42 protein-coding genes, 5 tRNA genes and 1 pseudogene (2 of these 48 cut by a window edge) are annotated in these 57,671 nt (G+C 38.6%); 22 read left to right on the forward strand and 26 right to left on the reverse strand.

The window, feature by feature from the left end; translation table 11 throughout:
* Window positions 1–341: the end of a tetratricopeptide repeat protein gene (locus I6F43_RS15755; RefSeq protein ID WP_197103098.1), read on the forward strand. 1,570 nt of this gene lie to the left of the window's left edge; the window shows 341 of its 1,911 coding nt (coding positions 1,571–1,911); its start codon lies off the left edge, out of view; its stop codon occupies window positions 339–341.
* A 108-nt stretch (window positions 342–449) separates the two neighbouring features.
* On the opposite strand, the gene I6F43_RS15760 is transcribed toward I6F43_RS15755, so the two are convergent.
* The 5 genes from I6F43_RS15760 to queE all read right to left on the reverse strand — a co-directional run bounded on the left by I6F43_RS15760 (window position 450) and on the right by queE (window position 5,316).
* Window positions 450–2,054, reverse strand: coding sequence for a DUF2326 domain-containing protein (locus tag I6F43_RS15760; RefSeq protein ID WP_197103100.1), 1,605 nt, complete (start codon window positions 2,052–2,054; stop codon window positions 450–452).
* Window positions 2,048–2,269, reverse strand: a complete 222-nt coding sequence (locus I6F43_RS15765; RefSeq protein WP_197103102.1) for an ABC-three component system middle component 7 — start codon at window positions 2,267–2,269, stop codon at window positions 2,048–2,050. Before I6F43_RS15765 ends, I6F43_RS15760 begins: the two co-directional genes overlap by 7 nt.
* Entirely contained in the window at window positions 2,266–3,033 is a 768-nt protein-coding gene (locus I6F43_RS15770) for an ABC-three component system protein (protein ID WP_197103104.1), read from the reverse strand. The genes I6F43_RS15765 and I6F43_RS15770 overlap by 4 nt, the downstream gene beginning before the upstream one ends.
* Before the next feature lie 602 nt (window positions 3,034–3,635).
* Window positions 3,636–4,379, reverse strand: a complete 744-nt coding sequence (locus tag I6F43_RS15775; protein WP_197103106.1) for a class I SAM-dependent DNA methyltransferase — start codon at window positions 4,377–4,379, stop codon at window positions 3,636–3,638.
* Window positions 4,380–4,650: 271 nt separating this feature from the next.
* A complete protein-coding gene (gene queE, locus I6F43_RS15780) occupies window positions 4,651–5,316 on the reverse strand; it encodes a 7-carboxy-7-deazaguanine synthase QueE (RefSeq protein WP_002960417.1) in 666 nt (221 codons plus the stop codon).
* Between the two features lie 145 nt (window positions 5,317–5,461).
* Here queE and queC point away from each other — a divergent pair, with 145 nt between their 5' ends.
* The gene (gene queC / locus I6F43_RS15785) at window positions 5,462–6,118 is read left to right on the forward strand and encodes a 7-cyano-7-deazaguanine synthase QueC (RefSeq protein ID WP_007583902.1); all 657 of its coding nucleotides are present in this window, start codon (window positions 5,462–5,464) and stop codon (window positions 6,116–6,118) included.
* Between the two features lie 83 nt (window positions 6,119–6,201).
* On the opposite strand, the gene I6F43_RS15790 is transcribed toward queC, so the two are convergent.
* Complete coding sequence (locus tag I6F43_RS15790) at window positions 6,202–6,651, reverse strand: methyltransferase family protein (protein WP_007583901.1); 450 nt, start codon at window positions 6,649–6,651, stop codon at window positions 6,202–6,204.
* Window positions 6,652–6,849: 198 nt separating this feature from the next.
* Here I6F43_RS15790 and I6F43_RS15795 point away from each other — a divergent pair, with 198 nt between their 5' ends.
* A complete protein-coding gene (locus I6F43_RS15795) occupies window positions 6,850–7,092 on the forward strand; it encodes a hypothetical protein (protein WP_007583900.1) in 243 nt (80 codons plus the stop codon).
* A gap of 4 nt (window positions 7,093–7,096) precedes the next feature.
* On the opposite strand, the gene I6F43_RS15800 is transcribed toward I6F43_RS15795, so the two are convergent.
* The 5 genes from I6F43_RS15800 to I6F43_RS15820 all read right to left on the reverse strand — a co-directional run bounded on the left by I6F43_RS15800 (window position 7,097) and on the right by I6F43_RS15820 (window position 13,213).
* Window positions 7,097–8,119 (reverse strand): hypothetical protein, encoded by a 1,023-nt coding sequence (locus I6F43_RS15800; protein ID WP_197103108.1) that lies wholly within the window; start codon window positions 8,117–8,119, stop codon window positions 7,097–7,099.
* A gap of 101 nt (window positions 8,120–8,220) precedes the next feature.
* Window positions 8,221–8,901, reverse strand: a complete 681-nt coding sequence (locus I6F43_RS15805) for a tRNA (adenine(22)-N(1))-methyltransferase TrmK (protein ID WP_197103110.1) — start codon at window positions 8,899–8,901, stop codon at window positions 8,221–8,223.
* The gene (locus I6F43_RS15810; protein ID WP_024592356.1) at window positions 8,902–9,840 is read right to left on the reverse strand and encodes a class I SAM-dependent methyltransferase; all 939 of its coding nucleotides are present in this window, start codon (window positions 9,838–9,840) and stop codon (window positions 8,902–8,904) included.
* Between the two features lie 2 nt (window positions 9,841–9,842).
* Window positions 9,843–11,837 carry an excinuclease ABC subunit UvrB gene (uvrB, locus tag I6F43_RS15815; protein ID WP_007583893.1) on the reverse strand — a complete coding sequence of 665 codons (1,995 nt, stop codon included), beginning with the start codon at window positions 11,835–11,837 and terminating at the stop codon, window positions 9,843–9,845.
* Window positions 11,834–13,213: an MATE family efflux transporter gene (locus I6F43_RS15820; RefSeq protein WP_169045010.1), complete on the reverse strand. Its 1,380-nt coding sequence runs from the start codon at window positions 13,211–13,213 to the stop codon at window positions 11,834–11,836. Before I6F43_RS15820 ends, uvrB begins: the two co-directional genes overlap by 4 nt.
* A 1,052-nt stretch (window positions 13,214–14,265) precedes the next feature.
* On the opposite strand from I6F43_RS15820, the gene I6F43_RS15825 reads away from it, so the two are divergent.
* The 14 genes from I6F43_RS15825 to nth all read left to right on the forward strand — a co-directional run bounded on the left by I6F43_RS15825 (window position 14,266) and on the right by nth (window position 24,551).
* Window positions 14,266–14,342, forward strand: a tRNA-Asn gene (locus I6F43_RS15825).
* A 21-nt stretch (window positions 14,343–14,363) separates the two neighbouring features.
* Window positions 14,364–14,440: transfer RNA gene (locus tag I6F43_RS15830), tRNA-Asn, on the forward strand.
* Window positions 14,441–14,461: 21 nt separating this feature from the next.
* Window positions 14,462–14,538 (forward strand) — tRNA-Asn (locus I6F43_RS15835).
* 21 nt (window positions 14,539–14,559) lie between these two features.
* Window positions 14,560–14,636 (forward strand) — tRNA-Asn (locus I6F43_RS15840).
* A 29-nt stretch (window positions 14,637–14,665) separates the two neighbouring features.
* Window positions 14,666–14,742: transfer RNA gene (locus I6F43_RS15845), tRNA-Asn, on the forward strand.
* A 148-nt stretch (window positions 14,743–14,890) separates the two neighbouring features.
* Window positions 14,891–16,834: an EAL domain-containing protein gene (locus I6F43_RS15850; RefSeq protein WP_007585367.1), complete on the forward strand. Its 1,944-nt coding sequence runs from the start codon at window positions 14,891–14,893 to the stop codon at window positions 16,832–16,834.
* Window positions 16,835–16,849: 15 nt separating this feature from the next.
* Window positions 16,850–17,668 carry a substrate-binding periplasmic protein gene (locus I6F43_RS15855; RefSeq protein WP_197103112.1) on the forward strand — a complete coding sequence of 273 codons (819 nt, stop codon included), beginning with the start codon at window positions 16,850–16,852 and terminating at the stop codon, window positions 17,666–17,668.
* A gap of 81 nt (window positions 17,669–17,749) precedes the next feature.
* Window positions 17,750–18,331, forward strand: a complete 582-nt coding sequence (gene rsxA / locus I6F43_RS15860) for an electron transport complex subunit RsxA (RefSeq protein ID WP_008172491.1) — start codon at window positions 17,750–17,752, stop codon at window positions 18,329–18,331.
* Between the two features lies 1 nt (window position 18,332).
* On the forward strand, window positions 18,333–18,887 hold the full coding sequence (rsxB, locus tag I6F43_RS15865; protein ID WP_007585357.1) for an electron transport complex subunit RsxB: 555 nt from the start codon (window positions 18,333–18,335) through the stop codon (window positions 18,885–18,887).
* 8 nt (window positions 18,888–18,895) lie between these two features.
* Window positions 18,896–21,478 carry an electron transport complex subunit RsxC gene (gene rsxC, locus I6F43_RS15870; RefSeq protein WP_197103114.1) on the forward strand — a complete coding sequence of 861 codons (2,583 nt, stop codon included), beginning with the start codon at window positions 18,896–18,898 and terminating at the stop codon, window positions 21,476–21,478.
* Window positions 21,475–22,533, forward strand: a complete 1,059-nt coding sequence (gene rsxD, locus I6F43_RS15875) for an electron transport complex subunit RsxD (protein ID WP_002962268.1) — start codon at window positions 21,475–21,477, stop codon at window positions 22,531–22,533. The genes rsxC and rsxD overlap by 4 nt, the downstream gene beginning before the upstream one ends.
* Window positions 22,530–23,171 carry an electron transport complex subunit RsxG gene (gene rsxG, locus I6F43_RS15880; RefSeq protein WP_002962266.1) on the forward strand — a complete coding sequence of 214 codons (642 nt, stop codon included), beginning with the start codon at window positions 22,530–22,532 and terminating at the stop codon, window positions 23,169–23,171. Before rsxD ends, rsxG begins: the two co-directional genes overlap by 4 nt.
* Window positions 23,168–23,866 (forward strand): electron transport complex subunit E, encoded by a 699-nt coding sequence (locus I6F43_RS15885; protein WP_010553676.1) that lies wholly within the window; start codon window positions 23,168–23,170, stop codon window positions 23,864–23,866. The genes rsxG and I6F43_RS15885 overlap by 4 nt, the downstream gene beginning before the upstream one ends.
* A 49-nt stretch (window positions 23,867–23,915) precedes the next feature.
* Entirely contained in the window at window positions 23,916–24,551 is a 636-nt protein-coding gene (gene nth, locus I6F43_RS15890; RefSeq protein WP_197103117.1) for an endonuclease III, read from the forward strand.
* A gap of 103 nt (window positions 24,552–24,654) precedes the next feature.
* Here the strand turns inward: nth and I6F43_RS15895 are convergent, their stop codons facing one another.
* Window positions 24,655–28,452, reverse strand: coding sequence for an SIR2 family protein (locus I6F43_RS15895; protein ID WP_197103118.1), 3,798 nt, complete (start codon window positions 28,450–28,452; stop codon window positions 24,655–24,657).
* 99 nt (window positions 28,453–28,551) lie between these two features.
* Between I6F43_RS15895 and I6F43_RS15900 the strand changes: the two are divergent.
* The 4 genes and pseudogenes from I6F43_RS15900 to I6F43_RS15915 form a co-directional block, all read left to right on the forward strand.
* Window positions 28,552–28,800, forward strand: a pseudogene (locus tag I6F43_RS15900) (endonuclease III); the annotation flags it as partial.
* Window positions 28,801–29,083: 283 nt separating this feature from the next.
* Window positions 29,084–29,524 carry a hypothetical protein gene (locus I6F43_RS15905; protein ID WP_197103120.1) on the forward strand — a complete coding sequence of 147 codons (441 nt, stop codon included), beginning with the start codon at window positions 29,084–29,086 and terminating at the stop codon, window positions 29,522–29,524.
* 92 nt (window positions 29,525–29,616) lie between these two features.
* Entirely contained in the window at window positions 29,617–30,327 is a 711-nt protein-coding gene (locus tag I6F43_RS15910; RefSeq protein WP_197103122.1) for a hypothetical protein, read from the forward strand.
* A 485-nt stretch (window positions 30,328–30,812) separates the two neighbouring features.
* Window positions 30,813–32,723, forward strand: coding sequence for an aminotransferase class I/II-fold pyridoxal phosphate-dependent enzyme (locus I6F43_RS15915; protein ID WP_033027026.1), 1,911 nt, complete (start codon window positions 30,813–30,815; stop codon window positions 32,721–32,723).
* 372 nt (window positions 32,724–33,095) lie between these two features.
* Here the strand turns inward: I6F43_RS15915 and I6F43_RS15920 are convergent, their stop codons facing one another.
* The 12 genes from I6F43_RS15920 to I6F43_RS15975 all read right to left on the reverse strand — a co-directional run bounded on the left by I6F43_RS15920 (window position 33,096) and on the right by I6F43_RS15975 (window position 54,216).
* Window positions 33,096–36,059: a TonB-dependent receptor gene (locus I6F43_RS15920; protein WP_024591526.1), complete on the reverse strand. Its 2,964-nt coding sequence runs from the start codon at window positions 36,057–36,059 to the stop codon at window positions 33,096–33,098.
* Between the two features lie 527 nt (window positions 36,060–36,586).
* Window positions 36,587–39,619, reverse strand: coding sequence for a TonB-dependent receptor (locus I6F43_RS15925; protein WP_007585340.1), 3,033 nt, complete (start codon window positions 39,617–39,619; stop codon window positions 36,587–36,589).
* Window positions 39,620–39,944: 325 nt separating this feature from the next.
* The gene (locus I6F43_RS15930) at window positions 39,945–42,677 is read right to left on the reverse strand and encodes a poly(beta-D-mannuronate) lyase (RefSeq protein ID WP_197103124.1); all 2,733 of its coding nucleotides are present in this window, start codon (window positions 42,675–42,677) and stop codon (window positions 39,945–39,947) included.
* Between the two features lie 461 nt (window positions 42,678–43,138).
* Window positions 43,139–44,101 (reverse strand): class 1 fructose-bisphosphatase, encoded by a 963-nt coding sequence (locus tag I6F43_RS15935; protein WP_010555334.1) that lies wholly within the window; start codon window positions 44,099–44,101, stop codon window positions 43,139–43,141.
* The gene (gene fbaA / locus I6F43_RS15940; RefSeq protein ID WP_007585332.1) at window positions 44,098–45,180 is read right to left on the reverse strand and encodes a class II fructose-bisphosphate aldolase; all 1,083 of its coding nucleotides are present in this window, start codon (window positions 45,178–45,180) and stop codon (window positions 44,098–44,100) included. Before fbaA ends, I6F43_RS15935 begins: the two co-directional genes overlap by 4 nt.
* Window positions 45,181–45,194: 14 nt before the next feature.
* Complete coding sequence (gene eda / locus I6F43_RS15945; RefSeq protein ID WP_007585331.1) at window positions 45,195–45,812, reverse strand: bifunctional 4-hydroxy-2-oxoglutarate aldolase/2-dehydro-3-deoxy-phosphogluconate aldolase; 618 nt, start codon at window positions 45,810–45,812, stop codon at window positions 45,195–45,197.
* A gap of 229 nt (window positions 45,813–46,041) precedes the next feature.
* Window positions 46,042–46,974, reverse strand: coding sequence for a sugar kinase (locus tag I6F43_RS15950; RefSeq protein ID WP_197103126.1), 933 nt, complete (start codon window positions 46,972–46,974; stop codon window positions 46,042–46,044).
* Window positions 46,975–47,048: 74 nt separating this feature from the next.
* Window positions 47,049–48,356 carry an MFS transporter gene (locus tag I6F43_RS15955; protein ID WP_007585328.1) on the reverse strand — a complete coding sequence of 436 codons (1,308 nt, stop codon included), beginning with the start codon at window positions 48,354–48,356 and terminating at the stop codon, window positions 47,049–47,051.
* A 2-nt stretch (window positions 48,357–48,358) separates the two neighbouring features.
* Window positions 48,359–48,703 (reverse strand): cupin domain-containing protein, encoded by a 345-nt coding sequence (locus I6F43_RS15960; protein ID WP_002962963.1) that lies wholly within the window; start codon window positions 48,701–48,703, stop codon window positions 48,359–48,361.
* Between the two features lie 5 nt (window positions 48,704–48,708).
* A complete protein-coding gene (locus I6F43_RS15965; RefSeq protein WP_197103129.1) occupies window positions 48,709–50,925 on the reverse strand; it encodes a heparinase II/III domain-containing protein in 2,217 nt (738 codons plus the stop codon).
* A gap of 5 nt (window positions 50,926–50,930) precedes the next feature.
* The gene (locus I6F43_RS15970) at window positions 50,931–53,189 is read right to left on the reverse strand and encodes a polysaccharide lyase 6 family protein (RefSeq protein WP_197103132.1); all 2,259 of its coding nucleotides are present in this window, start codon (window positions 53,187–53,189) and stop codon (window positions 50,931–50,933) included.
* 148 nt (window positions 53,190–53,337) lie between these two features.
* Window positions 53,338–54,216 (reverse strand): NAD(P)-dependent oxidoreductase, encoded by an 879-nt coding sequence (locus tag I6F43_RS15975; RefSeq protein WP_007585320.1) that lies wholly within the window; start codon window positions 54,214–54,216, stop codon window positions 53,338–53,340.
* 647 nt (window positions 54,217–54,863) lie between these two features.
* Between I6F43_RS15975 and gloA the strand changes: the two genes are divergently transcribed.
* Window positions 54,864–55,265 (forward strand): lactoylglutathione lyase, encoded by a 402-nt coding sequence (gene gloA, locus I6F43_RS15980; protein ID WP_007585316.1) that lies wholly within the window; start codon window positions 54,864–54,866, stop codon window positions 55,263–55,265.
* A gap of 284 nt (window positions 55,266–55,549) precedes the next feature.
* On the opposite strand, the gene I6F43_RS15985 is transcribed toward gloA, so the two are convergent.
* Both I6F43_RS15985 and I6F43_RS15990 read right to left on the reverse strand, forming a co-directional pair.
* Window positions 55,550–55,816 carry a DksA/TraR family C4-type zinc finger protein gene (locus I6F43_RS15985; protein WP_169044992.1) on the reverse strand — a complete coding sequence of 89 codons (267 nt, stop codon included), beginning with the start codon at window positions 55,814–55,816 and terminating at the stop codon, window positions 55,550–55,552.
* A gap of 251 nt (window positions 55,817–56,067) precedes the next feature.
* On the reverse strand, window positions 56,068–57,671 hold the 3' portion of the coding sequence (locus tag I6F43_RS15990; RefSeq protein WP_197103134.1) for a M16 family metallopeptidase. It continues 1,264 nt past the right edge of the window; only the last 1,604 of its 2,868 coding nucleotides appear in the window; the start codon falls outside the window, past its right edge — the gene reads right to left on this strand; it ends in the stop codon at window positions 56,068–56,070.

A 57,671-nucleotide genomic window follows, 5' to 3' on the forward strand; every position in this document is an offset into this window, starting at 1 on the left:
ATTTATCCGAACAAGCATGGGTTAATCACCCTTACTCATTGGCTATACATTGCAACTTTTATGGTCTTATGTTGCTCTCAATTTTACTAGAACTGATAAAATCACAAAACTTAGAGAGAAATATAATTTGTCTTCGGGAGTTATGTGAACATCAACATGCTATGAGATCTTCTTTATCTAAAATAACATCAGTTTTATATTCCGAATTAATTAAGCGAATTGATGTTGATATAATGGAAAAAAATAACAAAAATGAGCTGTTGTTATGTTTAGAGATCATCTTTGATTTAAGACGTGTTTTAGACGATGAAGAAGATGAATATAATGCTACTTTTGATTAAAGCCATTTAATCAAATACTTAACTCATCTCACAAGTATGCGGTGAACTATATTAGCTGAAAATTAAGGGCTGCTCATAAGCATAAAGCAGCCTATTTTTAATATAGGGTTACTTATTCTTCCACGACTCATTGAAAGCTAAGTTTTCTGAATCTAAAGCCAAAAACTTATTCTGTAGAACTAATTTTTGAGTTTGTTTGTTAAATCGGCTTAACTTATCAATGGCTATGAAAGCCTGTTTTTTAGTGGTTGTATATGTATTAAAAATCTCTTCTAACGCATGATCTTCAATATTTGAAAAGACAATTAAATCGTGAATTAAAATAGGTAAATACGTTTTTTCAAGAAAACTCATGTCCATTGCGATCATGTTTGCAAATGCTTTACCTGTACCTGAGTCGTCATTATGACTAAAATCATATCTAGTTTCAGAAAAAGATATTTTAGGGTTTACTGGGCTACCTTCATAAAATTTACCAATATATTTTGACATGGTTAAGTTTAATTGGTCTTCTATATTACTCAATGATGTAACTAGTTTTTGAGTTACTTGATTCGAAAGATCATCACTTTTTGTATCTATTATTGACTTTAAATCCCTAAATCTAAGCTGATCACGTAACTCTTTTTCTTCTACTGAAAGCTCTAATAACTTATCTACTATACCAGAGGGTTTATCTAACATGCTCAAAGAGCTAATTAATTTTTTATCTATGTCATTAATATCTAATTCAACTAATCTAATTTTTTCCTCTAACAAGTCTTTTTCATTTCTAAGTTCAGCTTTAAGAATCTTAGTTACACCTGAGTGAAATTGATCAACTTTCGCTAATTTTAAACCATCCACGTCAGGAAAATAATTTGAAAGCTTTTCAAAATTTTTCTTGTTGATTGTGTTCCCATACTTTAGATTGTTTTCAATTCTGTTTAGTCGATTCTTTGTCTGAAATAATGAACTAACGAGGCCATCCTTTGTGGATTTTAGCTTTAGATTTTCATCATTAATAATCTGATTAGCATTTATGGAAAAACTTTCAATACTTGCTTTCATTGTTGCTATTTCAGCTTCAACTTCCAGTAGTTTTTTTTCACTTTTGTTTATTTCTCTTTTATTAAGTGATTGTAAATAGCCTTCATCAAATGCACCTTTAAGGATTTTACTTTTATCATCAGTCTTTTTCTTTTCTTTTTCTAAATCTTTCACTGCACTGTAAAATGAAAATAATTTTAGGATATTTGGTTTTATTTTTGAGTAAGGTTCGTTTGGAAAAGAATTTAATGGTCGGTTTGGATTGTTGTTATCTTTACCCCATATTCTAAAAAATGGATTAACAGCAGATCTAAAACTTGCAGCCCCTTCAGGAAAGCTGTAATACTCACTAAGAAAAGCCCTATATATGGAAATTGATTTTTCTGGTTTATCCTTTTCACTTAGGTACTGTACTACTTCTGGGTCGTTTGTACTTCTAGAGAAACTGTATTTTTGGTTGCTAAATATAAAGTCCATTTCTACGGTGATAGTACCTACATGTTCAATGACATCAGAACACAATTTGATAAAATCATCACCTGATAAAGCAAAATCAATAAGCATTAATACAGAGGATTTCCCTATCGAGTTAGTACCGTCATCCGCACCAACTAAAGCATTAAGCCCATTACTAAACTCCAGTTTGCTTTTAATTAATTGATTACATCTTAGTTCTTTTAACATTTCTTGATCTTCCCTATATCAGTATCCATATCAATTTTCCCCAGAATATAAAGAGTATCAAGTGAATATATAAACTCCTCAATACCTAAAAACTTCTTCTTTGTGAGTTTATATAGATCGATTAATAAGATTTCATCAAATTCAATATCTAAAATGTATGTCATTTTAAAGACAATAGAGTCTTTAAATGGAATTGTTTTATTTGGTGTGATCATGAGTAAACCTCACAATTTTGAACAAAAAAAGATACAAGTATCTCTGACACACTTATGTTCTTACAGTCAGTATTTATTGTAATCCAATCAGTTAAAGCTGAAAAAATTTGGGTTTGATTTAACCCGTTTTTTTTAAGTTTCAAGTAATATGTTTTTACTTGGCTGTATATAGTGTCGGAAGTATAGGGGCATGTTTTGTCTAATTCAGCGAATTTAGATTTAATTTCAGAATAAAAATACTTCACATTATTTTGTATTTTTAACTTAACCAAAAACTCTAAAGTGTTATCGGATTTTGTCTCTACTTTGAGAGCATCAATGGATAATTCTGCAAGTGCCTCGCCACTCAATGAGGTGAGTCTTTCTATCACTTCATTCATCTCTTTATCAATAGAGCTATCAAACCAACCATTTTTTAAATTCGTTAATCGTTGTAGTTCAATTTTGATAGCTACAACTTCACGATAACCTTTAACTGTACGTGGATTATCGAAAATTTTATGACAGTCACGACATAGTGCAATTAAATTATCTTCATGATCAACATCACTGTTTAAGCGAACCTCATCTTTAAGTAATATCTCTTCATGAGGCCGTGGACTGTGTGGATAAATGTGAGCAACTTCATAAAGCTTAGTCATTTGCCCCTTCCCTTTTTTCATTAAAGGTTTAGTGCATTGAGGACAAATTCCACTTACTTCATCAAATAAAACAAGCCCCATATTTTCTGTTGGCTTTTTCCTCTTGGGTTCTGATTTTGTCACTCGATTTCCTTATAAAGTTAGCTCTATAACTGCCAACGACCATAAATTTAAAATGTTATTAGATGACTTTGTTAATATTACAGTTTAAAATTTATTATTAACACTATAAATTTCAATATATTAATAACAACAAGTTACTATTTATGTAGAGTAAGTTTAACTTGTCGCAGGTAGGAGCTTTAAAATGTTTGGTGAGGAATACCGTTTATTGTCCCAGGAAAGACATTTAACTAAATCTGCTTTTTTTGAGTGGTCTTGATGCAATCAAGAAAGCAAATATAGATGATCGAGGCTTGTTCTACTTAGGTATGTTTCAGCTATCTATCGGTGTTGAACCAGCGGGGTCTGAACCAGCGGGTCAAATCTTGACTTCACACATCATAATTAATTAGCGCCTTCTTTTACTATTTTTAACATCATATAAATTAGCTATTTATATTCGCCGAAACTTAAATAAGCTACTGTGTCGGATGGCGCTTCGCTTATCCGACCTACGTTTTCAAATATATAATGTGGGGTTATTGGGGGCGTGGGTATTGGAGGTTCGTTGGGTTTCGCTGCGCTCTACGCAAACTTGTATCTCTTCTTGATGAGTGTTTGTCTTAAATTTTTACGCAGACAAAAATGGCGTTGCCTGAGCGCTGTGCCCATGGGGTTATTTTGTCGTAGTCATGTTCAAATATGTGGAATTCGAAGTACGGCTTTAAGGCTTCTTTAAGCTCGGTATAACTAAAAGCAACCATTGGGTGCTCGTCGTGCCATACGAGAGTGTTGTCTGCGGTGGTTTTTTCTATGCTGAGTTTTAATAACTGTTTACTGCCAGTGCCACTGTAGTGCCAGCCAGAGCGAAATGTGAAGAAGCTATTTTCGCTTGTTGCGGTGTGCTCTACAAATGAATCGCTGTCGATTTTGTTTTTATCAACAGTGTTAAAGCAAAATATCCCACCTACATTTAATGCATTGTGCACGCTAGCAAGGCACTCTTTTAACTTATCAATTCCGTCGCAGTAATGCAGTGAATACAAAAAGCAGGTAATTAAATCCAAGTGCTCAGTGACCTTAAATTCACTCATGTTTTGCAACGAAAATTGCGCTTCTGGGCAGCGAACTTTTGCTTTATCGAGCATTGGCTGGTTTAAATCAAGCCCACTACTTTTATAGCCGTAATCAATAAAGTGGCGGACATGCGGGCCGGTACCACATGCTAAATCGAGATGGGTATTTCCGCCATTACCAAAAATTTGGTGCAGCCTGTGAATAGAATTGCTTTGGGCTTGATAATCTATATCTGCGCACATTAAGTCGTAGTAATCAGAAAGGTCGGTGTAGAGTGCATTTGCGGACATATAAGCCTAGTGGTAAGTAGTAGAATATTTTTAAGTCGCGCATAGTAAACTAATTAGCACAATTAACGAAGAAGATATGAGCTTTAGGGTAGATGTAATCTTAGGTTATAAAGTACAGGCTATAAAGTACAGGGTTGTCGGATGGCGCTTCGCTTATCCGGCCTACGTATTTAAATATTATAAAACGTTATTAGAAAATGGTGCGGAAGTAGAGGTTTGTTGGGTTTCGCTACGCTCTACCCAACATACGTAATATTACTTTAAGCTGGCTTTAACTAATTCCCAAATACTTATGTACTTGTATTGATAGGCGCCAGTTTTTGGCAATGCAGGTGTCGATTGCTAATTTGGTTGCCGATACTTTTTGGCTAATTGGCTGCAAGTAAACAAGCTTTGGATTAACGCCTGTTTTAGCAAATAACTCTTCAAGCTCTTCTACGTGCTTTTGCATAGCAACGGGGTGTTTTATCTCGTTTGCACGCTTCATGGTGCTGGTAAGTACTTCATAACCACCGCGCATATTAATTTTTGGCGATACCGTTACCCATGTTTGCTCTGGAGCGAGTATTTCAAACGTGCCGCTGGTTTCTATTTGTGTACTAAAGCCGTGTTCGTGTAATAAGTTACATACTGGATTTAAATCAAACATACATGGCTCGCCGCCAGTAATTACTACGTGCTTTGCGGTATAACCACGTGATTGAAACAACGCTAAAATTTGCTCTGCACTGGCATTAGCCCAATGATCTGAGTCGGCTTTTTTTTCTACGGTTTCGTCCAGCGATACTTTATATACATTATCAACATCCCACGTTTGCTTAGTGTCGCACCAAGAGCAGCCTACTGGGCAGCCTTGCAGGCGTAAAAATATTGAGGGTGTGCCAGTAAAGCTAGCTTCACCTTGAATGGTTTCAAACACTTCATTAATTTTGTACAAAAGAGATCTCACTTACTACCTAGCAGCCAAATTGCTACTATTAAAAAACCAAAAAGCGCTGTGCAAAAATTGTTATTTAAGCTGCGGCCGTGTAGTATATCGCGCCCTGATATAAACCTCTATTAAAACTAAGAGCAAAACAGATATGACGCAAAAAGTAGTTGTTATTTATTCCGGCGGTATGGACTCATTTACCGTATTAAATAAAGCCCTGCAACAAGGCCATGATGTATATGCCCTATCATTTGACTATGGTCAGCGTCATGTAAAAGAGCTTAAAGTGGCGGCAAGTGTGTGTGAAAAATTAAACGTTCCACACAAAATTGTTGATATTTCGGCGATTAACCAACTCATTGGTGGCTCATCACTTACTGATGATATTGATGTGCCTGAAGGCCATTACGAAGAAGAAAGCATGAAAAGTACGATTGTACCTAATCGTAATATGATTTTGCTCTCGCTTGCTGTTGGTTACGCGGTATCACTTAAAGCTGGCCAAGTTTATTACGGCGCTCACTCTGGGGATCATGCTATTTACCCTGACTGCCGTCCTGAATTTGTGCAAAAAATGGATGATGTATGTCGTATTGCTAACTACGACGCGGTAGAAATTTTTAGCCCATACTTAAACAATACTAAAATTGGTATTTTAACCGACGGTATTGAAATGGGTTTAGATTACAGCCAAACATGGACTTGTTATAACGGCCGTGAAAAGGCCTGTGGTAAATGTGGCGCGTGCCAAGAACGCCTTGAAGCATTTGCACTAAATAACATTACAGACCCGTTAGAATACGAATAAGCACCAATTAATTAGTAATACAATTGCTGTAAACAAAAAAGGCTATCATCGATAGCCTTTTTTGTTTAATTTTAACGTAGAGATTACAACCAGCGTTTTACGCGCGCTTTATAGGCGGTAAACTCTTCGCCAAATAATTTAGTGAGCGCACGCTCCTCGGGTATTATTTGAAAAAACGTTAAATACGCAATAAACCCTATAATACATAAAAGTGCCCACAAGGAACTTAACCAAATACCCCACCCTGCTAAAATAAATGCAAAACCTACGTACATTGGGTTACGCGAAATCCGATAAATACCGCTAGTAATAAGTTTTGACGCTTGCTCAGGTTTATTAGGGTTTACAGTGGTGTTTGCTATTTTAAAACTCACCACCCCTGCAATACAAAAAACACACCCTATAATGACTAAACTTGCTGCTAAGTAGGTAATAAATGCGGTGAAATCAATAACACTGTAATGCGCAATAAGCGCCATTATGCCTGCAAAAAACAGCACAACAATAACGGGAGGTATTTTATTATTTAACATGGCAACTCACTGTATTGGCTAAAGTATGTTTATTTAAGTAGCTATTAAACAATATCTAAAGTGTATAAATGATGAACACGCTCAAAGCTTGGCTTAAGTGAACTATACAGATTAAGTTACAATTGTCAGCTTTATCAAAAGCGCTTAAAGGTTATACTTTAACCATAAACGAATAATAAAATGATAAGGAATGAGATTATGTCTGGAACTACGATGATTGTACTTATTGTGCTAATTTCGGTTGGCTCAGGAGTGGTTTACGATATGTATAAAAAGCATCTTGAGTTTAAGCATAAAATGCAAAACAACAACAGCGATGCCCATAAACAATTAGCTGAAACAAATGCACAAGTGCTTGCATTAAAAGAGCGTGTACAAACACTTGAGGCTATTGTTACCGATTCAAGCTTTAGCGTTAAAGATGAAATTAATAAGCTTTAAATTGTTATAAGTAATTTGGATATAAATGTGCATTTTCTGGCTGCTCAATGCCATGAGCAGCTAAAAACCCACCAATAGCTTGCCCGCAGCCCTGTGGTGCTCGCCCGCTGTCTATCTCAAAATTTAACTGATTAGCGTGTTGCTTACCCATAGAGCAAAGCCCTACGGTACTTGGCGAGCGCATAGCGATACTTAAGTTACCTATTTGCTCAACCACAACGTGCTTACTAAAGCGGGCAAAACCTTTGTACTTAAATTGCTCGTTTACGTAATCATTGCTTGTGGCTACTAATGCTGTAATTAAAGCGTGTAAAAAGCTATTAGCGGATGGATCTGCGGTTAAAAACGCGATTGTTTTTTTATTAAACTCGCTAAGTTGGCAATCTTCACACAACAGCTCAACAGTATATAAATGTTGCTCGGCTATTTGCTGCTGACTTTTAAGCTCAATACTTTTTCCTGCAAATACAATGCGTTTAAGCACTTCATCAACGTTACTTGTAACCGTTTCGCTTTTAACAAGCTCAGGGTTTTGAGCCATTACCGGTAAGTCGTGATGGTTATTAAATGGCGTACTTGTTGCGCCGCTTTGCATTAACTGAAAAAGCTCTCTTACTTCATGTTCACGCGCTACTTTTAACGCTAAAAATGCAGTTTGAATAAGTTCTGAAGTAGGTAGGTTTTCCTCTACTATCCAGCGTCTGCCAAATAATAGCTTTTTGGCTTTGCCTTCATTTGCAGATGCGCTTTTTTGATAGTTATCTGGGCTCAGCACTGCTACCTGCAGGTAAATTTCTTCACCTTTTTGTGCAGCAAGCACTCTAAAATGAGCCGAAAACTCAATACTCTCAAGCACTTCGTTTACGCTTTCAAGCGTGTGCTTGTAACGTAAAAAATGTTGTGGCACCACCCAGCTACTATTAGCCAATTGCACAAGGGGTGCATAAGAAATAGGTTGCTCGTAACTGTGTTGCCATTTTTGCTCATTGCTAAGCAAATGATTAATGTGACTCTTGTTATCTGACATAAATAAACCAAATAAACTCGCGTTGTGCGATATAAACTATGAACACATTACGTCGTCAATGTCGTAATTAGATCACATGTACGCCCTACTTTCGGGCTTTTTTAACTATCGGTGAGTTCTTGATAGTCTGTTATAACTTTTTGATAGTATGGCTTATCTTTATTGAGCATTTTATTATAATGATTTATGAGTTGGCGCTGGTACATAGCGTGTTCTGCACTAGCAAAGTCCCACATTTCATTACCGGTGTGACTAATCTCATTATTGCTACTAAAGCCTACTTCAATCACTTCATAAAAACGTTTGTTGTCGTAAACTATTTGCTCACTTACAAGCCCTAAACCTAATTGCTTTAAACCGACCCGCAACTTATAAGTGTGATGCACTGGGCATAAAATAAACAGAACATTATTTAAATGCTCCACTGCGTTATTAGCAGTAATTTGTTGTATTAAACTTAACAACAGCTCACCGCCAACACCTGCTATTACAACTACTTGACTTTTACTTTGAGCAATTTCAATTTTGCCTACATCCTGACATAAGACCTGCCACTGCGGATTTTTATTACAGGTTTTTTGTAATTTATTAATAGATGATAATTGCGTTTCTAGGTCGTTCATTAAAGTGGCGACTATATCTACAAAAATAACCTGGTTTGCAGCTGCGCGTTTTAATAGCGCCATGCCTAAATAACCATGGTCGCAGCAGCAATCCCAAATAATATCGTGATGCTGCGAGATTAATGTATCAATGGCAGTTAGGCGTTTGCTGAGCTTCATTTAATCAGCAGATTGTGACGTTTTGTAGATAAGTGCTTTTAAGCTTCTGTCGCTGTCTACTTCAATAAAACGCTCGGTAGGGGCTAGACGCTCAACAAATTCAATTGCGCCTTGGGTGTGCTCGTTTATTAACGCTTTAAACGCCTCTTCGCTAAGCTCTGGGCTATTAGCGCACAATAACAATTGTGTGGTATCGCAAAGTAGCTCTGGCAACCTGCGCAGCACTTTTTGATAGTCTTTAGTTAATATAAAGCTGCCTTTTTGAAAGCTTGGCGGATCAACTATTATTAAGTCAAACGGGGCTGCTTTTTTTAGTTTTCCAAACGACTTTAAAATATCGTGAGGTAAAAAACTTACGCCGCGCTCAAAACCATTTAGTTGATGGTTTTGCTTGCCGACTTTAAGTACGCCTTTGCTCATATCCATGTTCATTACATGATCTGCTCCGCCTTGCATTGCTGCAAGCGAAAACCCACACGTATACGAAAACAAATTAAGCACTTTGCCATGCTTACTATTAGCCATTACAAACTCACGGCCGCTGCGCATATCGGGAAATATTCCGGTATTTTGACGGCTCTGTAAATCAACCAAAAAACGAATGCCGTTTTCAGTTACAACATGCGGGTTAGGTAATTGCCCATAAACCACAGTGTTTTGGCTTTGTACGCCAGCGCGCTGCTGATACACAAGTGAGCTAATAAGCTCTGGCTGGTTTTTTTGTGCCCACTGCCACACAACATCGGTAAGCTCGCTTAGTGTTTGCTCGTCAATTTCGTCGTACGAAACCAAAAACAAACTTGGCGGATAAAAGTCTAAATTAATATGACTTAACGCCTCAACACTATGGCCACGGCCATGAAAAACACGGCACAGTTCATTTTTTAAAATTGGCGCATCTTCAAGCGCAGTAATAAGAGGAGTAAAGTTTGCTGTCATTTTTAATTAATCAACTGTTGTTGTAGTTCATGTATTTCATCGCGAACAGAGCCCGCTTTTTCAAATTCTAGGTCGCTTGCGTATGCATGCATTTTGGTTTCAAGCTGCTTAATTTGCACTGTAATTTCTTTAGCACTAAGTACCTTTTTAGAGTCTTTACGAACAAGTCTAAGGTTATCTTTAGGGCCGGCTTCTTCGCCTACATCCATCGCATCAAGAATCTTTTTGGCTAGTGAATGCGGTTCAATACCGTGTTCAATATTATAAGCATGCTGAATTTCGCGTCGGCGCGCTGTTTCGTCCATGGCCTTAGCCATCGATTTTGTAATTTTATCACCGTACAAAATAGCGCGGCCATCTAAGTGACGTGCAGCACGACCAATGGTTTGAATAATTGAACGCGCTGAGCGTAAAAAGCCTTCTTTGTCTGCATCAAGTATGGCTACTAGCGCCACTTCTGGCATATCCAGGCCTTCTCGAAGTAAGTTAATGCCCACTAACACATCAAACACACCTGCACGTAAATCACGAATAATTTCAACCCGTTCAACCGTGTCTATGTCTGAATGTAAGTAACGCACTTTTACGTCGTGCTCACTTAAGTAATCGGTTAAATCCTCAGACATACGCTTGGTCAAAGTGGTTACAAGTACGCGTTCGCCCTTCTCTACACTTTTATAAATTTCTGAAAGTAAATCATCAACCTGATCGCCTACCGGACGCACTTCAATAAGTGGGTCAAGCAGCCCAGTTGGGCGAATTACTTGCTCTGCGATTGCGCCCACACAACGGTCTAACTCAAAGTCGCCTGGCGTTGCCGATACATAAATTGTTTGTGGTGAAATAGCTTCAAATTCTTCAAAGCGCAGCGGCCTGTTGTCCATTGCTGAGGGCATTCTGAAGCCATACTCAACCAGGTTTTCTTTTCGGCTTCTGTCGCCTTTATACATTGCGCCAATTTGCGATACGGTTACGTGCGATTCATCAATAATCATCAATGCGTCGTCTGGGAGGTAATCAAGTAATGTGGGTGGCGGATCGCCCGGCGTACGGCCCGATAAATAGCGGCTGTAGTTTTCTATACCAGAGCAATAACCTAGCTCCCGCATCATTTCTATATCGTATTGCGTACGCTGTGTTACGCGTTGCTCTTCTACTAATTTATTAGCACTGAGTAACTGGGCTCTTCGATCTTTTAGTTCTTCTTGTATTTTATCGATAGCACCGAGTATTTTTTCACGCGGGGTAACATAGTGTGTTTTTGGATAGATAGTGGTGCGTATTATATGCTTTTCGACAGCGCCGGTAAGCGGGTCAAAAATACTCAAGCGCTCTATTTCGTCATCAAACATTTCTACGCGAATTGCGAAGGTGCTAGATTCTGCAGGAAATATATCAACCACTTCACCACGAACACGATATGTACCACGGCTAAAATCTATATCGTTGCGGGTGTATTGTATTTCAGCTAGGCGACGTAGCATGTCGCGTTGGTCTACTTTTTCGCCCACTTTTAAAAGTAGCATCATTTTCATATATGATTTAGGGTCGCCCAAACCATAAATAGCCGATACCGACGCCACAATAATGGTGTCGCGGCGCTCGAGCAGTGCTTTGGTCGCACTTAAACGCATTTGTTCTATATGCTCGTTTATCGAGGCATCTTTTTCAATAAATGTGTCGCTAGATACAACATAGGCTTCTGGCTGGTAGTAATCGTAATACGATACAAAATACTCAACCGCATTTTTAGGGAAAAACTCTTTCATTTCCCCGTATAGCTGCGCGGCAAGCGTTTTATTGTGCGCCATTATTATTGTCGGACGGTTTAAATCGTTAATTATATTAGCCATGGTAAAGGTTTTACCTGTACCGGTGGCACCTAATAAAGTTTGGTGTGCAAGGCCTGCTTCTAATCCTTCACATAGCTGCTTAATCGCTGTGGGCTGATCGCCTGCTGGTTTAAAATGTGATTTTAACTGAAAATGGTCGCTCAATTATTGCACTCCTGTAACGATTCGCCGCTCAGCGCTTCTAGTTTTTTCATAAACCATTTGTATGCCACTATTGCTGTAAATAAGTTACCTAAAGCAGCGCCAATAAATAGCCCTAATAATCCGGCTATTTCGTTGCCTACATAAGCAAATGGTACATAAAATATGAATAACCGAATGACACTTAATACCAATGCGTACATTGGTTTGTGTAAAGCATTAAACGATGAATTTGATAATATGATCACCCCTTGTAAGCCATAGCTTAGCGGGATGGTATAAATAAAGAGTTTAATTACATCTATTACGGCTTGTTCTTTACCAAATAATTGGCTTATAACACCTGAAAATGCAATGAGTAATACGTAAATGGCAAATTGCCATACCATCACAAATTTTAGTGTGCCGGTATACGCTTCTTTAACGCGGCATAATTTGCCAGCGCCAAAGTTTTGGCTAACAAATGGCGGTAATGTCATCGATAGTGCAAGCACTAATATACTTGCAATAGATTCTATTCTACTTCCCACTCCAAATGCGGCTACGGCTTCTGGCCCGTGGTGCGCAACCATAGCGGTCATTACGGCCATTGCAACCGGTGTAAGCATGTTTGCGCCGGCAGCAGGCAAACCAATTTTTAATATTTTACGAATAGCGCCAGTCACTGTTTGCTTGCCTGCTTTTAGGCTCAACAAGCGCTTTTTAACCGCTAATATGTATAAAATAATAACCACAGCAACCGACCATGCAATAACGCTTGCTATGGCAGCGCCTTGAATACCTAACGCTGGTACAGGCCCAAAACCAAATATCAGTATAGGGTCGAGTACGGCGTTTATAAGCCCAGCTCCACCCATTACTAAACTTGGCGTTTTTGTATCGCCACTGGCGCGCAGTACCGAGTTACCAATCATTGGAGTTATTAAAAATACACTACCAATAAACCATATATTCATGTATTCGTGTATTAACGGCAATACTTGTGCGCCCGCTCCTAGCAAAGTAAATATGGGGTCAATCAGTAAATACCCAACAGATGACAACACAATAACCAGAACCACACCAACCATTAAAGAAATACTGGCGTCAAAACGCGCTTCATCTATTTTATTACTACCGAGCGCTTTTGCTATTACCGCCGATGTACCGATCCCCAGCCCTATTGCTAAGCTAATAACGGTAAAGGTAACCGGAAATGTAAAGCTCACCGCTGCAAGCGGCTCAGTGCCTAGTAAGCTTATAAAGAATGTATCGACAATATTGAACATCATTAGCGTGATCATGCCGAATATCATCGGGATGGTCATCGTCTTTAATGTGGGCAAGATGGGATCGTTTAGTAAATCTGGGCGAGTCTGGGATTTTGAAATTGCGCGCATGAAATAAATAGGCCTCTTTTACTGAACGAATCATTTTAAAGCATCAAGGCAGTTCAAGCCACGGATTTATCACTACAATTGAAGTAATTAAAGAAGTAAAGATTCGAAAAAATAGTAAAACTTAGTTTTTGCATCTTTTTGTTAAAATAGAGCCTAAACACATCAAAAACCAATTAAAACACATTTTTATAACTTTTATTACAAACACCCAGTGATATATGATGCTTTTTTACACAAAGGTACTGCTTGGTTTATCGTTACGAAAAAATTCCCTCATCGAGTTGCATACATTCAGCATCAAATCATAACCCATTGTTTTATATTGAATTAAAAATAGTGATTTAAAAGCTTGAAATCGTTGTAGCACCCTAAACCATTGGTGCCGATGATGTTCTTAAAGTTTCATAAACAGAGTTATCCACAGAAACCGTGGATAACTCATTCAAACCCGCATTTATAAAGGCTTTGAGAGAGCCTCCATTTTCGGTGATATCCAACCAATTGACCATTTGTTAATTGTGGCATTTTTATAAACTCACGCTAAAAACTGTAGCTCACCAATTTTTCTTCTTAACATAGTTGTACGTTAGGTATAAAAAAACGTTTAATACAAAGTTAAGTTATTGATTGCTCTATTTTTGAACGGATAAAACAAATACTCATTTTATACATAGTGATTAGATCACAATTTAGATCAAAAAATATTTCTGCGAATATACGCATAGGTATATTTTTAGAAAATTAAAACAAAAAACGAATTAAATACGAAAAATATCGCTAAGTAAAAAATGAGTTTTTATGTTTTTGAGTTGTTTTTTAATAACAAGCCACTTTAATACCGTGTTTAATTTAATCAATTTGAAGACTCAGCAATAATAAAAGTCACATTGTAATTCTTAAATTTTTAAAAAAGTAACTTTAATAGAGCTATAAAACACGCAGATCGAACACAAAAACAACGAATAAACCTCTTTTTTCAATTTATGACTTTTATATGTTGACACTTTGCGGCGCGGTCATTAATATTTCGCCCCGTTGAAAGGCAAGACGCTTCCCCCTTAGCTCAGTTGGTTAGAGCGACGGACTGTTAATCCGCAGGTCCCCCGTTCGAGTCGGGGAGGGGGAGCCAAGTTTTTCAACCATAAACGATTCCCCCTTAGCTCAGTTGGTTAGAGCGACGGACTGTTAATCCGCAGGTCCCCCGTTCGAGTCGGGGAGGGGGAGCCAAGTTTTTCAACCATAAACGATTCCCCCTTAGCTCAGTTGGTTAGAGCGACGGACTGTTAATCCGCAGGTCCCCCGTTCGAGTCGGGGAGGGGGAGCCAAGTTTATGTTTATGATGTAGTTCCCCCTTAGCTCAGTTGGTTAGAGCGACGGACTGTTAATCCGCAGGTCCCCCGTTCGAGTCGGGGAGGGGGAGCCAAATCATCATAATAATATCACTACTTTAGTTCCCCCTTAGCTCAGTTGGTTAGAGCGACGGACTGTTAATCCGCAGGTCCCCCGTTCGAGTCGGGGAGGGGGAGCCAATTCTAAGAATTTCATAGACATCTCAAGCTAATTCCACTACTCTTCCTTATATAACTAAAGCATTAGTTTATTCCTTAATGCGCTGTACTTAGTTTATTAATCAAGGACTTGATTCCTTCCCTTTTGAATTATTAAAAGACTGAAAACATGGCTGGATTTAAAAAACTTATTTTTATACAAATTATCTCTTGGTTATTGTGTGTTGCAGCAGGAAGCTACTTCATATCTATAAGCTTTGATACTGCGGTAAGTGATGCACAAAAAAGTGCGCAAACTACTGTTACTAAGTATATTAATGACCTTTCTTTAGACGATATTTCTGCTCAAAATTTAAAACAATCAATTGCAGATGGTAAAACGTTTTCAAGCTTCACCCTAAGAGATTACCAAGGGGCTGAAATATTTAGCATTAACCCCCCTACTCAATTACCAATGTTTGCTGATTTTGTACTCTCTAACTTTAACTCAGTGCGCCCTCAATTTGCTGTAAATGACGCCTCAGATATAAAAGTTGAATTTGTACTTAACATTGAGCATTTAGCGTCGCAGCTACAAACCTCCCTTTTTATTGTTATTTTGATTTCTGCCATTTTAGTTATTATTCCAATAATTCTAATGAAATCTATTTTTTACCATTTAAATAAAAACATAAGTACAACAGTTGCTGACATTATCGATATTTATATCAATCAAAATCAAGTTGATAATGATTTAGAAACAGCACTAGATGGCACTCGGTTGAAAAAAATGGGAAAAGATTTAGTACCTAGCTTTAATCGATTATCACATTTCTTAAAAAACAAAAACGAAGACATACAAAGCGCTGCTATGACTATTAAGCATGAAGCGTACAAAGATGTAATTACCTCCCTTGGTAATCGTAATATGTTTGTTGAGTACTACGAAAAAAATATTGAAAACACTGAGCAAAGTACATTTGGTTCTTTAGCTATGGTTCGTTGTAGCGAACTACAAGCTATAAACCAAAGCCGTGGTTATCAAAAAGGTGATGAGTACGTTAAAGGCGTTGCCGATATTATTAAGCACATAAGCGGCACTTACACTGGCAGCCAAGTATTTAGATTAAACAGCTCTGACTTTGCTGTCGTACTACCCCACATTCCTTTAAAAGAAGCTGAGCGCTTTGGTGAAAACCTGCAATCGCGCTTCACGCAGTACCAACAAAACCAAGAGTTAAGCTCGGTAGCTAATACAGGTATTGTAGGATACGAAAAAGGTAAGCCGTTAGGCGAATTGCTTTCTGTTGTTGATAACGCGATGAGTATGGCGCAATCAAAACAAGTAAACGCATGGCACGTACAACGCGAAACCGATTTAGTTAATAACGTAAGTGCGGGTTTTGGTAATCAAAACTGGCGTAAGGTTATTAAAGAAGTTATTGAATCTAAGCGCGTGCATTTGGTAATGCAAAACATTATGCCGCTTGGTAAAAGCATAAAAGCCTACGCTGAAGTACAAGTTCGATTTAAAACAGAAGACAATCAAGTATTGCCTACCGCTTCTTTTTTAGCGATGGCCGAAAAGCTTGATATGGCAATAGAAATTGATCGCCTGATAATAGACTCTTCTCTTGAAAAGGTTAAAAGCCGTAATTTATCTGAAAAGTTTTTTGGTTTAAACGTAACAGCCTCTAGTGCACACAACGATCAGTTTGTAATTTGGCTAGAGCGCCGATTATTGAAAGATACGCATATTGCATCTAAACTTGTATTTGAAGTAAGTGAGTTTGGTTTACAGCAAAACATCAAGGCTAGTAAGCGCTTTATCGACATGGTTCACCGTGTTGGCGCACGCGTTACAGTTGAACGTTTTGGTGTTGGCTTAACTTCATTTAAGTTTTTCCGCGATTTAAAACCTGATTTTATTAAAATGGACGCAAGTTATACTCGCGGCCTCGAAGACGATAAAAACAATCAGTACTTTATGCGCTTAATGGTCGATTTAGCCCACCGCATTGGTGTTAGTGTATTTGCTGAGGGCGTTGAGAGCCAAGAAGAAAAGCACATTATAGAAACGTTGTGTTTAGATGGCGTTCAAGGTTATTACATAGAAAAACCTAAAGACATATAGTCTATTGGAGGCATCATGAAAAGAGTAATTACCTTTATTATACTTTTTATTATGCCTTTGAGTTTGTACGCAAACGCCACGCAAAAAGAATTAGTTTTTAGCACTCACAACTATCCTCCATTTTCATTTGTTGATGAACACGATAATGCCGCTGGCCCCTTTGTTGATATACTTACCTTAGCGTGTAAACGCCTCAATTATAAATGTGAGTTTGTCAGCGTACCAAATCGTCGCTCTAAGCTCATGTTAAAAAACCTGCAAGCTCAAGGAAACTTTCCTATGGGCTGGAATCTTGACCGCAACGAGTGGCTTTATTTTTCGATCCCGCTTATGAAAATGCAATATGGCTTTTTTCAACCTGAGGGTGCAAAAAAAACCATCAAAAGCCTCAATGATCTACAAAAAATGCAAATTGCTGTTTTTGGCCCTTCAAATGCATCTTTTCAACTAATCAAAATACAGCAACAAATGATTAAAGACGGATTGAGGGAATTTGATATTGTTTTACTCACTGATGCCAATGGTACGGGTGTAAAAATGATAGAAAACAATCGTATAGATGGCTACTTTGCCAATACTTTACAAGCACGCGCTAGGCTAAAACAGTTTAACTTACATCATGTTAATTTGGCCTTTTTACAAAGCGAATCCCCCTATTTTATTGGTTTTAATAAAATTCAATTATCTCCTGAACAAATTGCCCTATTTAATAAAGCACTATTAGATTTATACCAAGAACACGATCAATTTAAAGATATTTTAAAGCCGTATAATATCGATCCTATTCTAATTACACCTGAAATCTTAAGTCACTTTAATATCATTACTGATTGAGTCGTTTATTTGCTTCTCATGTGTTGTTAATCGATAAAGAAAAAAGGATAATACCCACGTTTATTATAGCGTGAGGCACACATGACAGAATATGTCTTGTTATTGATTGGAACCGTTCTGGTTAATAACTTTGTATTAGTACAATTTTTAGGCTTATGTCCGTTTATGGGCGTATCAGGTAAGCTTGATACGGCGATTGGTATGTCTTTGGCAACCACGTTTGTGCTTACCCTTGCCTCTGTAACTAGCTATTTAGTTAATCAATATATTTTAATCCCTCTGGATATCGCCTTTTTACGCACCATGAGCTTTATTTTAGTGATTGCCGTTGTAGTGCAATTTACCGAAATGGTTGTGCGTAAAACAAGCCCTACTCTATATCGTTTATTAGGCATATTTTTACCGCTGATCACCACTAACTGTGCGGTATTAGGTGTGGCTTTATTAAATATCAAAGAAGATCATTCGTTTTTACAATCTGCAGTGTATGGTTTTGGTGCTGCGGTTGGTTTTTCTTTAGTGCTTGTATTATTTGCAGCACTACGAGAACGTTTAGCAGCTGCTGACGTTCCTACGCCTTTTAAAGGCGCCTCTATTGCAATGATCACTGCAGGCTTAATGTCGATGGCGTTTATGGGTTTTACTGGATTAGTGAAGTTTTAATATGACCTTGTTTTATGCCTTGATAGCGATTGGTTCGCTAGCACTCATTTTTGGACTTATTTTAGGGTTTGCAGCAATTCGCTTTCGCGTTGAAGGTAATCCTATTGTTGAGCAAATTGATACTATTTTGCCGCAAACTCAATGCGGACAATGTGGCTACCCGGGTTGTCGCCCTTACGCCGAAGCCATAGCCAATGGCGATGAAATAAATAAATGCCCACCGGGCGGCGAATCAACCATGAAAAAGCTTGCCGGCTTAATGGGTGTTGATGAAAAACCACTTGCCGGTGGCGAGCAAGCAGAACCTATAAAAACAGTGGCTTATATTCGCGAAGATGAATGTATTGGCTGTACCAAATGTATTCAAGCCTGCCCGGTTGACGCTATTTTAGGCGCAACTCGTCAAATGCACACTGTATTAATTGATGAATGTACTGGCTGTGATTTATGTGTTGAGCCTTGCCCTGTAGATTGCATTGATATGCTACCTGTAGCCGAAACTAAACAAAACTGGAAATGGCAGCTAGATGCTATTCCTGTTACACAAATAGATTAGAGGTTTGAGTGGACAAGTTACTTGAACAAATAAAAAAAGGCACCGTGTGGGCATTTCCTGGCGGCATACACCCACCACAACAAAAATCACTCTCTAATAGTGCGAGTATCACTCGCCTACCTTTGCCCGACAAACTCATTGTTGCGCTTAAGCAACACATAGGCGCAAACGGTAAGTTACTTGTAGAAAAAGGCCAACACGTCTTAAAAGGCCAACCACTTACAGCGCCTGCTGCTAACTGGTCGGTACCTGTGCATGCGCCAAGCTCTGGTGTGGTTACTGATATTGCACCTATGCCATCAGCACATCCATCGGCCCTACCTGAACTAAGTGTTATTATTGAACCAGACGGCAAAGACGAATGGGTAGCTCTAAATAAAAATAAAAATCCTGCTGAGCTTAGTCATGATGAGCTGATAAATATTATTCACCAAGCCGGTATTAGCGGTATGGGTGGTGCTGGTTTTCCTACTTATGTAAAAGCAGATACCAAGCAACCTATCGAATTTTTGATTGTAAATGCTGTTGAGTGCGAACCTTATATTACTGCCGATGACGTTTTAATGCGCGAACACGCTAAAGAAGTTATCCAAGGCATTGAAATAATGCAGCAGCTTTTAAACCCAACGCTGTGCATTGTGGGTATAGAAGATAACAAGCCTGAAGCTATTGCAGCAATGAAGCAAGCAGCTGAGCATAACTCAAAAATCATTATTCAAACGGTGCCAACTATTTATCCATCTGGCGGTGAAAAGCAATTAATTAAATTACTTACTAACCGTGAAGTTCCTAGCATTGGTATTCCTGCCGATATTGGTATTTTAGTGCATAACACCGGGACTTTGTTTGCCGTACAACAAGCCGTTTATGAAGGTAAACCACTCATTGAACGTATAGTTACGGTAACAGGTAACACTATTCATAAGCCTGGGAATGTATGGGCACTACTTGGCACTGAAATAAAGCATTTACTTGATTGCCAAGGTTTCTCGCCTGTACCGCAGCAAAGTGTTGTGATGGGCGGCCCAATGATGGGCTTTACGCTACCCACAGTACGTATTGGCATAGTTAAAACAACTAACTGTATTTTAGCGCCTGATCATAAAGAGCTAGCGGAGCCCGGCCCTGAAAAAGCCTGTATACGTTGTAGCGCCTGTGCTGATGCCTGCCCTGCTTCTTTATTACCACAGCAATTGCAGTGGTTTGCTAAATCAAAAGAGTACGACAAACTACAAGAACACAATTTATTTGACTGTATTGAATGTGGTGCTTGTGCATATGTGTGTCCAAGTGAAATCCCTCTTGTGCAGTACTACCGTATAGCCAAAGTTGAAATTAAAGAACAACAAGCTGACAAAATTAAAGCCGACAGAGCAAAAGAGCGTTTTGATGCACGAAAAGAGCGTTTAGATCGTGAGCAAGAAGAACGTCAAAACCGCCATAAACGTAAACCTGCCGCTAAATCTGCTGACGAAAAGCAAAAAGTAGCAGAGGCACTAGCCCGCGTTAAAAATAAATCAGATAACGGCGATGAAAAATCAGCTGTTGCAGCCGCTATTGCACGCGCTAAAGCTAAAAAGCTAGGCGATCAATCTGCTGAATTAGAACCAGACAACAGCGAAGTAGCAAAAGAGCGCGCACTACGTAAAGAACAAGCGCGTAAATATAAAGAGCAAAAATCTCAAACAGATGAATCAGCCGATACTGCACCTGTTGATGATAAAAAATCAGCAGTCGCTGCAGCCATTGCTCGAGCTAAAGCTAAAAAAGCAGCACAAGCATTAGATAACGCTGAACAAGCAACAAATGAAGAGCCACAAAGCGATGCCCCTGTTGATGATAAAAAAGCAGCGGTAGCGGCGGCCATTGCTCGTGCTAAAGCTAAAAAAGCGGCTAAAGCATTAGATGGCGCTGAGCAAACAGTGAGTGAAGAGCCACAAACTGATGCCCCTGTTGATGACAAAAAAGCAGCCGTAGCGGCGGCCATTGCTCGTGCAAAAGCTAAAAAAGCAGCTAAAGCATTAGAAGAAGCTGCGCAAACCGTTAGTGAAGCGCCACAAAGCGCGGCCCCTGTTGATGACAAAAACGCAGCGGTAGCGGCGGCCATTGCTCGTGCAAAAGCTAAAAAAGCAGCTAAAGCATTAGAAGAAGCCGAGCAGTCCGTGAGTGAAGAGCCACAAAGCGCGGCACCCGTTGATGATAAAAAGGCAGCGGTAGCTGCGGCCATAGCTCGTGCTAAAGCTAAAAAAGCGGCTAAAGCACTAGAAGAAGCCGAGCAAACCACAAGTGAAGAGCCACAAACTGATGCACCCATTGATGATAAAAAAGCAGCGGTAGCTGCGGCCATAGCTCGTGCTAAAGCTAAAAAAGCGGCTAAAGCACTAGAAGATACCGAACAAACTCAGCCCCAAGAGCTACAAGTTGATAGCGCAGCACCTAAGAGTGCAGAAAGTAACACCGATGACTCATCAGATCTTATTAACGCAGATAAACCTAAATCAGCAGACGATAAGAAAAAAGCCGCCGTGGCTGCTGCAATTGCGAGAGCAAAAGCTAAAAAGTTACAAAAAGAAGGAAATAATCAGTCATGAAATTAACCATGGCCAGTTCGCCGCATAATCACAGCCATAAATCGTTAACGCGATTAATGCTTAGCGTTATTGCTGCGTGTATTCCTGGGCTAATTGCTCAAGTTTTCTTTTTTGGAACAGGTGTACTTATTCAACTGGTACTAGCGCTTGTTGCTGTAAGCGTATTTGAAGCTGCAATAATGCTAATACGAAAGCGCCCTGTTTGGCCTGCATTAAGTGATGGCAGTGCGTGGCTTACTGCCGTGTTATTGGCACTGAGTATTCCACCACTTGCGCCTTGGTGGATAATCGTTATTGGCTGTTTATTTTCTATTGTTATAGTTAAACAGCTTTATGGCGGCCTTGGGTTTAACTTATTCAATCCAGCAATGGCGGCTTATGTACTGCTTTTAGTTTCGTTTCCGGTACAAATGACCGCATGGTTGCCTGTTACCGATTTAATAAATACGCCAATAGGCTTTGCTGATCAGCTAAGGCTAATATTCACCGATTTTACGGCCTCTGGGTTTAGCCTAGATCAAGTACGTGCAGGGGTTGATGGCCTAACAATGGCAACACCGCTGGATACTGTTAAAACAGACATAGCACACGGTTTAACCGTTACCGAAAGCATGCAAAAACCATTATTTAACGAATGGGCTGGCCTTGGTTGGGTGTGGGTTAACTTAGGCTTTTTAGTGGGTGGTTTATACTTATTAAAAGCAAAAATAATTAACTGGCATATTCCTGTAAGTTTTATCGCAAGTTTAGCTGTATGTAGTGCTATTGGTTATATCGCATCACCAGGTACAGAGCCGGGCACCCTATTTCACTTATTAAGTGGTGCCACTATGATGGGGGCCTTTTTTATAGCAACCGATCCGGTATCTGCAGCAACAACTAACAAAGGGCGCTTAATTTATGGCGCGCTAATTGGCTTACTAATTTATTTAATTCGTACCTTTGGTGGTTTTCCTGATGCCATCGCATTTAGCGTATTATTGATTAATATTGCAGTGCCGCTAATAGACTACTACACACAGCCACGTACTTATGGCCATGGAGCAGTAAAATGATCATTTCGTCAATGGCTAAAAATGGTGCTATTTTAACTGCGTTTGCGTTAGCAACAACGGGCTTAGTTGCCTCTATCAACGCGCTTACTGCCGATAAAATTGCAGAGCAAGAACAACTGCAACTTACTGCGCAGCTACAAGAAGTGCTCGACCCAAAATCGTACGACAATCAATTATCACAAGATTGCGTAATTATTACTGACGAAAAGCTAGGCCCACACGCAAACCAAGTAATTTACCGTGCTCGTAAAAACAATAAACCAGTCGCTGTTGTTATTAGGCATGTTACGCCAAACGGCTACAGTGGCGATATTAACTTATTAACAGCTGTATTGAGCGATGGCACTATTGCTGGCGTGCGTACGACTAAACACGAAGAAACCCCTGGTTTAGGCGACAAAGTAGAAGTTAAAAAGTCACTTTGGATCACAACATTTAAAAGCTTAACGGTTGAAGGCGAAGAAGACGCTCGCTGGGCTGTAAAAAAAGATGGCGGCCAGTTTGATCAATTTACAGGCGCGACCATAACGCCACGTGCTGTTGTGGGCTCTGTTAAAAATGCCGTATTGTTCGCACAAACTAATTTTGATGATATTTTTGCAGCACCTAATGCCGAATGTATGGAGGTAGCTAAATGAGTGAGTTAAAAACATTATACAAAGAAGGTGTGTGGGTAAATAACCCTGCCCTTGTACAGCTTTTAGGTTTATGTCCACTGCTTGCCGTTACCTCAACTGTAACAAATGCCTTAGGTTTAGGCTTAGCAACTTTACTCGTACTAATAGGCTCCAATGTTACCGTATCAATTGTGCGTAACTGGGTGCCAAAAGATATTCGTATACCTGTATTTGTAATGATCATCGCGGGCTTTGTAACAATAGTTCAATTACTTATGAACGCTTATACCTTTGGTTTATATCAATCATTGGGAATTTTTATTCCGTTGATTGTAACTAACTGCGCCATTATTGGCCGCGCCGAAGCATATGCCTCTAAAAACCCTGTTCATTTATCAGCATTTGACGGCTTAATGATGGGCTTAGGCTTTATGGCTGTACTGTTAGTATTAGGTACTATGCGCGAACTAATCGGCCAAGGTACGCTGTTTGACGGTGCCGACTTATTACTTGGCCCATGGGCACAGAGCTTGCGCATAGAAGTATTTAACTTTGATAACCAATTTTTACTCGCAATTTTACCACCGGGTGCCTTTTTAGGACTTGGGCTGCTTATTGCTGCAAAAAACGTAATTGACGCACAAATAAAATCAAAGCAAATTGCACCGCCAGAGGCTGAAAAAGGCCCTCGAGCACGTGTTACCAGCTTAACTTAAGGGGAAAACGTATTAGAGCAACAATTAGCACTAATACGTTTTAAGTTGCATGAATAAAGAAAAACGTCACCAAATACTGTCGCGCCTGCGCGACGATAATCCGCACCCAGTTACTGAGCTTGAATATTCAAGCCCGTTTGAGTTACTAGTAGCAGTAACACTCTCAGCGCAAGCAACCGATGTAGGCGTTAACAAAGCCACTCGAAAGTTGTTCCCTGTTGCTAATACGCCACAAGCCATTTTAGATATAGGTCACGATACACTGCGTGATTATATAAAAACCATCGGCTTATTTAATTCTAAAGCTGCCAACGTGTACAAAATGTGCCAAATTTTGGTGGATGAGCATAACAGCATCGTGCCAGAAAATCGTGAAGCCCTAGAAGCCCTACCAGGCGTTGGCCGTAAAACCGCTAATGTTGTACTCAATACCGCCTTTGGCTGGCCTGTAATAGCCGTAGATACACACATATTTCGTGTATCTAACCGTACAAAGCTTGCCATGGGTAAAGATGTTGTAGCTGTAGAACAAAAGCTTGAAAAGGTTGTACCAAAAGAATTTAAAGTAGACGTGCATCATTGGCTGATACTGCACGGACGTTACACCTGCGTAGCGCGTAAACCAAAGTGTGGCAGCTGTATTATTGAAGACTTGTGTGAGTTTAAAGAAAAAACTGAAATTTAAGTCACACTAATTAGCATCTAATTTTAGTTTACTTTACTGCTTAATTAAAACTTATCAGGGAGAGTTATAAAACTCCCCCATCTAAAAAACATTATTGAAAAATTTAACTTGGAAGCGCTTTTAACTCAGTGTTGCCCTGATTGAATGGATTCAAGCTTGTACCATAAGTTTGTTTTATCCACTTAGCCTGCTTTTCAACTAATAACGAAATATCAGGGTTTCCAGGTAGAGGGTAATCTTCTGGTTTATAAGGCCCTAAATTGGGTTGTTTTAATAATAAAAATCTGTGTTGCCAATATCGATAATGATGCCTTTTAGTTAATCCCAACCCTTGTTCATAAATAGTTTCGAAATCTAAACTATCAGCTTTTTGTAAAAATCGAGCATAAAAATAAAGAGCTTGCACATAATAAAACTTAATATGGCTTAAGTCTGGTAATGCTGATTGGTAATACCGAATTATATTCTCATTCAGCTCATTATATTCTAGCTCAGATGACTGCTCATACTCGCATGAAAAAGCATACATCAACTTTTTTAAACCTCGCGTATAAGGGTTAACACTAACCAACTTATCTATAGCTTCATAGCTCACATAGGTTTCACGAGATTTAAGATAAGTTAACTGCACCCTGTCTCTATGCTCATTTTCATGTAATTCATCTATGGAATGATTTAGTTGATTTAGATTGATTGCACCATATAGATAACCTTGTGCCTCGTAGTAACCCAAATCAGTTTTAACAAGGCTCATTAAGGGTTCAACATTCATTGCAACTTGAACATTCGATGTACAGAGAGTGACGTACCGATATGAATTGAGCTTTATGTTATGGGCAACCCTATCAAGTGCATAACCTTCCATCTCATATAGATTAATTGCGATATTGTAAACAATCCTTTCGAGTACTCGACCTCTCTCATACTTTCCTGAAAGAGCCAATAACGACTCAATTGTCATTAAAGATTTTAATTGCTCATAAGCAGCATCAAACTCTCCGTTAAAATAGCGCGTCTTAAGTTTTATGAGCTTCCATACCTGTCTTACCTGAAATTCATTACTTTTTGTTATAAGCCCTTCAATATTAATTTCTTCGTAGGCAGCTAAAAATTCAGAATCTAGATTTAAGTTGCTTGATAATAGACTAATGCTTTTAACCATCTCAAAGTAATCTTCTAATTCATCTTCACTTCTGATTACATTGTCCTTAGTGCCATAAGTTAGCGCTGCTATCAAATTATTAAAAAGGGATGAGAAAATTAGATTCGACTTTTTATTAGTGTTTTTGAGATTGTAAATAAACTCCATGAGCTGCTGATTGTATTTAAAAGCTTGCCTGAACAATTCAGGTTTGTCTTTTTCTGTCGTATATTGTTCAAATCGAAAACGAGCAAAACGTTGAATAACCGATTGTAATGAATAAAATCCACCGTAAGCTTCGACTAATGATTTATTTGTAAGAACGGCAATATCTTTATCACTAATCGGCTTTTTCAATTTATTTGCCTCTTCGTTTCCATCCCTCCTTTTACTTTCAGTTACTATACGTTTAAACGTATCGAGATCTATTCCGTCAGGAAATAACGAGAAGGATTCCAATGTACGTTTCTGATGTTCCTCCAATGAACCGTAAGAATAAAGAATAGAAACATAAAGAGACTCTTGACGATTAATATTCAAATCAACTTCATCGTCAAACATTAAAGTTAAGTCTTCTTCTTTAACCTTATCAAAAAAGTCGTCTTCTAACTCTTGCTTTAACTCTTTTAAGCTTTTACCAGCAGGCATACCATCACAAATTAACTTAATGGCTAACGGGTTATTATTTAGTAGTGGTTCTAGAATTTTTCTGCGCGCAAACTCTTGCTCTTTATCACTGCGATAACCGCTTTTAGTTAGGCGATTAAATAATGCTAATGCTTCTTCAGATTCCATTTGCCGAAATGGCAACACATCTTCCCACTCTGTATTAATGCTTTCTCTTGAGGTCACCAACACATTTGCATACATTAGTGTTTGCGATAACAATAACCTAACTTGTTCTACTTCTTGCTTGTTTTGGCTTTTATCCGCTTGTTTTAAATACAATAAACTTTCTAAGTTATCAAAAATCAGTAAACGCTGTCGCTGATCATGATGTTTTGCTAAGTGACCAAATAAATCTTCAGCGGCACGTAAGTTAAAGGCACTGCCGATGTGTATTTCAAGCTGATTGCTACTTGAGATATGTTCACAATCAATAAAATTCACACCTGCATCAAAATGCCCGCGATTCGCTAATTCCAATGCCACTTTTTTTGCTATTGTTGTTTTACCTAAGCCACCACTGCCTTTAATTGTTAATAACCTTTGTTTGTTGGCTGCTTTAGCAAGCTTTTGGCTGATATCCGCTAAATCAGATAAACGCCCTGTAAAGCCTTGCAATTCACTTGTATTAATACCTTTAGGTAGTAATGGTTGATACTTATGCCAATGCTGACGGTTTTCTGGTTTCAGAGATGCTAATAACTCACCGCTAATATGCACCGATTGAACATCACTTTTATCAATGAAGTGTTTAACATACGGCCTTTTAAATAGTTGATGCGCTAATTTATCAAGAGCTTTAAGATCTTTACCTTGTTGATTTAACAGAGGAAAAACCAGTAATGGAAACTTAACTTGCCCTAGTTCTTGCTCATTCAATAGTTTATCTGTGATCAACACTGTTATTTTAGCATTAATTGGTAAGCTACTTTCTAGTTCATCAATTGCTAAGTAATCACTACAAGCGTTGTCGTCTTCAATCAACAACCCACTACTCGTTGTTTTGGCTAATAAAAATAAAATGGAATAATCATCAGCCTCCATTAAGTTACTTTCAGTAAAAGCTTGTTGCGAAATAGGATATTTAAACTTTTTAAGTTTTGCGATGATATCCGAATCATCTATTGGTTTATCTAAAGGTGAGGCTGTAAATAGACCAATTTTATCGTGCTTATTTGGTTCTTCCTTAAGTGGTTGAATTGATTCTTTTGGTTGCTGCTCTTGTTGATTTTTGCATTCAACCAATTGATGTACAGCATCAATTAACGGTTGACCAAAGTCATTAAAAGTAATTGTATTAACTGGGATGCCAGTCAATTTAGCATCAATTGCCTGCTTATCACTTTCTCTTACCAGCGCATAATGAGGACCAGTATTATTATCAAACAATTTATTTTGTTTTACTATTGCAGCCAATAGCTCTGCGTCATCAAGTGAACAACCAATAAAAAGAATAATCTTGTTGCTTAACAGCTCTTTGAACTTGGTAAGCGCAGCCTGATAATGTTCTTCAGCATCTTCTTGGTATAACCGATTATATGATTGTGGAGTAAGCACCATATGCTTAGGATTTTCGATTTTACCATGCAAATGCCAAAGCATTTCTTGGGAGCCATTGCGTGAAAATTCTGCAAGTCGATTTGTATTTTCGTTATCAAAAGCACAAACATTAACTGATTCTGTATGTGCCCATTCTAATACCTTGTCATAATTTAAGGTTACAAGCCTGTTACTTAATTGCCAAATTGCTTGTGGTAACGCCTTACAGCTATCGTCCAATTGAGTGAAATCTATTACAAATTGGGATTGCATAAAATCATGCCAGCGCCTGCCTGACAATTGCTCTTGAGCTTCTTGTGCAGCTTGTTGGAGCTTTTCTTTCTTCACAAGCAATTTTACTAGATGACTATCATCTAATAACTCTTCATCTTCCAATCTTTCTGCTGCAAAATTAAGTAGTTCAGGCCAAGATGGAAAAGCCCTACTCCCATCTTTGTTTTCGACAGACATAGAAACACCTGCACCAATTAAAGGAATAACGTCATTGCTAGCTAAGTATTTTTTTAAAGATTGGGGAATTAAAAGTTCTGCCATGAAAAATCCATATTATTTTATTGCTTTAGGCACTATGCCACTGAAAAGCAGGGAAATTCAAGTGCTATTATACTTTCAACCTGACAACTACCTTGCTTATCTCTCGGCTGGCGTGTAATAGCCGTAGATACACATATATTTCGTGTATCTAACCGTACTAAGCTTGCCATGGGTAAAGACGTAGTTGCTGTAGAACAAAAGCTTGAAAAGGTTGTACCAAAAGAATTTAAAGTAGACGTTCACCATTGGCTAATACTACACGGGCGCTACACCTGCGTAGCGCGTAAACCTAAGTGTGGCAGCTGTATTATTGAAGACTTGTGTGAGTTTAAAGATAAAATAGAGTAATTATAGGCTGCTTTGAGCGATTAGCGGTCATTGAGATTGGCTAAATACCGTAGTTAATTGATTGGTCAAACTGCTTTTTGCGCGTATATTCATGAAGATGAACGGCGTACGCATATTATTTTATTTAACTATACTTTAAAGCTTAAGAAAACATAGTGATAGTAATGCCTTAGGTTATTTGTTAAAACTAAATAACGTAGATAAATGAGCGTGGGGTCGGCAGAAACATGCGCGATGAGCTCACTATAAAATGTTAGGCGCCTGAAGCGATAAGGAATCGAGAATGACAGAAGTAGCGGCATTGTCTGCTGGAGACATTGAAGAATTAGTCTATGCGAAGCTTGAAGGATACAAAAATCAGAGTGTACTTGAGCAATACGCCATGTTCATGGGCAAAGCTCAAATTCTGGAATTTGGTTTAAAGGGGCTGCTCTCAAGAATGTATGACGTTCCATCAGAGAGCATGAAAAAGTGGACTCTTGGAAAAACCAAAAACGAGCTAAGAGATAAAGGCTTAAGGCCAGATTTTATTGCCTATCTAGAAAGTATCGTTAATTATCGTAATGATATGGCGCATGAATTTCTTCTTAATAATACAATAACTCAATCAATGACTAATTTCAGTGAGTGTAAGCTTTACGGTGATTTGTTTCGAGCAATCTATGAACTTGAACAAATTATTATTCTTTATGACTGGTGCGAAGAGAACAATGGTTGGCAATAGCGCGCCTAACAAGCGCATGTTGTCGGACTAGTTTTCCGCTGCGTTCCAAACCATCGGCAAATGCGGGCGTTAGGCGCTTTGGTGGAATATTTATGATAAGCAAAAAATTTTCTGATTCTCGTCGCCAAGTTCAAGAGCGATGGTGGCGCATGGAGTTCCAAAAGCGTTTTGGTAAAAAGTTAAAAGCATTACTTCTGTGGCGATTACACAGAAAATTAAACAAAGAGTTCCAGCTTAAAGATAAGGTTATCAACAACACAATTCTTACGTTTGTTGAACAAATGGAAAAGATAAACATTGAATATTTCCCTGCATCTCAGCAGTTTTTTAATCTGAGTCTTTACTTCCTTCTAGCCGAAAGAGATATCCAAGCCTTGAAAGCTGATGCTTTTGCGCATCCGAATGAGACGAAAAGAGGCATAGCTTTACGTACTCTATTGCTGACAATCTATGAGTGGGATATGACAAAGGTAACTGGTAAGAAAATGGGTTTTATCTTTGACTGCACTGGCTTATCAGCCGAATCTAAAAAAGAAGTCTCTAGTTCATTGAAGGAGCTTCGAAAAGCTCATAAAGTGACAGTTCAACAATTTCGAGAAATTCGACTTAACACTATAGCTCATAGGGACGCTGATGCATTAAACCAGTACAAAATTATTTCGAGGTTGGACATTAGAGATTTTTCAGGGCAAATTACTAATTTCTACCAAGCGTCAGATAAACTATTGAAGTCTCTAGTAATAGCAACGACAGAGATTGGGTCTCAACGCAGTTTATTTAATCAAATACTGCATCTTAAATAACGCGCCTAACAAACAATTTAAGAGTGATTCACCACGCTTGGTATTTTTGATTTGGGTTTGGTTTAGTCATTAAGGTGCTTAATTGAGCCTGTAACACCTCAATTGGGCATTACCAATGTCCGCTATTGGCACTCTCCAGCCACTCGACAACATAAAATGCTGATAATAATTGGTAAGGTATTTTACTGTGTCGGATGGCGCTTCGCTTATTCGACCTACACTGGCACAAAACTGCCCATCAAATAGGTATAATTTTTATACTGTAGTGGTATAAAACTTAAAGGGAAGTATATTGTCGTTGATAGTGATCAAAATCTTTATGCTTACGATGGAAACAGAAAACACATGAATTTCATTGCGCCTCTTATTTGTAGTAGCCAATGAAATAGAACAATTATTAGAACATTATCAAAGTATTAATTTCACAACGCTCACTCCTTTGGTTATGCTAGTGAGCATTATAAAATTATATTGCGAAACCCTCTATGCTACCTCTACTTCGTATCTTGATAATTGAACAAGACCCAGCCACCTTACAAGGGCTTTCAACGAATCTGTCAAAAACAATTCCTAACTTTGAGCGAGACGATATTCATATCGATATTATTGAATGCCTTGAGCTTAAACGCGCGTTGGAACATGTAGAGGAAGATGGTGATATTCAAGCCGTAGTTCTAAGCTGGGATATGCACAACAAAGTGGGTGAGCGGATGTATAGCCGCTTTATCGAGGATTTAAAGGCAATTCGTCTTGAGTTACCGGTTTATGTTATTGGCGACGACACTAAAGGGCTGGAGATCGTAAACGAATCAGAAGAAATCGAATCTTTCTTTTTTAAAGATGAAGTGATTTCTGACCCAGAAGCTATTTTAGGTTATATGATTAACGATTTTGACGACCGCTCTGAAACCCCATTTTGGACGGCGTATCGTCGTTACGTTGGTGAAGCAAACGACTCTTGGCATACACCGGGTCATAGTGGGGGTTCTAGCTTTAGAAACTCACCTTACATCAAAGATTTTTATCAGTTTTACGGCCGCAATGTATTTGTTGGCGACCTGTCGGTTTCGGTAGACTCGCTAGGTTCATTATCAGACAGCACCAATACCATTGGTCGCGCTCAAGAATCAGCAGCGGCGACGTTTGAAGTTAAACACACCTACTTTGTTACAAATGGTTCATCTACCTCAAATAAAATCATCTTGCAGACACTCCTGCGCAAGGGAGATAAAGTAATTGTCGACCGTAATTGCCATAAATCAGTACACTATGGCATCTTGCAATCAGCCAGTTACCCCATTTATTTGGCGAGTATCTTAAATCCAAAATATGGAATTTTCGCGCCACCATCCTTGGCCGACATCAAGTTAGCAATTGAAAATAATACTGATGCTAAATTACTAGTGCTTACCGGTTGTACTTACGATGGCTTACTTAGCGACCTAAAACAAGTCGTAGATTATGCTCATCAATATGGTATTAAAGTGTTTATAGATGAAGCCTGGTTTGCATACTCTTTGTTTCATCCTAGCTTTCGTCATTATTCTGCAATACATGCTGGGGCTGACTACATTACGCATTCGGCGCATAAAGTAGTATCGGCGTTTTCTCAGGCGTCTTATATTCATATTAACGATCCAGATTTTGATGCCGATTTCTTTCGAGAGATTTATAGCATCTACGCCAGCACATCGCCAAAATACCAGCTTATTGCATCGCTTGACGTGTGCCAAAAGCAATTAGAGATGGAAGGCTATAAGCTGCTCAATGCGCTGCTAAATCATGTTGAGGAGTTTAAACAACAGATGGCCTCGCTTAAGCAAATTAAAGTATTAGCTAAGCAAGACTTTATGGAAATATTCCCGCATTTTAGTGGTGATAATATGGGCCACGACCCATTAAAGATCCTTATTGATATTAGTGAGCTACCTTACTCATTAAAAGATATTCATAAATACTTACTGGATGAAATTGGGCTAGAGATAGAAAAATACACACACAGCACCATTTTGGTTTTACTGACGCTTGGCGGCACGCGCTCAAAAATAATTCGTTTGTACAATGCGTTGAAAAAGCTAGACAGCGGTAAGGTAAAACTATCGAAATCGACGCGTAGAGCTCGCTTACCTGAAAATTTACCTGCCATCGACTTGGCGTGTATTCCAAGCGATGCTTTTTATGGCGACCGCGAATCTGTGCCTATCAGTAAAAGCAACAACCGCATTTGTGCAGGTTTAGTTACTCCATATCCACCGGGCATTCCGCTTTTAGTCCCAGGCCAGCATATCACTAATGACCATATCGAATATTTACAAGAGTTAGCAAGCCAAGGACTGACGATACAAGGCAGTTTCGATGGTGAAATTTATGTTCTTAAGGGTAAGGTTAAGAAGTAACGGTATTGGTTTAATACTATCTCGATAATAATACCAATCTGCTTATATACGGGGTCTATTTAACGTTAAGAAAATTACGCTAGAACTAGGCAAAAATTTTTGTATCTAGTTGTTCTAAATAAAAAATTTTTAACGACGTTATAGTGCAATTTAATTCGTTAAATTGATCAAAGATTTATGCAGGTTGGTATAATTACTGGTGGCAGTGTCGCAAGACATTGCCGCAGTAACAGTATTGAGAAGTAAAATACAAAGTGGAATAAATCATTTTTATAAATGTTAACTAATTATAGTTAAAAAAAAGCAAGCCAGATGGCTTGCTTTTAGCGTCTTTAAATACACACACTTATAGACTCGATTTAACTATAACTTTTAAAATCTATAGCTAGCGCCAAATGTAATACGGCGGTCTGTAATACCTTGGAAACAAAGTAAAGCACCTTCGTTAACACAAGACTGGCTAACTTCTGATTCAGTTAAGTTAACGGCTTCAATACCGATATTTAGCTGATCGTTCACATCATAACTTATGCTGGCATTAAGCTGCCCTCTGTCTTCTTGAACAACAGGGAAACCCCATGGGAAGCTTGAGGTGCTGCCAAAGTCAGTTGAACGGTACCCTTCGCGCCACGTGTAACGCGCTCGAGCAGATAGACCGTATTTCTCATAATAAAATGTAATGTTATATGCGTTTTCTGACAGATCAATTAGTGATTGCTTAGCACTTATGTCTGCATCCGGGTTACCGGTTGTTAATGCAAAAACTGCATTTGCACGACTCGTTGCAGTGTCAAATGATTCACCACCAGAAAATTCTTGATAGGTATAGTTAGCAACCACACCAAAACCTGATGCCCAACCTAGCTCTTTTTCAAAACTTGATAAGTCGTATTGAGCTGCAAGCTCAATACCTTGCTGCGTTGTTTCACCTGAATCATTAATAGTAGTTTGCGTAGGAACACATAACCCTACGCCAGCATCTGGGCCAAATACGTTTATGTCTGCAATTGGATTAAATATGCCGCCGCCTTCACACTCTGGACCATTAGTATCGCGAAAGCCTGTGCTTGGGTCTTCAAATGGGTCAACTTGCTGTGTAACGTGCAAATCGCTACGTGTTTTATGAAAGTACCCCACACTTAACAAAGCAGCGGGTGCAAAATACCAATCTGTGGATATATCGAAAGAGGTTACTTCTTCTGGCGCTAAGCCTGAATTACCAATTGAAACGGCACTATTAGGGCTGGTGCCAAACGTAACAGATGTAGATAGGTCATCAAAATCTGGGCGTCTAATATCTTTTGACCAACCTAAACGAACAATCACATCTTCACTTACATTCGCGGCTAAATTGAATCGAGGTAAAAAGAAATCGTAATCACCTTTAGACGTTAGCTGAGTAACCAGTTCGTTGCCACTTCCATCTTGAGTAACAGAGTTACCTAGCGATGTAACTTCAGTCTCTAAATAACGTAGGCCAAAGTTACCGCGAAACATGCCATACTCAAAATTTGCTTGTGCATATAAGGCATGTGTTTCTTCTTCAATATCAAAAAATGCATTTACTTGAGACGTTGGTGAACTTATTGGTCCACGATCAGAACCCGTTATTGCATTATTAGCTTCAATCGCTTGGTTAAGTGCTGCTAATACAGCTTGTGGATCAGAGGATGCAAGCTCTGGGTTTATAAGTAAGAAATCACGAATATAGAGTGCTCGCCCATCACCATCGTTAAAGTTATCTGGGCCCGCTGTTAATAATTGTGCAAATAAATCACCCGTTGGGCTATCAGCCATATTTCTTAAACCAACGTTAGAGCGAACTTGATCCGACACACTACTCGTTTTACTGTAGCGGTAACCAAAATCGACTGACGTTATTACATCATCTAAGTAATATGTAAAATCTGTACGAAACGCATCTTCTGTATTTTCTGACTCATCTTGCCCTTGGTTTACGTCACGTAGAACAACATTTGCAGGGTCGAGTAATTGAGCCATTGTTGGCGCGTTTGCCTCCCCCGTTGCAATCCCAAACGTAAGTGCATCACCTGTAAGATCATACTCAAAAGGAGTCCCGTTTTCATTTGACGAATTAGTAGCAACATTTGGATTTATAAAATTAAGCGTTGTATTAAAGCTTGGTGTAGTTGAATCAGAACGAGAGGTTGAGGCTTCAACACTTGCAAATAATCTATCGCCTTGCCATTCCCCCCCTATTCTAAATATTTTGCTTTTTGTGATGCGTGAATTAGTATCGCTAGAAAAACGCAAGTTAGGATCGCCACCACCGTCTTCAACCGGAATTACGCCTCTTACGGCCGCTTGTATGCTGCCTAGGTTTTGTCCGTCCAGTGAACCAAAATTAACTGTTTCAAATTCACTCGGTATTGATACATTTCTAAGATCACTTAGGCCAGATGCTTGTACTCTTGAGCTTTCTTGGCGGCGCTCTTGATCATTAACAACTGCATCAAAAAAGAATTTCATATTATCGTTTGGTGCATATTCAAATGTACCTGCGAAGTTTTTTGTCTCGTATTCGTAATTATCGTAATCTTGAATTAAAAATTGTACTGGTAGAAAATCAAACGATTGTGCACTTGCAGCACCGCTATCAGCGGCTACCGAATTATCTCTATCTGCGCGAGGACGAAATGCGGTTACGTCTTGCTCACTGTAACTACCACTAAATACAACACCAAACTTACCGCCCGAATCAAGCTCCCAGTTATCACCCCAAGCACCCGATACCCTAGGAGTCACGCCATCTGTTGATAAGCTACTATCTTCACCTTGAACTCTAATTGAGCCTAGAGTTTCATTTAACTGTAACGGGCGAATTGTTTTAAGGTTTATTGTTGCGCCCACAGAGCCTTCGATTGTTTTTGCTTCAGGTGATTTAATTACTTCTACACCGGAGATAATTGCAGCTGATACATCCTCAAAACTAATGCCACTTCGTCCAGACCCTGAGCCAACTGTTGATACGCCGTTCACTTCTGTACGATTAGCATTGGTACCACGAATTTGAACACCCGTACCTACCCCTGCTTCACGAGTAATTTGAATCCCTGTTACGTTTTCAAGTACTTCTGCGAGGTTTTGATCTGGTAGCTTACCAATATCTACAGCCTCGATAATTTCAACAAGGCTATCTGCTGAACGCTTTTGTGCAAGAGCATTTGTAAGCGATTGTCGAATACCTGAAACCTCGATAACCTCAAGATCGTCTGCAGCTTTTTTTGGAGCTTCTTGCGCCTGTGTAGACAAAGACATACCAAGTGCGGTTGCCGATATAACTGCCAGTGTAATTTTAGATAACTTGTGACTCATAGTTTTTTTCCTGTGTGTGTGAAATGCTATGTTTAACCAGCTACTTTATTGTTTTTATTAAAAGCCCTTTCTTGTTACAAAGTCTTAACTTTATATTTACACCCGCACCTACAAAGATCAACCTTTTGGTAATGAATTTAGATCAAATATTATGCAATATGTTATTACCAAAATAGAAAAACCTAACTAAATTTCAAGTTAAAAGCAAAACTTACATTTTAAGTTTATGTTATTTATGGTTTTTAAATTATATTAGAAATAGGGCTGTCAAAAACAAAGGTTAGAATAGTTATCGTTTTAAAAATGAAATAATTTAGGCAGGAGAAACCGATGATGTTGGGCGTGCTTAATAAACAGCATTATTGGTTAACCAATTTAATTGCTTTTTAGTCAAGTAGCTTAATTCTGGAGTGAGTTTTTTTTAAGTACTGTTTGTTAGTATTATCGAAAATATAAAATTGAAGAATTTGAGGATCAAAAAAGGCGGTAAAACCGCCTTTTTGATGTGATTTAATGTTTAACTATTATTACAGCTTGTAGCTTAAACCTAAGAATAAACGTGGGCCGTAGTCATTCACTTCACCTAAGTTACCTTCAACAAAGAAGTCTTGTGATTTAGGTGCACTGAACAAGTTAATTGCTTCTGCTTTAACTCTAAAGTGCTCATCAATTTTGTATGATGCGCGCATTTCCCATACGCCTACGCCATCAACATAACGAAGTCGAGTACCATTTGTAGTATATGGTTGGAAATACTCACTACGATATTTGTAAATAACAGCAGTATCAAATCCACCAATTTGGTAGTACAGCTGGCTGCTAAATACATGCTTTGAGAAACCAGGTACTGAAGCCGACTCAATAATACCGTCAGTTAACTGTGTAGTATTACCATCTACGTCAGTCTCAAACGTATCGCCGTATAAGCTATCTTGGAACTCAAAATCAGTGTCTGCATAGTTGTAACCAAATTTCATACCGATGCCATTATCCCAGCGGTAAGAAAATGAAGCTTCAAGACCTAGTATTTCACTGTCTTCATCTGATGTAACAGAGTTAGTAATTGGTAATGAAACAGTTTCACCGGCAACAGTAAAATCTTCAATTACTGTTTGTTGTTGAAAACCACCGTTGAACTGTTTGTAGTATAAGCTTAACGCTAAGATTGAATCTTCGTTAGGGTACCATTCAAACGCAGCATCGTAGTTCCACGACATAAGCGGTTGAGTGTCCGGGTTACCAGAACCATTTACACCCACTAATAAATCGCTAATTGATGTTGCTGTACCTTCTGTATCTTCTTGGAATGTACGGCTGTAACCTAAATCAGATGGATCTGCACGTGACATACCACGGTATATACCAGCTCGGAATAAAATATCTTCACTGTAGTCAATAACTAGGTTAAAACTTGGTAAATACTTCGTGTAGTCACCACCGCTTTTTATTTTATCCAATGAACCATTATCAGATTCAACCAGAGAAAGTACACCGGTGTCGCTTGTTACTACGTCAAAGCTATTTCTAAAACCAATCGAAGTTACTTCTGTGTCTACAATACGAAGACCAAAGTTACCGCGAATGAATTTACCAAACATTTCAGTATCGTAATTCGCCATTAAGTACACTGATGTTGTTTTTTCTGTTACATCAATTGTACCTGCATTTTCATATTCAACTTCTGGGTAAGCAAACACACCATCAGCGTTAGAACCAGCTACAGCTTGTGAGAAACATACGTTGTCGTATGTAGCCCATGATGAACCTGTACCGCTATCTACAACGTTACCGTCACTATCAACATTTGTTACGATATCGCCATCAGATACACTTGATAAAAAGCCTGATTCAGGGAAATCGATTTGACAACCTTGTAATACGTCAAGCGCTTCAGTACCAGAGTCTAGTGTAAATTCATTTCTTGAACCGTTACCTTGGCTACCACCATACTGTAGGAAGGTCATTTCAGATGTTCTAATACCACCTTGAATACTGGTGAAAACATTGCCATCTAAGGTATAGTCAAAATCTAGTCGCGCTGAGATAACTTCGTTTTCACGAACATTTTCACGGTCAAGTCGTGTTCTTAGGCTATCTGTAAAGTTTGAAATATCTGTTACGTCAAAATCTGTCAGTGTGAAATGAGGGATCTCATCGCCCATATCCCAAGAAAAGAAATTACGACCTGATGTTCTACCACGGTTAGATATTTGAAGTTCTTCACGTTCAGTTTTTGAATACGCTAAATCTAAGTCAACAGTTAATCTATCAGTAACTGTATGTTCTATATTTATGCCGTAACCTTGGTAGTTTTCTTCACGAGAAAATTGCTCACCCGCTGATTCAATGCGCTCTTCACCTTCCCAGTGCAAAATACCGCCTACATCATTAGTAACAAGTGTTGGACCTGTTACGCCTGGTGTTGCACGTTTTTGTAAAAAGATTAAATCGTGGCGTGCTTCTTGTTGTGTTCTATCTGATATTTGTGCGTCAAAGTTAACATCCCAATCAGCTGACGGTTGGTATTGCAGTGCAAAAAACATTGCATCACGTTCATCTGATGTCTCGTTTTGGCGGTAACTACGGCTACTGCCAGTCCAAGCGTAAGGAGTACCATCACTTACTGCTTTACCTGTTTCAGGATCAATTTCTGTATCGTAACCTTGGTTGCTACTGCCACTAACTTGGTCTTCACAGTCGCCTGCGCTGCTACGATAAAAACCTTCATTGGTATTATTAGGATCGTTTAAACACGCCCATAATGAAGAACCTGATGGGCTAGAGCTTCTGTATTCAGCTTCTGGTTGGCTGATATCTTGGCGCTGTACGCCAAAAGACACACCAACGGCTTGGCCGTTATCAAATTCAAACTGGTCAACATAACTAAACGTGCCACGGTAACCCGCGTCACTTTGAAGTGAGTTATCTACATTACCTTCATCAGGGTTGTAGTTTAATTTAACTTCAGCTGATACACGTTGCTTGCCAAAATCAAGTGGAGTTATAGTTTCAAGTGCAATAACACCTGCAACACCACCTTCAATCATTGACGCATCTTGCGTTTTATAAATTGCTACTTTTTTTACAAGTTCTGACGGAAACTGCGAAAAGTTAACTGAGCGGTCACCACTACCATTAGTCGCTTCACGACCATTGATATGCGTTGCACTTAAAAATGGACCAAGACCACGAATAGTGATTTCTGTTGCACCACCGTTTTCACGGTGAGATGCAGCACCTGTAATTGATTCCAGTGCTTCACCGATAGACAGTGCTGGTAAATCACCAATATCTTCAGATGACAGGCCATCAACTACCGTTGTTGCTTCACGTTTAATTGCTATTTGGTCTTGAATCGTTCTACGTGTACCTGTAACACTAATTATTTCAACGTCTTCTTCAACTTCTGTCGCTTTTCCCTGATCTTCCTGTGCGCTTGCTGTAAACACGCAAGAACTTGCCATACCTGCGATGACCGCTGTTCTTACCCATTTTGCAACTGGGCGCATTGCAAACTGCCCTGTTGTAGAATTATTGTTATCTCGTGACTTCAACGACATTTGAATTCTCCGCTGGTTGTTGTTGTGTGATTTTAGTGTGTTAGCTTGTTATGCTGATGTATATTTTATGTGACCTTTGACGTTAATATACTCAAACGCAGTCATATGATCAACCAATTTGACGCTTTAATATTACCATAAGGTATACCAATTTTAACTTAACGGCATTACCAGTAGGTCAGGCAGGTTTTTTACTAGAATATAAACCGCTCTAAACTAGTCGATAAATAGGTAATGTAGGTTGAGAAAAGTGTGGTGATTATTAATAAATAATAAAAAAGCCCCAAATTTGGGGCTTTTAAAAGTTAACTGATTAATTGGTTATTTAATCGTTTTGTATTTTCCATGTAGATCCAACACCGACTTCAGATGATTGAATATAATGAAGCCCTTTAGCACCCGCCTCTGCCTGAAGGCCTGCAGGGTCAGTTTCTAATAACGTACTTGTTGCTGTAACGTACTCAAGTACTTCTTTACCATTAGTTGCTGGGTCTTGGTCAATTGCACCATCAGTATCGAATGCGCCATTACCGTTTAGCTTTCTAATTTCAACCCAGTCACCGCTTGCATCGCCTGATACTCGACTATCCATATAACCAAAGTTGTTACTTAGCACCGAACTATCATGATTAATTAAGTCACAGTCATATTCAAAAGCATGGTCACTATCAAGTGTATTTGGGTAAAATAGCCCTTGAGTTGTAGCACTGCTGTTTATTGTATCTTCGTCTGTTTGATCACCTAAACCGTTTGCAATTAAATTTCCATTAAAGTTGATAACAAACGCATTTTTGGTTAGGCCGTATAATACCGGCGCATTCGCTGTGGTTAACTCATCACAATCACTTGTTGGTGCTTTAGGGCCTATTTCTGTACTAAATACAATAGGTTGCTGTGAGTTCAAAACCGTATTATTTGTTACATTTAGTGTAAAGTCGCCAGCCGCATCAAGTACAGCTTGGTTACCCGAGTTTGGCACACCGCCGTCAGCTTGCGAAAATGGATTTGCCGTAAATACAATACCGCCCGCTTCTTTATTACCAGAACGAATACCTGCAATGTAGTTGTTACTCACGGTGTGACCAAGTGGCGTAATCATCACGCCTGCAGGTCTATCGCTTGAGCTTTCAATATCTGTGGTACGAATAATAATGTTGTCTGTAACACTATTAAATCCACCATCTTCTAATGAAATACCACCATTAGGATTTACGATTGTATTGCCTTTGATAGTTGCACCAGAAGTTTGTACACGCATTAAACGACGACCTGTTACAAAGTTTTCTACGCGGTTATACTGAATAGTAAAGTTTGCGTTATCAGCTGCACCGCTACCCGTTGTGCTACCCGCATTGATCAAATATAAACTTGATTGACCAAAGTTTGGATTATCACTGTCACTAAATAAATTATATTGAATAACGTGATCAGAGCTTGATGATGATATTTTTATCACAGACCCTTTTTCTGCTACATTTCGATTAGAGAATGTATTTCGCTCAACCAACGCGCTTTGACCTTTTATCATCAGCCAATGGTATTCAGAGTTATTGAGTGTAGCTTCTTCTCCATCCATCGTGTTTTGCGAAAAAGTAAAGTTATCGCCTTCTGAGTAAATAACAGCACCTTCTTCGGTTTCACAAAATGCACCCGCTTTAGTATCTATATTCTTAAAGGTAAGCCCTGTTAATCCAGCGCCATCTACTCCAGCAGCTACATGCACACATACTTCACCGCTAAGTACAGGAGTTTGACCTTCTACAGCGCGAAGCGTTACTGCACTGGTTAATAAAACTGCGTCCATATCAGCATAAACACCGGTGTTTAAGCCAATAACATCACCATCAGCTAAACCGCCGCTTAAAGCACCAAGGAGTGCTTCAGGGTTACTAACTAATTGTGTGTAAACTAATGTATCAAGTGAGTTTGTAACCTCACTCGCAAAACCATCGTTATCTGTATACGTAGCTTTTACCGACATTATTGAGCCAGCGTAAGCAGAAGGTGTAAATGTTTTACTATTACTGTCGGCTACTTCAACGCCATCAGCAGACCAAGTATAAGTAACGTTTGCCTCTTCAACACCGTTGTTATCAGTTATCTCAGCGGTTAACTCGCCACTTGTCAAATAAGGCGCTACGCCCATAATGGCGACGCTACCGGCTTCGTCAACCGCAACAGCAGAAACAGCAATTGTTTCCTCTGATGTATTATCCTCGATAAATCCATTATCATCTGTGTAAGCAACTTGAACACTTATCTTTTGACCTAAAAGTGATGCATCAACTGTAAAGGTGCTTTGTGTTGCGCCATCTATCTCTTGTGCGTCAGCAAGCCATTGGTAAGTAATATCTCCTGTTGCCCCGTCGGTATCAGCAACTTCTGCTGTTAATATATTACCAACGGTTGGCGTGCCACTAATTGTGACTTCGCCTTCTGAGTTTGTTCGTGCTACAACCTCTGTACCCGTTGAAGTCACAGATTCGTTAAACCCACGGCTATCTTCAAAAGATGCACTAACTGTTATAACTGTACCAAACTGTGCGTCTGTTAACGTGAGCGTTGAAAGTGCTTCATCTGCAATCTCTATGTCATCAGCAAACCATTTATAAGTTACTGTATCGCCATCAAAGCCATTTTCGTCAGCTACATTGGCTGTTAGTTGCGAACCAACTAGCGCGTCACCCGCAATGGTTAAACTTGCAGGAAATGCGATTGCGGCAACATCTGCGGTTGGATCTGTAATATGCGATTCATTAATACCGCCATCATCGGTATAAAGCCCTTGAACAGTAATTGGTAAGCCTATCTGATCGTCAGTCAGTGTAAATGAAGCGCTATTTGCACCTGCAATTGCCTCACCATCTGCATACCAATAGTAAGTCACGTCACCTGAGATGCCATCAGGGTCACTAACTTCTGCCGTTAATGTTTGTCCGCTTGTAACTGTTCCACTAAGAGCAATAGAGCCCAAGTTGTTGTCATTATTGTTTGAGTTTGTGTCACAACCAACTATTGCTGCTGCAATAGCGCATAGCGCAAAATGTTTTAATTTCATGGTGGCTCTATTCTCCAAATTTATGGTTTTACTATTTGGTTATCTATTGTGTGTGTTACCAAATAATTCACGTGTGTATTACCAAATTTATTTGAGTTGCAAATAAATTGTTAACCAACTTGGTAATATAACCATAATAAAATAACTTTTTCCACTACACCCACTCAAATAAATAACAATAAATAAACATAAAGTTAACCCTGCACTGTTATCGCAGGTCAAAAATTGAATTCAATCGTGCACAATTACTGCGAAAATACATAACCTTAGAGTAAAAAATTAGTTTTACATGGTGTTAAGTAAATAAGATTTATTTAATATATATGAAGTATTCTTATTTGAAGACTATAAGAAAATTAAGAAATGAAGTGAGTTTGTATAGAAAGGGTTATTTACAAAGAGAATAAAAATAAGGGTAAAGAAAGGGGCTATTTTTTGCCCCTTTTTTATTAAGTACTGTTTTATAAAATAGCGTTATTATAAAACTCTACAGGCTCATTTGAGCCCAAAGCAACAGGCACACGTTGATGCAAGCTAGTTGGCGCAATATCTAAAATACGCGTTCCTCTAGAGGTTGCTTTACCACCTGCGTTTTCAACTAAAAGTGCCAACGGGTTTGCTTCATAAAGCAGTCTTATTTTTCCGTTATCGTTACCACTGCGTTTATCTTGCGGATACAAAAATAACCCGCCTCGGCATAATATACGATGAACGTCGCCTACCATCGCTGCATTCCAACGCATTGAGCTTTTTTCAAAGCTTTCACAGGTGTAAAGCAATTTATCAAAATACACTTGTGTCGGTTCGTCCCAATAACGGTAGTTAGCCATATTAACGGCAAATTCACGACTCTGCTCTGGCACACTTAACTGCTTATTTGTCAGTAGATAACCGCCATGCGTTGAGTCTAATGTATAACAACGCGTTGGACCGCCAGTACTCATTACAAGTAATGATGAAGGGCCGTATAACACATAGCCTGCACATACTTGATTTACACCAGGCTGACTAAATTGCTCGTCGCTGTCGAAGGCAACATCATCACGGGCTAAGTAAATAGTAAATATAGTGCCTATTTGCCCATTAACATCAATATTAGAAGAGCCATCTAGTGGGTCAAAAGCAACAATAAACTTACCTTCAGGGTGGCCACCTACCGCATGATCTTCTTCCTCTGATGCAACTGATCGAACGCTGCTGTCGTCAAGTAGTATGTCTTTAAGTAGTTGGTTTGCAATTACATCTAGCTTTTTTTGAACTTCACCTTGGATGTTTTCATTCAATGTTGAACCTAAAACACCGGCTAATTCACCTTGGCTTACTCGAAAAGCAATTTCTTTACTGGTCGCTAAAATTGTGCGAATAAGTAAAATAAGATCGGTATCTACACCGTCTTCTTTTAATACTGTATTTAGTCTTTTCATGCGCTATACCTATTTACACAATTTAGATCGTCAAAGCATTGCTCTAGTCTTGCAACCATACTTTGCTCTGAATGACGCAACCATACGCGAGGGTCATAGTATTTTTTGTTTGGCTTATCATCCCCATCAGGGTTACCAATTTGCTCTTGTAGGTATGCTTGGTTATCTTTGTAGTAGTCTAAAATACCTGTCCAACACGCCCATTGCGTATCGGTATCAATATTCATTTTAACTACACCATAGGTTAAAGACTCTGCAATTTTATCGTACTCAGAACCACTACCACCATGAAATACAAAGTTAATTGAGTTGCTTGGTAGATTGAATTTTTCTGATACGTAAGCTTGTGAATCTTTTAAAATAGTTGGTGTAAGAACAACGTTTCCTGGCTTATATACACCGTGAACATTGCCAAAAGACGCTGCAATTATAAAGTTAGGGCTAATACGACTTAAACGTTCGTAAGCAAATGCAACATCTTCAGGCTGAGTGTATAAAGAAGAGCTGTCTAGGTGTGAGTTATCAACACCGTCTTCTTCGCCGCCCGTGCAGCCAAGCTCAATTTCAAGCGTCATACCTATTTTTGCCATACGCGTTAAGTAACGTTCACAAATTTCGATATTTTCTTCTAAAGGCTCTTCTGACAAATCAATCATATGCGAGCTAAACAGTGGTTTGCCAGTCAGTTCAAAGTGTCTTTCACCTTCATCAAGCAAACCATCAATCCAAGGTAGTAGCTTTTTAGCTGCGTGATCAGTATGAAGCATCACTGCTACTTCATAATGTGCTGCCACTGAATGTACATATCTTGCAGCACTTACCGCCCCAAGCACTGCTGATTGTTGCTCTGGTAAAGATAAGCTTTTACCACAAAAAAATTGAGCTCCACCATTAGAAAGCTGAATAATAACGGGCGAGTTTTTCTTTTTAGCAGCTTCTAGCGTCGCATTTATAGATGTTGTACTAACAACATTTACCGCTGGCAACGCATATTGATTAGTACGGGCATGTTCATACACAGCACTTACTTCATCGCCAACGATTACGCCTGGCAGTATTGTTGGGGCTAAATAATTCATTTATGAAATCCTTTCTATTTTAAAGCCTGGATACAAGAATCAGTAATTGCTTGCCAATTTTCTTGTTCAACCCACTCTTTTTTCGCTATCCAAGTACCGCCAACGGCGAATACATTATTTAAAGAAAGATAGTCCATTTTGTTACTTTCGCTAACGCCGCCTGTAGGGCAAAAGCTGACTGCTCTAAATACTGACGACACAGCTGATACAAAAGGTGCTCCTCCGGCAAGCGAAGCCGGGAATAATTTTTGCTCTTCAAAGCCATATTCAAGTGCCATTAAAATATCACCTGTGTTTGATACACCAGGAAGTACCGGCACATTACATTTAGCAAGTGCTGTAAGTAATGCAGGAGACACCGCTGGCGTTACAATAAAGTCAGAACCCGCTTCAAGTGCTTGCTCTAAAATATCAGTATTTATGACTGTACCCGCACCGACTTTTAGCTCTGGCACTTGTGCCTTAATAGCTTTTAATGCTTCTAAAGAAGCCTCTGTTCTTAGTACTACTTCAACTAAAGTAAGGCCAGCGTTAGCCATAGCTTTCGCTATTTGAACACCTTGCTCTGGCGTATCAGCTTGAATTATAGGTAGCAGTGTTTGTCCTGACATAAGTTCAGAAAAGCGAGTCATAACGTTGTTCCTTTATAAAAAGTAATGCGGCCGAGGTATGGCGGCCTTTAATGTTTAATTATTTTGTTATACCAATTGCATTAAATTAATGAGCTATTATAGCGACAAGAAAATAGCTCAATAACAAGGCTAAAATTATGATACATAGTTGTTCTATATAAATAATTTTTAACGTAGTTAGTGAGTTATTTAATACGCTAAGGTGATCATGTCTTTAATAAAATTGGTATCAGATACCAGCTTCAACCATTGCTAGCTGAAATATATCTTTTGGAGCAATAGCGCCTGGCTGTTGTATAACCGCACCGGCGGCTTTTGCAGCAAGTTGTACAGCACTTGAAATTGATTTATCAGATAAACGAGCACCTAAGTAAACACCGTTAAAAGCATCGCCTGCGGATGTCGTATCTACAACATTTGTTACCGGTATTATGGTGTGGCTTTGAAGCGTATCGCCCTCTTTTGTCACTACCGATTCAGGGCCATTTTTAACAACAATTTCTTCAATTTGGTAAGGTTTTAAATATTCAACAACCGCTTCTACGCTATGAACGTCATAAAGTATTGTTAAATCTTCAACGCCTGGTAGGGTAATATCTGCAAGCGTAAAGGCTAAATGATATTGCTCTTTAGTTTCCTCTACACTATTCCACAAACGCGCTCTGTAGTTAGGATCAAAAACTATTTTAACCCCAGCATCTTTGAGCTGCTTTACAACTTTCCAAAAATGCTCACGTGCACTTTCTTCAATTATTGCTAATGAAATTCCTGAAAAGAAAAACATATCACCTTGGCTAAGCTGCTCGAGTGCATCAGCATCTAAAAAATCAACAACCTTTTTAGCTGCAGAATCATTACGCCAATAAATAAAGCTACGCTCACCATGCTCATCGGTTTCTATGTAATACATGCCGGGTACTTTGGTATCGTGAGCAAATACGAGTTGTGTATTTATTTGTTCATTTTCAAAGCGTTCTAGCATTTTTTTACTTAAATTATCTTGACCTAAAGCCGTAACAACCGAAGTAGTAACCTGCGGGAAGCAACGTTTTAAATACACTGCAGAATTATAAACATCGCCTGCAAATGATTGGTGTAGTGTGGCTGCGCTCATAGCTCTAAGCTCGACCATGCATTCACCGATAAAGTAAATATTTTTCATCTTGGAAGTTACCCTATGTAGTTAACTGCTATGCGCTTATACAAAACATATTGGCATAGCAGTTATTATCTAGATTATTGAGGCTTTTTAAGAGGTTCTATTTTTGGAATTAAAATCCAAACAGCTGCCATTGCAATAATGGCTAAAGAAGCACCAATAACAAATGCTGGCGTATAATTACCATCAGCAGTAAGAATAGGCACAAGCGATGTAAGGCCTACAGCACCAAGTTTTGCCGCCATACCAGAGAAACCTGATAATGTACCTACAGCTTTTTTGCCTAACAAATCACTTGGTAGTGTTTGCACGTTACCAATTGCAGTTTGAAAACCAAATAATATAACAGCCATAATTAGTACCGCTGTCGTTGGTCCGCCTGGATTTGCCATTGCAAGTAATGCAGGTAACATAATTAAACAGCCCAGCGTTATAGTTAGCTTACGTGTTTTATCTGTATTCCAACCGGCTTTGAGTCGGTTTTGAGCTAATAAGCCACCAAACCAAGCACCAAACATAGCGCCAACATAAGGTACCCAACCATATATACCAATAGACTTAACATCCATGCCGTATACTTCGTTTAGGTAAATAGGTATCCAAAAAACAAATAACCACCAAATAGGGTCAATCGCAGCAGAGGCAATAATTACACCCCAGCTTTGCTTACGAGAAAGTAACTCAGCAGTTGAAGGGTTATATTCTTCTTCGTCTTCGCCTGTTACATCGCCATTATCATCAACACGTCTTTGACCTGTTAAGATATATTCACGTTCTTCGGCAGTAAGCCAAGGATGAGAGCTAGGCGGCGCTTTAACTAAAATTAACCAAGGCACTAACCAAAGAAAACCTAATACGCCCACAAAAACAAACACCATTTGCCAGCTAAAGTAGATAGTTAAATAAGCAATTAAAGGAATAGCAATAATACCGCCAATAGCAGCGCCAGAGTTAAAAATACCCTGTGCTAAGGCACGCTCTTTAGTAGGAAACCATTCAGCATTACCTTTAGCTGCGCCCGGCCAGTTACCGGCTTCTGCTACACCTAAGATTGCGCGAAAAATACTAAGGCTAAGTACACCTTGTGCAAATGCATGTGCAACGGTTGCAATAGACCAAACACCTATCGATAAAACAAAACCGAAGCGTGTGCCTACCCAGTCAAATATTTTACCAAATATGGCTTGACCAAATGCATAAGCAAATACAAACACAATTGAAATATTAGCGTATATTTGTTTGCGTTCTAGCGCTGATTCATCAGGAAATAAATCTTCAACGATGTCCGGCCAAAGCACACTAAGTGCTTGACGGTCGATATAGTTAATAATGGTAGCTAGCGCAATTAGCGCTATAACCCACCAACGTAAGCCTTTAAGTTGCATAATTAATCCTCAAGAAAGTCTTCACGCGCTGGGCTAAAAGTATCAATCAGGATTCCGCCTGTTGGGCAGGTAGCTCCATGATCAGCAAATGGTGGGATTAAGCAGCTATCACCCGGTTTTAAGATTTTAGTGACGCCATCAATGTTAAAGTGGAACTCACCTTCAACAACATACGTTACTTGAGAATGTCTGTGAGCATGGTTATAACCAATAGCCCCTTTCTCAAACCAAATTTTAACAGCCATTAGCTCTTCGTTATAACCTAGCATTTGACGTTTTAGACCATTTCCTAAATCTTCAATTTCGGTCTCGTTGCCAAATGAAAAGTTTGCGCTTTGCTTTTGCATCCTATTTACTCCTGATTATTGTTCATCATATAAACGCCTAATCGGCCATTTAAAGTGAACTCTTTATTTTGATAATTGAATGTATTTTTAGCTGAGGTTGGTGCTTTATTAATAGCCACTAAATATGACTTGCCTTTAATATCAAGTTCAACAAGTGTTAAATCGCCCTGCTGACTATATTCAAGCTTCGTAACTCTACTAACAGCTTCTAAGGTATATTCTTTACTTGGATTGTATTCACCGTGAGGCTCTAATACAGATATAAATTTATGATGCTTTTGACCCTCAACACGACGAATAAAACCGTTTTCGTTGCGTAAGTTAAAATCAGGGTCGTTTGCGCCTATTTGAGTAAACAAGAAAGACTCATCACCTTTAACCAAACTCGTTTGCGTATAAAAGCGACCATTTTCGTTTAACCACGTTACTTTAGCTAAACCACTTTGAGGTTGCGCTTGAGCTTTAAGCCATAGATGCTGGTAGCCATTTTTAGTACCTAATGCAGACAGTTGTGTTGCATTCGCTTTTAGCTCAAAGCTGGTATCTATAAGCTGACCTTTATAATGCAAAGGCAAATCAAGCTGATGTGCTTTATTTGCTGCAACATCAAATATATCAAGTGCAACTGTGCTTTGTAGTTCAGGTAAGTTAATAAGTGCAAGCGTACGCTCAAGATCAACGCCTTTATAAGCTGTGCTTATTTCGCCGCTTGAAACCGTGCCGTATTCATTCGTTTCGAAAAAGTTAAGTGTAGGGTAATTACTATTTCCTACTTCAACATTTGCATTAAAATGCGTTGTTTCGTCAACCACTACCGTATTGTGCGCAACAGTGTGTTTAGCGTAAGTTTCGTTTTCAGGTAAATAACGACCGCCGTATTTAGCTTCTACATTTAAAAAACGTGCTGCGCCATAATCAGATACAATTTCATTACCGTGGTCGTAAAATTGCCATGTTAGTTTATCAAAATGACCGTGACCTAAGCCTTGTGCAGCAGGTTTAAATAGTAGAGCTTGATCGCCACCTACCTGCGTTCTCATTACAACTAAAGCACCTTGTTTACCGTCATTACCATCGCCGAAGGCAACAGATTTAAACGAATAAGGTTTTGCCATGTTGTTATCAAGTGCTTGAGCTACTTTTAGCCCATCACCAGAGAGAATTATTTGGTCTTGTTGCTTAGCAATATCTAAATAACCCGCGTCGTTAGTTAATCCATACGCTGCAGTTACACCATTAACTAACTCAATAGTATCGATACCTTTACTTTTTATTGCATCGTTAATTGGGAAAAACAAACCGTTGTAGCTAAGTTGAATCGTCGTATCAATCGCTTTTAATAATATGCCATCGCGATATTCGAAGATTTTTCGTTGTGGTTCGTTGTTTTCAATCGCTTTAGCAAACGTTACAAAGGGTAATAGTGCAAAGCGTTGATAGTAAGGACCTTCGTTATAGTAACCTTGTGGTGAAAACAGCATCTCTAGCTGCTTAATAAAGCCACCTTTACCCGACTTTTCTAAATCGTATAATGATTTTTCTACCCACTCAGGTTCACCTAATACATACCCGGCCATGCCAACACCCGCTGTTGCCCATGTTCCATGGTTGTGTACTTTATTAAATGTAGAGGGTTGGCCTACTGATGTGAACAACGAAACAGGACGTAGTAAGTCATCCTCGATTGTTTTAATGTTATCGGCATTTAACGAGTCATGAATTAGATCATAAGCTTGTATTGTGTACACAAGCCACATTGCTTCATTTAGGCTTTGCCAAAAAAACTTACCTGGATTTTGCGAGTCCATTTTACGTTTTGGATGCAGACCAAGTGTTGGATATAATTTTGCATACTCAAGCAACATATCACGCACGTAATTTGCGTATTTATCATCTTGGCTTAATTGATAAATAATGCCCGCGTTGTACATAAGTTGGTAATTTTTCTTGTGGCGTTCATGTGTATAACCACCACCACCGTCTTTTGGAACGGGTACAGTTATAGGCTGTGCAATTTGCTCATCAACTTGTGCTTTTAGCGATTCAAACGCAGTAGCAAACTTTGTGCTGCCGTTGCTACTAATTGCTTGGCGCATTTGCTTAACATCATCAGTAGTAATCACTAAGTTTGGGTGCGCTGCATGCGCACCCAATGATGTAAGTAATGTAAGTGCTGCTACAGCCGCTATTTTAAAACCTGTTTGGCATTTTAATAAGTACATAGTATTTACCCTGCCTTATTTAAAATGTTGTTATTTTTTAATACTGCTGTATGTGGGCCTTTAACTCTTAGTTCTTTAACACTTGGTGCTTTAGTTGCATCAAATGTATTGTCTGAGATTTCAGTTTTAGGCTCGCCTACTGTGTGCTCTACAACAATAGGAGCAGATTTAACAAATTTATTATCTTTGATATTAGTAACCTGAACACCGTGAACATAAATGCTCGCTTGCTCTTTGTTACGCTTACCAAGGCCAACGTTATTAAGCGTGTTATTTGTCATTTCAAAATGAGGGCCAAATGTACTTTCATCAGTACCACCACGGTAAAGCTTAAGTACACCGCCTTCTACACCATTAAATGTATTATTATTTACAATAACGTATTCCGCGTTATAAACACCTAAGTCTTCAATTTCAGTATTTAGACGTAAAATGTCACCTGTTACTGTATTAAAGGTATTACCTGTAATAATAATTTCGTCAGCCATTGCACCTTTACCAGTGATAAAGAAATGGAATGAATGATTAATATCTAAAGCATTTAACTCTGAGTTGGTCATTACAAAGCGGTAATTATCAACCATACCCCATTTTTGCGTACGAACAATGCTGTTACCTATTGCATCTGGCGCGTTTTCACCTGAAATTGATAAACCATCTAGTTTTAAGCTGCCGCCATCATGTATTTCAAACAAGGTAGAGCGTTGAAAAGTAAGTTTAGACTTTGTGTTCTGCTTTGCTTTAATTGTCAACGTTTTATCAATTTTAACCAGTTTAGAAACATCATACTGGCCAGGCGCTAGTTCTAGAACATCGCCCGACTCTGCATTATCAATAGCGTCTAGTAATGCACTTACATCAGCTTTAACAGAATGTGTCTTACCAGAATCAAACTCAACAAGTGCTGGTACTTTTGCATACCAGCTAACACCGGTATCTTCTTTTTTAAGTACTTTTAAGTCGCGTTTCGCACCTACATTTAAACTTTTAGATGTTGGGTAAAGTAGACCATTATTTGCTTTTTTAAGCGTGATTTTTTCTTTTTTTACACCGTACGTTAGCTCAGAAAGTACTTTTTTATCAGCAATGTTGTTACTTAGTACCAGCCCGCTTACATCATCAAATGTTGTAAATGGCTGTTCACCATCTTGATTTATGATTAAGTTGTTTTTCATTACGCTATCTTTAGGTGCAGCGCTACGCTCAGCATCGCTACCAGCGGCAAGTTGAATATGACGCACATTTATAAATGTGTTGTTTTCAATTGTCGCATTTTCAACTTGGTGATAACGATTTATAGATGAATTTGGTACGCCGTTCATCACAGTAAAGCCACTGCCAAAACGATACCCTGTTAGACCTTGTAGGTAGTTATTTCTTACAATTTGATCTTTATTGATAACGCGAATACCACCTGTGTGGTCAACACCATTACCAATAAAAATATTTTCTTCTATAAGGTTACCGTTACCATGGCGCAGCGTTAATGTACCGCGCGCTTCATAAAATACGTTATTACGAAGAATGTTTTTGCCTGACTTAACCGAAACAATTTCTACTTCACCATTGGTGCGTTCAAAATAGTTATTTTCTACCAATGTATGTGAATCAGTTAATGAGTAATGGCTGGTGCCAATACGTAGGGTTTCACCACCGTTTGAACCAAAAGTTGGACGGTAGCCAAAATAGTTGTTGTCTATACGATGATAGTTTTCCTGACTTGCTTGAGTGTTTAAACGAACAGCAACTGTCACACCTTTATTTCGTTTGCCAACTAAATGACTATGATCAAAGCGGTTATGTTGTCCATATAATGCAACCCAATAATCAGACTCTCGTTTGTCTGGATTACTGTAATTATCGATTACTGTTTGAGTAACTCGTGAATTGTAGGCTAATTCATTTTTATTTTTACGAAACTCTATTACAGCTGAGCTCGGTGTGTAGCCGTCTTTAAATACTAAACCTGAGGCTTCAAGGTATTTACCTGCAAGTCTTAGGTTCGATTGACCCGATAAAATTACTTTACCGTTAGTTTCAGCGGTCAATAAAATAGGAGAGTTTTTTGTACCTTGGCCTTCAAGTAGGATTTCGAAGTCAGACCAAGTACCATTTTTAAGTACTACTTTGTCGCCAGCAACTAGATTAGCTGCGATATCATTAAAAGCTTGTTTACTTTCTACAAAATAATCTTTGGCCGCTATTTGTGTGGATATGCAACCGATGAGAACTAGACTAAGCTTTATTGTGTTAATCAAACGCATAGTTAACTCTTTTTCGTTGTGACTGAAAGTAGTGCTTCATCAGAATTTAAAAAAGCTGACATTGCACAAAGACTTTAGTCAATTGGTGTCATGTGTGTTAAAGCGCCTTAAGCCAAAAGCTTAAAGCGCTCAATAAGGTCGAGAAGTATTACTTTTCTAGCTTTTTGAAGTAATCAAAAATTTCAGGAACATTACCTTGACCCATACCAGCGTCAAACGCTGCTTGTAGGTTAGCTGATGAACCTTCAGCGATTTTTGATTCAGTACCTAGGTCTTCTACCATTTGTAGGAAGTAGCCTAAATCTTTGTTTGCATTAGCAATCGAGAAACCAAGGTCGCTAACATTATCAACTGCATAGTTTTTACAAAATTGCATAAACGGTGAGTTAGATGGACCAGTCGACATGATGTCAAAAAGTTGTTGACGGTCAACACCAGCAAGCTCTGCAACTGCAAATGCTTGTGACATAGCACATACTGTAGTCATGCCCATGAAGTTGTTGATAAGCTTAGTTGTATGACCTGCACCTAGCTCGCCAAGATGGAAAACGTTTTCACCTTGATCTTCTAGTACTGGTTTAACTTTATTGAATGTATCAATATCGCCTGCAGCCATGATGTTTAAAAGGCCGTCTTTAGCATGTGCTGGTGTACGACCAAGAGGAGCATCAATCATGCCTGCGCCTTTAGCTGCTAAATCAGCACCAATTTTTTTAGTAGATGATGGAATAGAAGTACCAAAATCAACTAGTACTGCACCTTCTTTAATACCCGCTAGGATACCGTCTTCTGCATAAATGATTTTTTCTACAACGGCAGAAGTTGTAAGACAAAACATAACAATATCTGAACCTTCAGCTAGCTCTTTAGCAGTGCTTGCTGTTTTTGCGCCTCTAGCGACACATGCTGCAACCGCATCTTTGCTAAGGTCCATAACAATTAGCTCATAGCCTTTGTTTTGTAAATTTTCGGCCATGTTGCCGCCCATTAAGCCTAAGCCGATGAAACCGATGACTGGTTTTGACATGAATAACTCCTAAATATGTGGCGCATACTTTTATAAGAACAAGTAAAATCTACTTTAAAATACGCTGTGTCTTTGTTTCAATTTGTAGAGTAACTTTAAGCTTGAGTTATTTATAAATTAACCTGTGCAAAACGTAACTCTGATTAATTACCAATACATTGTATTCACTCAAACCAAGCAACTTACCAATTGGTATGCAAAAACTGTATTACCATACGCCTTTTTTGTCAACCAATAAGTTAACCAAGTAAATCCCATATTTTTACAAATTACATACAAATAAATTTAATATCAATTAAAATCAAACATTTAGATACAACAAACCCAATCAGATATAGGTTAACTTTTGTTGAACAATCAGTAACTTTTTTTATACTAATAGGTTGACCAATAATTGAGTGTTCTTTATTTAAATATGCAAGATTCAATAAAATGGTTCATTAATTGGTAATTTACAGTTGATGTTATTGGTAAAATTATAAAGGCCATACGTGAACAGCTTCCAACTCTAAATGGTTTTGAGGTTGTGATTTGTACGTAACGCCTACATATATGGCTAATACATATAAAAACTACAAAATGCGCTTAATAATAGCGCTTAGTTAAAAATATACTGAACTTTGAAAAATCACTAAAGGAACTGAATAATGCGTTTATTACATACTATGCTGCGTGTTGCGGATTTAGACAAATCAATTGCTTTTTATACTGAAGTATTAGGTATGAAAGAATTACGCAGAGCTGATAACAGTGAATACAGATACACTCTTGCCTTTATTGGATATGGCGAGGAAGCAGATAATACAGTATTAGAGTTAACTTATAACTGGGACGAAGATAGCTACGACCTGGGTAATGGATATGGTCATATTGCCATTGAGTTTGATGATATTTACAAGGCCTGTGCTGATATTAAAGCAGCCGGTGGTAATGTAAGCCGTGAACCTGGGCCTGTAAAAGGCGGTACTACTGAAATTGCTTTTGTAAAAGACCCTGATGGTTATTCAATAGAACTTATTCAGAAAAAAGATGACATGAGTAAATTTTAAATTACTTAACAACTAGTTCAAGTTATAACAATTTGCTTAATGCCAATCTGCTTATATATGGGGTCTATTTAACGTTAAGAAAATTACGCTAGGACTAGGCAAAAATTTTTGTATCTAGTTGTTCTAAATAAAAAATTTTTAACGACGTTATAGTGCAATTTAATTCGTTAAATTGATCAAAGATTTATGCTGGTTGGTATAACTATGGAGGGGTTTAATTTTATAAATTGTTCAAATATTTATTTAGATTGGTATTAAATAAAAAGGTGCTTTTCAGCACCTTTTTAACGCAACTGACTATCTTTACTGCCACGTCTATTAAACGATTTAGCGCTAGCATCATTACCTTCTATTGCAGCTTGGCATTGCACACAGTAGCGTACACCCGGTAACGCAAGCCTTCGTGCTTGTGGGATTTTCTCATCGCACTCATCACATAACTCTGCACTTGCGCCAGATATTAAATTGCTTCTTGCATACTGTACGGCGTCATTAACACTCGCATCAATTTGATCTTGAATTGCACCGTCTCGTGCCCATCCACTTGCCATAAATCCTCCTAATAAAGTTGGATGTTTAAATTTATGCTACCAAATCGAATCTTTATAAGTACTGAATAAAAGAGCTAGGAATGTGATGCCCTTTGAAGGTTTAAGCTACGAAACTATATTTTATATCTTAAGGAAAGATGCTGTAGTTGCTCCTTGTAATCTATTTTTCACAAAAAATTCAACACTCTACAATTAGGCAAAAAAAAGCAGCTAAAAAAGCTGCTTTATAATTTCAATGATTTATTTAAAAATTAAAGACTGTAGTCAACAACCTTCATACCTAATTTTTCGAGCTCTGGACGAAGTGTTTTAGCATCACCCACTACTAAATAAATCATGTCTTTAGTATTTAAGTGTTTTTTAGCTAAGGCGTTAACTTCTTCTTTGCTAATATTGCTAACAATCTCATTTCTTTCTTTTACAAAGCTAGGTTTTAAATCGAACTCTAATATTTGTGCTAAAAAGCCAAGTTTTGCATTAGGCGTTTCGTATTTAAGCGCATCTTTTTGATTGATAGCCTTACGCATAAACATAAGCTCTTCGTCAGTGACACCGTTTTGAGCATAGTTATTAAGCTCATTAGTAAACTCTGTAATAGACGCTGCAGTAGAGTCGGCTCTCACCGCTGCAGAAGCGGTAAAGCCACCTGATGTTTTATCACCCCAGAAACGAGAGCGAGCACCGTAAGTGTAGCCTTTATCTTCTCGTAAATTTAGATTGATACGGCTGTTAAACGTGCCACCAAGTGCAAAGTTCATCAAGTTAGCTTTAAAAAACTCACCTGTAATATCTTCAACCATATCGCGTTTACCTATACGAATTTCTGATTGAGGAGCGTCTGGTTTATCGACCAAATAAATTACATTAGTTTCTACTTTAGGTTCACTGAAATCAACCGCTACTAAGCTCGATTTACCTTTCCAATTTGTAAGTGTAGCTTTAACTTTTGGTTCAATTGTTGACTCTTTTAAATCAGAAACAATAATGACTTGAGCGCCCTGCGGTTTAAAGTTTGCGCTATAAAAAGCTTTAACGTCAGCAAGTGTAATAGCCTCTATACTATTAAGCGTTCCAGTACTTGGAAGTGCAGCTATATTGTTGCCATATAGTAATTTACTATATGTATTAGATGCTAAATACCCAGCATCCTTCATTGAATGTTGAATATTTTGAATGATTTGCTTTTTATTACGCTCAAAGTCATCTGCATTAAATGCTGGTTTAAATAACTTTTCTTCGACAAGCTTTAGCGTTGCATCTACATTCTTGGTTAAGCTAGAAACATACACATTTGTATGTGTTTTATCTGAGTAGATACTTACCTGGCTACCTAGTTTTTCAAGCGCGTTACTCATCTGCTCTGTAGTGTAGTTTTGCGTTGACTCGCTCATTAACGATGCAGTTATTGATGATAAACCCACTTTACTAGCTTGCTCACTGTACAGGCCACCCGGAACTTTAATGAAAATAGCGGTAGTTGGCGTTTCTGTACTTTGAGTACCTAATATTTTAATACCGTTTTCGGTCTTAGTTTGCCAAAGAGTAGGAACATCAACAGCAGGATTTGCGCCGGCCTCTGGATGAGCACTTCGATCAAATGTATCAACAGCTCTTCGTGCCACTAAATCATCAGCTGAAGTTGTAGATGGACCTCCAAAATCATGCGATTTAGGCGTAAAGTTGTCTGGAGCAGCTATAAGTTGAGTTTGCCCTTCTGGTACAACACTCATAATAACGGCAGATTTACCTTTGATATATTGATTAAAAACACGCATAACATCAGCTTTTGTAACTTTGTTATAACGTGCAATCTCATCTTTAGCTGAATTTGGGTTACCTGTAAACGTTTCTGACG

Origin of the sequence: Pseudoalteromonas sp. NZS71_1, assembly GCF_015864305.1 — a bacterium.
GTDB classification, from domain to species: Bacteria; Pseudomonadota; Gammaproteobacteria; order Enterobacterales; family Alteromonadaceae; genus Pseudoalteromonas; species Pseudoalteromonas arctica.

Bases quoted from the DNA above. Each gene is read 5' to 3' on its own strand.
- I6F43_RS15800 (WP_197103108.1), bottom strand. From the start codon at position 8,119: ATGTCAGATAACAAGAGTCACATTAATCATTTGCTTAGCAATGAGCAA.
- I6F43_RS15850 (WP_007585367.1), top strand. From the start codon at position 14,891: ATGGCTGGATTTAAAAAACTTATTTTTATACAAATTATCTCTTGGTTA.
- rsxG (WP_002962266.1), top strand. From the start codon at position 22,530: ATGATCATTTCGTCAATGGCTAAAAATGGTGCTATTTTAACTGCGTTT.
- I6F43_RS15935 (WP_010555334.1), bottom strand. From the start codon at position 44,101: ATGAAAAGACTAAATACAGTATTAAAAGAAGACGGTGTAGATACCGAT.
- I6F43_RS15820 (WP_169045010.1), bottom strand. From the start codon at position 13,213: ATGCGCGCAATTTCAAAATCCCAGACTCGCCCAGATTTACTAAACGAT.
- gloA (WP_007585316.1), top strand. From the start codon at position 54,864: ATGCGTTTATTACATACTATGCTGCGTGTTGCGGATTTAGACAAATCA.
- I6F43_RS15915 (WP_033027026.1), top strand. From the start codon at position 30,813: ATGCTACCTCTACTTCGTATCTTGATAATTGAACAAGACCCAGCCACC.
- I6F43_RS15975 (WP_007585320.1), bottom strand. From the start codon at position 54,216: ATGTCAAAACCAGTCATCGGTTTCATCGGCTTAGGCTTAATGGGCGGC.
- I6F43_RS15965 (WP_197103129.1), bottom strand. From the start codon at position 50,925: ATGTACTTATTAAAATGCCAAACAGGTTTTAAAATAGCGGCTGTAGCA.
- I6F43_RS15925 (WP_007585340.1), bottom strand. From the start codon at position 39,619: ATGTCGTTGAAGTCACGAGATAACAATAATTCTACAACAGGGCAGTTT.
- I6F43_RS15855 (WP_197103112.1), top strand. From the start codon at position 16,850: ATGAAAAGAGTAATTACCTTTATTATACTTTTTATTATGCCTTTGAGT.
- I6F43_RS15930 (WP_197103124.1), bottom strand. From the start codon at position 42,677: ATGAAATTAAAACATTTTGCGCTATGCGCTATTGCAGCAGCAATAGTT.
- fbaA (WP_007585332.1), bottom strand. From the start codon at position 45,180: ATGAATTATTTAGCCCCAACAATACTGCCAGGCGTAATCGTTGGCGAT.
- I6F43_RS15895 (WP_197103118.1), bottom strand. From the start codon at position 28,452: ATGGCAGAACTTTTAATTCCCCAATCTTTAAAAAAATACTTAGCTAGC.
- I6F43_RS15775 (WP_197103106.1), bottom strand. From the start codon at position 4,379: ATGTCCGCAAATGCACTCTACACCGACCTTTCTGATTACTACGACTTA.
- I6F43_RS15985 (WP_169044992.1), bottom strand. From the start codon at position 55,816: ATGGCAAGTGGATGGGCACGAGACGGTGCAATTCAAGATCAAATTGAT.
- eda (WP_007585331.1), bottom strand. From the start codon at position 45,812: ATGACTCGCTTTTCTGAACTTATGTCAGGACAAACACTGCTACCTATA.
- I6F43_RS15970 (WP_197103132.1), bottom strand. From the start codon at position 53,189: ATGCGTTTGATTAACACAATAAAGCTTAGTCTAGTTCTCATCGGTTGC.
- I6F43_RS15810 (WP_024592356.1), bottom strand. From the start codon at position 9,840: ATGACAGCAAACTTTACTCCTCTTATTACTGCGCTTGAAGATGCGCCA.
- I6F43_RS15910 (WP_197103122.1), top strand. From the start codon at position 29,617: ATGATAAGCAAAAAATTTTCTGATTCTCGTCGCCAAGTTCAAGAGCGA.
- I6F43_RS15905 (WP_197103120.1), top strand. From the start codon at position 29,084: ATGACAGAAGTAGCGGCATTGTCTGCTGGAGACATTGAAGAATTAGTC.
- I6F43_RS15805 (WP_197103110.1), bottom strand. From the start codon at position 8,901: ATGAAGCTCAGCAAACGCCTAACTGCCATTGATACATTAATCTCGCAG.
- I6F43_RS15960 (WP_002962963.1), bottom strand. From the start codon at position 48,703: ATGCAAAAGCAAAGCGCAAACTTTTCATTTGGCAACGAGACCGAAATT.
- rsxD (WP_002962268.1), top strand. From the start codon at position 21,475: ATGAAATTAACCATGGCCAGTTCGCCGCATAATCACAGCCATAAATCG.
- I6F43_RS15950 (WP_197103126.1), bottom strand. From the start codon at position 46,974: ATGAAAAATATTTACTTTATCGGTGAATGCATGGTCGAGCTTAGAGCT.
- I6F43_RS15790 (WP_007583901.1), bottom strand. From the start codon at position 6,651: ATGTTAAATAATAAAATACCTCCCGTTATTGTTGTGCTGTTTTTTGCA.
- I6F43_RS15795 (WP_007583900.1), top strand. From the start codon at position 6,850: ATGTCTGGAACTACGATGATTGTACTTATTGTGCTAATTTCGGTTGGC.
- I6F43_RS15920 (WP_024591526.1), bottom strand. From the start codon at position 36,059: ATGAGTCACAAGTTATCTAAAATTACACTGGCAGTTATATCGGCAACC.
- I6F43_RS15765 (WP_197103102.1), bottom strand. From the start codon at position 2,269: ATGATCACACCAAATAAAACAATTCCATTTAAAGACTCTATTGTCTTT.
- rsxB (WP_007585357.1), top strand. From the start codon at position 18,333: ATGACCTTGTTTTATGCCTTGATAGCGATTGGTTCGCTAGCACTCATT.
- queC (WP_007583902.1), top strand. From the start codon at position 5,462: ATGACGCAAAAAGTAGTTGTTATTTATTCCGGCGGTATGGACTCATTT.
- rsxA (WP_008172491.1), top strand. From the start codon at position 17,750: ATGACAGAATATGTCTTGTTATTGATTGGAACCGTTCTGGTTAATAAC.
- I6F43_RS15885 (WP_010553676.1), top strand. From the start codon at position 23,168: ATGAGTGAGTTAAAAACATTATACAAAGAAGGTGTGTGGGTAAATAAC.
- nth (WP_197103117.1), top strand. From the start codon at position 23,916: ATGAATAAAGAAAAACGTCACCAAATACTGTCGCGCCTGCGCGACGAT.
- I6F43_RS15955 (WP_007585328.1), bottom strand. From the start codon at position 48,356: ATGCAACTTAAAGGCTTACGTTGGTGGGTTATAGCGCTAATTGCGCTA.
- I6F43_RS15760 (WP_197103100.1), bottom strand. From the start codon at position 2,054: ATGTTAAAAGAACTAAGATGTAATCAATTAATTAAAAGCAAACTGGAG.